The organism is Pseudorhizobium tarimense, assembly GCF_022968135.1.
Classification (GTDB): Bacteria; Pseudomonadota; Alphaproteobacteria; order Rhizobiales; family Rhizobiaceae; genus Neorhizobium; species Neorhizobium tarimense.
Window position 1 is genome coordinate 1 of the sequence record NZ_JALJRA010000025.1, and the last position, 52,250, is coordinate 52,250.

At 58.6% G+C, this 52,250-nt stretch carries 52 protein-coding genes and 3 pseudogenes; 21 read left to right on the forward strand and 34 right to left on the reverse strand.

Going from position 1 to position 52,250, the window contains the following annotated elements; genetic code table 11:
* Positions 1 to 167 precede the first annotated feature (167 nt).
* On the reverse strand, positions 168 to 2,024 hold the full coding sequence (locus MUU54_RS21870; protein ID WP_247246080.1) for a methyl-accepting chemotaxis protein: 1,857 nt from the start codon (positions 2,022 to 2,024) through the stop codon (positions 168 to 170).
* Between the two features lie 241 nt (positions 2,025 to 2,265).
* On the opposite strand from MUU54_RS21870, the gene MUU54_RS21875 reads away from it, so the two are divergent.
* The 7 genes from MUU54_RS21875 to MUU54_RS21905 all read left to right on the forward strand — a co-directional run bounded on the left by MUU54_RS21875 (position 2,266) and on the right by MUU54_RS21905 (position 10,150).
* Positions 2,266 to 3,276, forward strand: coding sequence for a substrate-binding domain-containing protein (locus MUU54_RS21875; RefSeq protein WP_247246081.1), 1,011 nt, complete (start codon positions 2,266 to 2,268; stop codon positions 3,274 to 3,276).
* 49 nt (positions 3,277 to 3,325) lie between these two features.
* Positions 3,326 to 4,603 (forward strand): ABC transporter substrate-binding protein, encoded by a 1,278-nt coding sequence (locus MUU54_RS21880; protein WP_247246082.1) that lies wholly within the window; start codon positions 3,326 to 3,328, stop codon positions 4,601 to 4,603.
* Positions 4,604 to 4,783: 180 nt separating this feature from the next.
* A complete protein-coding gene (locus MUU54_RS21885; RefSeq protein WP_247246083.1) occupies positions 4,784 to 5,635 on the forward strand; it encodes a carbohydrate ABC transporter permease in 852 nt (283 codons plus the stop codon).
* The gene (locus MUU54_RS21890; protein WP_247246084.1) at positions 5,632 to 6,462 is read left to right on the forward strand and encodes a carbohydrate ABC transporter permease; all 831 of its coding nucleotides are present in this window, start codon (positions 5,632 to 5,634) and stop codon (positions 6,460 to 6,462) included. Before MUU54_RS21885 ends, MUU54_RS21890 begins: the two co-directional genes overlap by 4 nt.
* 11 nt (positions 6,463 to 6,473) lie before the next feature.
* A complete protein-coding gene (locus MUU54_RS21895) occupies positions 6,474 to 7,526 on the forward strand; it encodes an ABC transporter ATP-binding protein (RefSeq protein ID WP_247246085.1) in 1,053 nt (350 codons plus the stop codon).
* A 19-nt stretch (positions 7,527 to 7,545) separates the two neighbouring features.
* Positions 7,546 to 8,811 carry an MGH1-like glycoside hydrolase domain-containing protein gene (locus MUU54_RS21900; protein ID WP_247246086.1) on the forward strand — a complete coding sequence of 422 codons (1,266 nt, stop codon included), beginning with the start codon at positions 7,546 to 7,548 and terminating at the stop codon, positions 8,809 to 8,811.
* A 73-nt stretch (positions 8,812 to 8,884) separates the two neighbouring features.
* Complete coding sequence (locus MUU54_RS21905) at positions 8,885 to 10,150, forward strand: glycerate kinase type-2 family protein (RefSeq protein WP_247246087.1); 1,266 nt, start codon at positions 8,885 to 8,887, stop codon at positions 10,148 to 10,150.
* Between the two features lie 124 nt (positions 10,151 to 10,274).
* On the opposite strand, the gene MUU54_RS21910 is transcribed toward MUU54_RS21905, so the two are convergent.
* The 7 genes from MUU54_RS21910 to MUU54_RS21940 all read right to left on the reverse strand — a co-directional run bounded on the left by MUU54_RS21910 (position 10,275) and on the right by MUU54_RS21940 (position 17,012).
* Entirely contained in the window at positions 10,275 to 10,805 is a 531-nt protein-coding gene (locus MUU54_RS21910) for a GNAT family N-acetyltransferase (RefSeq protein WP_247246088.1), read from the reverse strand.
* On the reverse strand, positions 10,802 to 11,677 hold the full coding sequence (locus tag MUU54_RS21915; RefSeq protein WP_247246089.1) for a histidinol-phosphatase: 876 nt from the start codon (positions 11,675 to 11,677) through the stop codon (positions 10,802 to 10,804). The genes MUU54_RS21910 and MUU54_RS21915 overlap by 4 nt, the downstream gene beginning before the upstream one ends.
* 118 nt (positions 11,678 to 11,795) lie before the next feature.
* Positions 11,796 to 12,626, reverse strand: a complete 831-nt coding sequence (locus tag MUU54_RS21920) for a metallophosphoesterase family protein (RefSeq protein ID WP_247246090.1) — start codon at positions 12,624 to 12,626, stop codon at positions 11,796 to 11,798.
* A gap of 121 nt (positions 12,627 to 12,747) precedes the next feature.
* Positions 12,748 to 14,019 carry an ABC transporter substrate-binding protein gene (locus MUU54_RS21925; protein WP_247246091.1) on the reverse strand — a complete coding sequence of 424 codons (1,272 nt, stop codon included), beginning with the start codon at positions 14,017 to 14,019 and terminating at the stop codon, positions 12,748 to 12,750.
* Between the two features lie 68 nt (positions 14,020 to 14,087).
* Positions 14,088 to 14,915, reverse strand: coding sequence for a carbohydrate ABC transporter permease (locus MUU54_RS21930; RefSeq protein WP_247246092.1), 828 nt, complete (start codon positions 14,913 to 14,915; stop codon positions 14,088 to 14,090).
* Entirely contained in the window at positions 14,915 to 15,835 is a 921-nt protein-coding gene (locus tag MUU54_RS21935; protein WP_247246093.1) for a carbohydrate ABC transporter permease, read from the reverse strand. Before MUU54_RS21935 ends, MUU54_RS21930 begins: the two co-directional genes overlap by 1 nt.
* Positions 15,819 to 17,012 (reverse strand): ABC transporter ATP-binding protein, encoded by a 1,194-nt coding sequence (locus MUU54_RS21940; RefSeq protein WP_247246094.1) that lies wholly within the window; start codon positions 17,010 to 17,012, stop codon positions 15,819 to 15,821. The genes MUU54_RS21935 and MUU54_RS21940 overlap by 17 nt, the downstream gene beginning before the upstream one ends.
* Positions 17,013 to 17,358: 346 nt before the next feature.
* Between MUU54_RS21940 and MUU54_RS21945 the strand changes: the two genes are divergently transcribed.
* Positions 17,359 to 18,045, forward strand: a complete 687-nt coding sequence (locus MUU54_RS21945) for a TetR/AcrR family transcriptional regulator (RefSeq protein WP_312038859.1) — start codon at positions 17,359 to 17,361, stop codon at positions 18,043 to 18,045.
* Positions 18,046 to 18,146: 101 nt separating this feature from the next.
* Here MUU54_RS21945 and MUU54_RS21950 read toward each other — a convergent pair whose 3' ends face one another.
* The 10 genes from MUU54_RS21950 to MUU54_RS21995 form a co-directional block, all read right to left on the reverse strand.
* Entirely contained in the window at positions 18,147 to 18,380 is a 234-nt protein-coding gene (locus tag MUU54_RS21950) for a type II toxin-antitoxin system RelE/ParE family toxin (RefSeq protein ID WP_376742243.1), read from the reverse strand.
* Between the two features lie 545 nt (positions 18,381 to 18,925).
* Positions 18,926 to 19,228 (reverse strand): antibiotic biosynthesis monooxygenase family protein, encoded by a 303-nt coding sequence (locus tag MUU54_RS21955; RefSeq protein WP_247246096.1) that lies wholly within the window; start codon positions 19,226 to 19,228, stop codon positions 18,926 to 18,928.
* A 55-nt stretch (positions 19,229 to 19,283) separates the two neighbouring features.
* Positions 19,284 to 19,688 carry a cupin domain-containing protein gene (locus MUU54_RS21960; RefSeq protein ID WP_247246097.1) on the reverse strand — a complete coding sequence of 135 codons (405 nt, stop codon included), beginning with the start codon at positions 19,686 to 19,688 and terminating at the stop codon, positions 19,284 to 19,286.
* A gap of 11 nt (positions 19,689 to 19,699) precedes the next feature.
* Positions 19,700 to 21,106: an NAD-dependent succinate-semialdehyde dehydrogenase gene (locus MUU54_RS21965; protein ID WP_247246098.1), complete on the reverse strand. Its 1,407-nt coding sequence runs from the start codon at positions 21,104 to 21,106 to the stop codon at positions 19,700 to 19,702.
* Positions 21,107 to 21,239: 133 nt separating this feature from the next.
* Positions 21,240 to 23,585, reverse strand: a complete 2,346-nt coding sequence (locus MUU54_RS21970) for an NADP-dependent malic enzyme (RefSeq protein ID WP_247246099.1) — start codon at positions 23,583 to 23,585, stop codon at positions 21,240 to 21,242.
* 222 nt (positions 23,586 to 23,807) lie between these two features.
* A complete protein-coding gene (locus MUU54_RS21975; protein WP_247246100.1) occupies positions 23,808 to 24,875 on the reverse strand; it encodes an Ldh family oxidoreductase in 1,068 nt (355 codons plus the stop codon).
* Between the two features lie 25 nt (positions 24,876 to 24,900).
* Complete coding sequence (locus tag MUU54_RS21980; RefSeq protein ID WP_247246101.1) at positions 24,901 to 25,932, reverse strand: amidohydrolase family protein; 1,032 nt, start codon at positions 25,930 to 25,932, stop codon at positions 24,901 to 24,903.
* Positions 25,933 to 25,972: 40 nt separating this feature from the next.
* Positions 25,973 to 27,475: a tripartite tricarboxylate transporter permease gene (locus tag MUU54_RS21985; RefSeq protein ID WP_247246102.1), complete on the reverse strand. Its 1,503-nt coding sequence runs from the start codon at positions 27,473 to 27,475 to the stop codon at positions 25,973 to 25,975.
* A gap of 13 nt (positions 27,476 to 27,488) precedes the next feature.
* Positions 27,489 to 27,941: a tripartite tricarboxylate transporter TctB family protein gene (locus MUU54_RS21990; protein ID WP_247246103.1), complete on the reverse strand. Its 453-nt coding sequence runs from the start codon at positions 27,939 to 27,941 to the stop codon at positions 27,489 to 27,491.
* 67 nt (positions 27,942 to 28,008) lie between these two features.
* A complete protein-coding gene (locus MUU54_RS21995; protein WP_247246104.1) occupies positions 28,009 to 28,998 on the reverse strand; it encodes a Bug family tripartite tricarboxylate transporter substrate binding protein in 990 nt (329 codons plus the stop codon).
* A 174-nt stretch (positions 28,999 to 29,172) separates the two neighbouring features.
* Here MUU54_RS21995 and MUU54_RS22000 point away from each other — a divergent pair, with 174 nt between their 5' ends.
* Entirely contained in the window at positions 29,173 to 29,988 is an 816-nt protein-coding gene (locus MUU54_RS22000) for a GntR family transcriptional regulator (RefSeq protein ID WP_247246105.1), read from the forward strand.
* 144 nt (positions 29,989 to 30,132) lie between these two features.
* Here the strand turns inward: MUU54_RS22000 and MUU54_RS22005 are convergent, their stop codons facing one another.
* Positions 30,133 to 31,143 carry a dihydrodipicolinate synthase family protein gene (locus MUU54_RS22005; protein ID WP_247246106.1) on the reverse strand — a complete coding sequence of 337 codons (1,011 nt, stop codon included), beginning with the start codon at positions 31,141 to 31,143 and terminating at the stop codon, positions 30,133 to 30,135.
* Positions 31,144 to 31,148: 5 nt separating this feature from the next.
* Here MUU54_RS22005 and MUU54_RS22010 point away from each other — a divergent pair, with 5 nt between their 5' ends.
* The 4 genes from MUU54_RS22010 to MUU54_RS22025 are packed head-to-tail and all read left to right on the forward strand — an operon-like array spanning position 31,149 to position 34,684.
* Positions 31,149 to 31,880 carry an FCD domain-containing protein gene (locus tag MUU54_RS22010; protein ID WP_247246107.1) on the forward strand — a complete coding sequence of 244 codons (732 nt, stop codon included), beginning with the start codon at positions 31,149 to 31,151 and terminating at the stop codon, positions 31,878 to 31,880.
* Between the two features lie 46 nt (positions 31,881 to 31,926).
* Positions 31,927 to 32,883 carry a sialic acid TRAP transporter substrate-binding protein SiaP gene (locus tag MUU54_RS22015; protein WP_247246108.1) on the forward strand — a complete coding sequence of 319 codons (957 nt, stop codon included), beginning with the start codon at positions 31,927 to 31,929 and terminating at the stop codon, positions 32,881 to 32,883.
* 53 nt (positions 32,884 to 32,936) lie between these two features.
* Positions 32,937 to 33,413, forward strand: coding sequence for a TRAP transporter small permease (locus MUU54_RS22020; RefSeq protein ID WP_247246109.1), 477 nt, complete (start codon positions 32,937 to 32,939; stop codon positions 33,411 to 33,413).
* A gap of 2 nt (positions 33,414 to 33,415) precedes the next feature.
* Positions 33,416 to 34,684, forward strand: a complete 1,269-nt coding sequence (locus MUU54_RS22025; protein ID WP_435532482.1) for a TRAP transporter large permease — start codon at positions 33,416 to 33,418, stop codon at positions 34,682 to 34,684.
* 405 nt (positions 34,685 to 35,089) lie between these two features.
* Here the strand turns inward: MUU54_RS22025 and MUU54_RS22030 are convergent, their stop codons facing one another.
* A complete protein-coding gene (locus MUU54_RS22030) occupies positions 35,090 to 36,004 on the reverse strand; it encodes a LysR family transcriptional regulator (RefSeq protein ID WP_247246111.1) in 915 nt (304 codons plus the stop codon).
* A 100-nt stretch (positions 36,005 to 36,104) separates the two neighbouring features.
* On the opposite strand from MUU54_RS22030, the gene MUU54_RS22035 reads away from it, so the two are divergent.
* From MUU54_RS22035 to MUU54_RS22065, 7 genes and pseudogenes are all read left to right on the forward strand, one after another.
* Positions 36,105 to 37,001 carry a pirin family protein gene (locus MUU54_RS22035; protein WP_247246112.1) on the forward strand — a complete coding sequence of 299 codons (897 nt, stop codon included), beginning with the start codon at positions 36,105 to 36,107 and terminating at the stop codon, positions 36,999 to 37,001.
* Between the two features lie 25 nt (positions 37,002 to 37,026).
* The gene (locus MUU54_RS22040) at positions 37,027 to 37,626 is read left to right on the forward strand and encodes an NADPH-dependent F420 reductase (protein ID WP_247246113.1); all 600 of its coding nucleotides are present in this window, start codon (positions 37,027 to 37,029) and stop codon (positions 37,624 to 37,626) included.
* Positions 37,627 to 37,743: 117 nt separating this feature from the next.
* The gene (gene wrbA / locus MUU54_RS22045) at positions 37,744 to 38,352 is read left to right on the forward strand and encodes an NAD(P)H:quinone oxidoreductase (protein ID WP_247246114.1); all 609 of its coding nucleotides are present in this window, start codon (positions 37,744 to 37,746) and stop codon (positions 38,350 to 38,352) included.
* 73 nt (positions 38,353 to 38,425) lie between these two features.
* Positions 38,426 to 39,197 (forward strand): annotated as a pseudogene (locus MUU54_RS22050) (SDR family NAD(P)-dependent oxidoreductase).
* 66 nt (positions 39,198 to 39,263) lie between these two features.
* Complete coding sequence (locus MUU54_RS22055; protein WP_247246129.1) at positions 39,264 to 39,680, forward strand: ester cyclase; 417 nt, start codon at positions 39,264 to 39,266, stop codon at positions 39,678 to 39,680.
* A gap of 11 nt (positions 39,681 to 39,691) precedes the next feature.
* Positions 39,692 to 40,468 (forward strand): SDR family oxidoreductase, encoded by a 777-nt coding sequence (locus tag MUU54_RS22060; protein WP_247246115.1) that lies wholly within the window; start codon positions 39,692 to 39,694, stop codon positions 40,466 to 40,468.
* A gap of 179 nt (positions 40,469 to 40,647) precedes the next feature.
* Entirely contained in the window at positions 40,648 to 41,082 is a 435-nt protein-coding gene (locus MUU54_RS22065; protein WP_247246116.1) for a DoxX family protein, read from the forward strand.
* A 207-nt stretch (positions 41,083 to 41,289) separates the two neighbouring features.
* Here MUU54_RS22065 and budC read toward each other — a convergent pair whose 3' ends face one another.
* From budC to MUU54_RS22115, 10 genes are all read right to left on the reverse strand, one after another.
* Entirely contained in the window at positions 41,290 to 42,060 is a 771-nt protein-coding gene (gene budC / locus MUU54_RS22070) for a meso-2,3-butanediol dehydrogenase (RefSeq protein ID WP_247246117.1), read from the reverse strand.
* Positions 42,061 to 42,133: 73 nt separating this feature from the next.
* Entirely contained in the window at positions 42,134 to 42,973 is an 840-nt protein-coding gene (locus tag MUU54_RS22075; RefSeq protein WP_247246118.1) for an oxidoreductase, read from the reverse strand.
* A gap of 20 nt (positions 42,974 to 42,993) precedes the next feature.
* A complete protein-coding gene (locus MUU54_RS22080; protein WP_247246119.1) occupies positions 42,994 to 43,296 on the reverse strand; it encodes a putative quinol monooxygenase in 303 nt (100 codons plus the stop codon).
* Positions 43,297 to 43,396: 100 nt separating this feature from the next.
* Positions 43,397 to 43,681 (reverse strand): DUF1330 domain-containing protein, encoded by a 285-nt coding sequence (locus MUU54_RS22085; RefSeq protein ID WP_247246120.1) that lies wholly within the window; start codon positions 43,679 to 43,681, stop codon positions 43,397 to 43,399.
* Between the two features lie 50 nt (positions 43,682 to 43,731).
* A complete protein-coding gene (locus MUU54_RS22090) occupies positions 43,732 to 44,280 on the reverse strand; it encodes a flavin reductase family protein (RefSeq protein ID WP_247246121.1) in 549 nt (182 codons plus the stop codon).
* 58 nt (positions 44,281 to 44,338) lie between these two features.
* Positions 44,339 to 45,088 (reverse strand): SDR family oxidoreductase, encoded by a 750-nt coding sequence (locus MUU54_RS22095; protein WP_247246122.1) that lies wholly within the window; start codon positions 45,086 to 45,088, stop codon positions 44,339 to 44,341.
* Positions 45,089 to 45,233: 145 nt separating this feature from the next.
* Positions 45,234 to 46,238, reverse strand: a complete 1,005-nt coding sequence (locus MUU54_RS22100) for a helix-turn-helix domain-containing protein (protein ID WP_247246123.1) — start codon at positions 46,236 to 46,238, stop codon at positions 45,234 to 45,236.
* Positions 46,239 to 46,768: 530 nt separating this feature from the next.
* Entirely contained in the window at positions 46,769 to 47,995 is a 1,227-nt protein-coding gene (locus MUU54_RS22105; RefSeq protein WP_247246124.1) for a carboxymuconolactone decarboxylase family protein, read from the reverse strand.
* 103 nt (positions 47,996 to 48,098) lie between these two features.
* Positions 48,099 to 48,350: an Atu4866 domain-containing protein gene (locus MUU54_RS22110; RefSeq protein WP_247246125.1), complete on the reverse strand. Its 252-nt coding sequence runs from the start codon at positions 48,348 to 48,350 to the stop codon at positions 48,099 to 48,101.
* Entirely contained in the window at positions 48,347 to 48,913 is a 567-nt protein-coding gene (locus MUU54_RS22115) for an invasion associated locus B family protein (RefSeq protein WP_247246126.1), read from the reverse strand. Before MUU54_RS22115 ends, MUU54_RS22110 begins: the two co-directional genes overlap by 4 nt.
* 143 nt (positions 48,914 to 49,056) lie before the next feature.
* On the opposite strand from MUU54_RS22115, the gene MUU54_RS22120 reads away from it, so the two are divergent.
* The gene (locus tag MUU54_RS22120) at positions 49,057 to 49,956 is read left to right on the forward strand and encodes a LysR family transcriptional regulator (protein ID WP_247246127.1); all 900 of its coding nucleotides are present in this window, start codon (positions 49,057 to 49,059) and stop codon (positions 49,954 to 49,956) included.
* 64 nt (positions 49,957 to 50,020) lie between these two features.
* Here the strand turns inward: MUU54_RS22120 and MUU54_RS25105 are convergent, their stop codons facing one another.
* The 4 genes and pseudogenes from MUU54_RS25105 to MUU54_RS22135 all read right to left on the reverse strand — a co-directional run.
* A complete protein-coding gene (locus tag MUU54_RS25105; protein ID WP_354532471.1) occupies positions 50,021 to 50,239 on the reverse strand; it encodes a transposase domain-containing protein in 219 nt (72 codons plus the stop codon).
* Between the two features lie 39 nt (positions 50,240 to 50,278).
* Positions 50,279 to 50,954: pseudogene (tnpC, locus tag MUU54_RS22125) on the reverse strand (IS66 family transposase).
* 30 nt (positions 50,955 to 50,984) lie between these two features.
* Complete coding sequence (locus MUU54_RS22130) at positions 50,985 to 51,512, reverse strand: hypothetical protein (RefSeq protein ID WP_247246128.1); 528 nt, start codon at positions 51,510 to 51,512, stop codon at positions 50,985 to 50,987.
* Between the two features lie 83 nt (positions 51,513 to 51,595).
* A pseudogene (locus MUU54_RS22135) lies at positions 51,596 to 52,175 on the reverse strand (integrase core domain-containing protein); the annotation flags it as partial.
* Between the last annotated feature and the right edge of the window lie 75 nt (positions 52,176 to 52,250).

The following is a 52,250-nucleotide window of genomic DNA, read 5'->3' on the forward strand; positions in this document are numbered from 1 at the left end:
AGACGTTCCCAACTCTTGTCGATACGAACGGCCTTCCGACAAATGTCGCCAAACTCGTTCTTCCCCTCGATCGTGATCGTCCATTCCACCGCCATCGCTGCCTCTCCGAACAAAGCGATACTGATGGGCCGCACTGACCTAACAACCCGTGTCCGACCCCAGAGAAATTACCGGTCTCTAACCGAAGCGGACTGGCGAAGCGCCGCCGTTTGGACGCTTGGCGTGTAAGCCGAAGCCCCACCCAGCTGGAACTGTCCGACGATCTCGCGCAGGCGTACGGCTTCCGTGGCAAGCGTCGCACCGGCGGCGTTGGCTTCCTCCACCATGGCGGCATTCTGCTGGGTCACCTGGTCCATCTGGTTGACCGCCGTGTTGACTTCCTGCAGCCCCACCGACTGTTCACGTGCCGAGGTGGCGATGGAATCCATGTGCTCGTTGATGGTGACGATGTAGCGCTCGATCGTCTTCAACGCGTCGCCGGTGGCGCTCACCAGCTTCACCCCGGTTTCCACTTCCACGGAAGACTTGCCGATCAGGTCCTTGATCTCCTTGGCGGCAGTGGCCGAGCGTTGGGCCAACTCACGCACTTCCTGGGCGACCACGGCAAAGCCCTTGCCCGCTTCACCGGCACGCGCCGCTTCCACGCCGGCGTTGAGCGCCAGAAGGTTGGTTTGGAAGGCGATGTCGTCAATCACGCCAATGATCGACGAGATCTGGCCCGACGACTGCTCAATGCGGCCCATGGCATCCACGGCATTGGCAACCACCGCACCCGACTTACGGGCACTGTCGTTCGCTTGAATCGCCACGGTACGGGCTTCTTCCGCACGCTTAGTGGAGTTGGCAACGTTTGTGGTGATCTGGTCGAGTGCTGCCGCGGTTTCTTCGAGCGATGCCGCCTGCTGTTCGGTGCGCTTGGACAGATCATCGGCGCTTTGGCTGATTTCGCGCGAGCCCGAATCGATCGAGTTCGTGGCCTGGGCAACCGAGCCGAGCGTGCCGCGCAGCTGCTCCACCGCCGCGTTGAAGTCGGCGCGCAAGCTTTCGAAGTCGGCGGCGAAGGGCCGCTCCAGTGTGAAAGTGAGGTCGCCGACCGACAGGTGCTTAAGGCCTGTTGCCAAGGCGCTCGTGGCTTCCGCCATGGCTTCGGCGCGAACCCGCTCCTGTTCGGCATTGCGGCGGCGCTGGTCTTCGGAAAGGTTGCGCTGTACTTCCGCTTCGAGCTCGAGGGCTTGAGTCTTCAGCGCGTTGTCCTTGAATACCTGCACGGCCTTCGCCATCGCGCCGATTTCATCGCGTCGGTGGACGCCGATTATCTCGTCATCCGTTTCACCGTCTGCCAGACTGGTCATCCGATCGCTAAGGCGCGCGATCGGGCCGGTGATGCCGCGCGACGCGACGTAGAGACCCAGGACGATCAGCGCGATTATCGAGAGCCCGAGCGTTGCGAGGCCTGTGAGAATTGTCCTGTCCGTAGCTTCCTGTAGCTCCGCAGTGCCTACATCCACGGACTTCATCAATTCATCGTTGCCGCCGGCAAAAAGCGGCAAGACCTTCATGACTTCGGCGCCGGCTTCGCGCATGGCCGCTTGTGCTTCCGGGCCTTTTCCTTCCCGAGAGAGTGCAATGACCTTCCGCCCCAACTGATCAAAGTCATCTACAGCCTTGTTAACAGCCTCGACTGCAGCAGCGCGGGACGGAACAAGTTCCGCAGTCATCGCGACGCGTTCCTTCATCAATTTCAGGTCGCCCTCGTACTTCTTCACGGCCGCAGCAAATTCTATCGACGATGGGTCGTTGACCAGCATGAGACCGAGCTGCAGGCCCATCTGCAGAAGTCCACCTGTCGCACGGGCGTTCAAGGTCGCCGCCGTGCTCTCGTGCGAAATGAAGTATGAGTACTTGGCGTCGGCGTTCTTGAACTGCATGCTGACGAAAACGAGGCCGGCGATGGCGAGCGCGCCCATGAGCGCGATCACCGCAACGATCTTCGTGCGGATCTTCGCGTGATCTAGAAATTGCATTGCACTTCCTGAAGTAAATGCCTTGGCACCGCTGGAATGATGCCGCGGTGGATCGGCTATCGAAGGGATCATGACAGCAAGATCCGCACCCATCGCGGAGCACCGCCTCCCGCGCCGTCTCCCGTCCTATAGCGGACGCTAATTGAGAAACGATTAGCCGCGGCAGGTGGATCTGAGCAGCTCAAAACGTTTTGGTTGACTCTCAAAACGTTTTGGATGAGGTTCTCCATATGGAGGAGGCATGAGTAACCTAAAGCAACTGGCTCAGTCGCTGGGGCTGTCGATTACCACGGTGTCGAGAGCCCTAGACGGCTACAATGATGTATCGGCAGCAACCCGGTTACGGGTTCGCGAGGCTGCGGATGCAATCGGTTATCGACCCAATGCTTCCGCCCGTCGTTTGCGGAAGCAGCGCGCCGAACTTGTTGCCGTCACTCTTCCGAGTGAACCTGGACACATTGCCCCACCCCATTTCCTCGACATGCTATCTGGCTGCGCTGAACATTTGGCTGGCGCGGGTCTCAACCTCGTCATTGCTCCTGTACCTCATGGTGAGAGCGAGCTCGATATGTGCCGCCGCTTTGTGGACGGCCGAAGGGTCGACGCAATGCTGTTAGTGCGCACCAAGCGCCGGGACGAACGCGTGGAGTATCTGCAGTCTCGCGGATTTCCTTTCGTGACCAACGGCCGAACAGAATCACCGGCTCCGCATGCCTATATTGATGGCGACGGCTTCTCCGGCTTCAATCGCGCAACCCTCCGGTTTCACGAGGCTGGTCATCGTCGGATAGGCCATATAGCCGGTCCGCAGGACTATTATTTCGCGCATGTCCGCCGCCAGGGTTGGGAAGCCAGAATGCGCGAATGCAACCTTCAAACTGATCTTTATGCCGAACAGGCACCCACCGAACAGGGTGGATATGAAGCAGCGCTGTCTCTATTGCAGCGCGCGGATCGACCTACCGCAATTGTTTGCTCCACTGACGAGATGGCAATCGGGGCACTGAGAGCCCTGCGCGAAGTGGAGGGTGGTCAGTCGATTAGCGTCGTCGGTCATGATAACCTGCCCATGGGCGCCTTCACCAGCCCGCCGCTGTCGACGATGCGGATGATTGGGCAGGATCTCGGGCGCCGGTTTGCTTCTTTGCTGCTCCGCGCCATCGCCGGTGAACCTGCCGAGGTCCTGCAGGAACTGCATCCAGTTGAGTTCGTCGATCGTGTCAGTCATCGCCAGCCGCCGCTGGCGGCCTGATCGAGCATCATCCGATACCATCAGAACCATGACACCAGGAGGAAAAGCAATGAAGAGAATGTTGTCCATCGCGATGTTGGCGTCTACCGCTATGAGCGTTTCCATGCCCGCGCAGGCCGAAACCGTTTTCCTTTCCACGCAGCTGCGTCCGATCGAGGAAGCAACCGCGGTCCGTGAGGAGCTTCTGAGCGGCCTCGAACGTCCGGTTGATTACGTCGTTGAGGAGCCCCCGCAGTTTGCCGTGCGCATGGAAGCCGAGCGTCAAGCCGGCAAACACACGATCAGCCTAGTTGGGGCGCTCCACGGAGAGTTGTCGCCGCTCGCCGACAAGCAGTCGCTTGAACCATTGGATGACCTTGCCAAGAAGATGGCTGACGCTGGGATGCCGCAGTCGCTTATCGATCTTGGCAAGCTAGGCAAGGCGGAGCAGCAGTATATTCCGTGGATGCAGGCAACCTACGTTATGGCGGCCAGCAAAGATGCCCTGCAATATTTGCCGGAAGGCGCTGACATCAACAAGCTCAACTACGATCAGCTGATCCAGTGGGGCAAGAAGATGCAGGAAGAGACGGGCGCCCCTCAGATCGGCTTCCCGGCGGGGCCCAAGGGTCTGATGCCGCGCTACTTCCAAGGCTACTTCTATCCATCCTTCACAGGCGGCGTCGTTCGTACATTCAAGAATTCCGATGCCGTCGCAGGTTGGGAAAAGCTGAAAGAGCTTTGGACTGTCGTCAGCCCCAACTCGACCAATTACGACTTCATGCAGGAGCCGCTAGCCTCGGGTGAAGTCATGGTTGCCTGGGATCACGTCGCGCGCCTGAAGAACGCGATTTCCGGTTCACCTGAAAACTACGTCGTCTTCCCCGCTCCGGCTGGGCCGAAAGGACGGGGTTACATGCCTGTTGTGGCGGGGCTTGCAATCCCCAAGGGCGCCCCGGACAAGGAGGGTGCGAGGGCCACTATCGAACATCTCGCGACACAAGAGGTGCAACTGCAGACGGCATCGCTTGTCGGCTTCTTCCCCACTCTAGACGTACAACTGCCCGAAGACCTCGATCCAGGTGTGGCCTTGCTTGCCGGCGCCGTTACCGCCACTCAGAGCGCGTCTGACGCGGTCATTTCGCTTCTTCCCGTCGGGCTCGGCGACAAGGGCGGCGAGTTCAACAAGGTCTACATGGATGCATTCCAGCGCATCGTGCTGCAGAACGAGCCGGTGGCCGACGTTCTGAAGGCTCAGGGTGAGACCATGTCCAAGTTGATGTCCGACACGAAGGCGCGTTGCTGGGCCCCCGACGCCAAGAGCGAGGGCGCCTGCCCGGTCGAGTAACCATCCTCAACTTCCAACCTCAGGATCCTCCTCCCATCACCGCATGAGGGGGATCCACCTGTACAGTTTCAGCGATGTTCGCAGCGTACAGCCAGCGCTACCTCTTGCGGGTGCCTCGGACGCAGGGCGCAATTGAGGTTGCAAGCATCCACCGAAAACGGCAAACACAGAGGGTAAGTTGTGACCCAAAACAGACCCTGGATCCCCTACGCGCTGATCCTCCCTTCGGTCGTCTTCCTTTGCCTCCTATTCGTCGTGCCGCTGGTGCAGACGATCTGGCTGGCGATCTCGGAGAACGGCGTACCGTCGCTGGCAAACATGAGGACCATGGCGGGTGATCTGAACTTCGGCCGCTCGCTCATTAATACTTTCTTGCTGACGCTAGCCGTTGTGCCGATCCAGATCATTATGGCGCTCACAATGGGCTCGATGGTGTCGAAGATGGGCGGCGGCCGCGAGACCATATTGTGGATCTGGACCATTCCGCTCGGGATCTCCGACCTCGCTGCTGGGATGGTCTGGCTGTCGATCCTGCAGAACACCGGCTACCTCAACTCGATCCTATTTGGCATGGGCATTATTGAGCGGCAGACGGCATGGCTCACCTACCAGACGCCGGTCGCCCTGTTCATCGGTATCGCCATCGCGGAAATCTGGCGGGGTACAGCCATCGTCATGATCATCATTGTCGCCGGCTTGAACCAGGTGCCCAAGGAATTCAAGGAAGCCGCTGAGATTTTCGGCGCCAGCCAATGGACGCGGTTCACCCGCATCACCCTGCCGCTAATCCGACCTGCACTCCAGTCCGCTCTTATCCTGCGCACCGTCCTGGCTTTCGAGGTATTCGCGGTCGTCTATACCCTCGGCGGGCGCAATTTTCCCGTCCTCGTCGGGGAGGCCTACAACTGGCAGAACCAGAACCAGAACTACGGCGTGGCAGCAGCCTACGCGGTGCTGATCATGGTGATCTCGCTTGCCGCCACCCTCGTCTACCTCAAGGCTATCAAGGTCGATCCGGAGCGCCTGCCATGAGCACAGTCAGCAAAACAGGGTTCATCTCGGCGCGCCGGTTCCTCTTCTGGAGTGGCATCGTCGCGCTCTGCGCCTGGGTTCTCGTACCGATCTATTTAGTCACGCTCGGCGCACTCGGTGGTCGTACCGGCGCCTATCAGTGGCCGAAGACGTTCCTTCCAACGAATGTCTCACTGCAGCCGTTCATCTTATTCCTCAAGACGGAAGGCGTGCTGCAGTCCTTCCTCAACTCACTTGGCGCCGCCGGCATTACAGTGGCCCTGTCGCTCGCACTTGGAGCGCCAGCAGGCTATGCGTTAGCTCGCTACAATTTCCGCGGCAAGGACAGCTATCGCCTCCTGGTGCTTCTCACCCGCGCCTTCCCCCTTGCGATCCTTGCCCTGCCGCTGACCATCTCCTACATCCGGTTTGGCCTGTACGACACGGTTTTGGGCGTTGGCCTGATCCATACCGTGCTGGCCCTCCCGTTTGCGGCACTTGTGACGCAGGGCATCTTCCTCGGTGTTCCGCGCGAACTGGAAGAGGCCGCCTGGGTATTCGGTTGCACCCGCATCCAGGCCTTCTTCAAGATCGTCGCGCCGCTCGCTCTGCCGGGTCTCGTGGCAACCGCCGTCTTTGCCTTCGTCATCTCGTGGAACGAGGTCTTCGCCGCTTCGGTGCTGACGGTGCGTGAGCGCACTCTCACCGCCTACCTGCTGACGGTTCTGTCCGAAAGTCCAATGCACTACCGGTTCGCTGGCGGCCTCCTGCTCATCCTTCCTTCAGTCGTCTTCATCTTCGCAGTCAGGCGCTACCTTTTTGCGATCTGGGGCGTCTCTTCAAAGTAACGGATCAACTCATGGCTAATATTGTCATCGACAACATCAAAAAGAGCTTCGGCGCCTTCCAAGCCCTTAAGGGGGTCTCGCTGACGATCAATGACGGTGAGTTCGTCTCGCTGCTGGGACCGTCTGGATGCGGCAAGACCACGCTGCTGCGGATCATCGCCGGGCTGGAAACCGCGACATCGGGCGACATCCGCATCGGCGAACGATCCGTCATCGGGCTTCCTCCGAAGGATCGCGGGCTCGCCATGGTTTTTCAGAATTATGCTGTGTTTCCGCATATGACCGTCTTTGAGAACGTTGCCTTCGGTCTCAGGATGCAGAAGGCTGATGAGGCACGCGTCAAGAAGCAGGTCGAGAAGGCTGCCGGCTTGCTGCACATAGAGCCCTATCTGGACCGCTACCCCAACAAGCTGTCAGGCGGGCAGCGTCAGCGCGTAGCAGTTGCTCGCGCGCTTGCCGTAGAGCCCGGGGTCCTCCTTATGGACGAGCCGCTCTCGAACCTTGACGCACTTTTGCGGCTCGAGATGCGTACGGAATTGAAGACCGTTCTGCAGGAAGCTGGCACCACCACCATCTACGTCACCCACGACCAAACGGAGGCCATGGGACTGTCGGATCGCATAGCGGTCGTCCATGACGGTCGCATCGAGCAGGTCGGAACGCCCGTAGAAGTCTACAACCACCCCGCCACACGCTTTGTCGGCAGTTTCATCGGCAACCCGCCGATGAACTTCATCACAATGCCGGTCAACAATGGCCAAGTAGCGGTTGGCGCTCAAACGTTTGCAGTTCCCGCCAAGGGCAGCGAGATCGTTCTGGGCCTTCGCGGAGAGACTGTCGAACGGACTTCGACCGGACAGGGGCTGGACATACAAGTGCGCGTTGCCGAGCCGATGGGTCCCCACCTGCTTCTGACCGGCAGCATTCTCGGGCAGCCTGCCCGCGTCATCCTTCCCGCCACCGAAGCCGTGAAGAACGGCGAAATCGTAGGGCTGAAACTCGATGCCTCCCGCCTGACCTGGCTGTCGCCCGAGAGCGGCGTTTCCTACCCGGTAGCGGCATAAGATCTCTGGAGTCCCGACAATGACCAAGCATCTCGATGAGGCGTACCGTATCCTCGCGGCCAATGACCGCGGTGGTTATACCGTCCCCACCGACCGGCTCTATCCATTCCAATGGAACTGGGATTCAGCCTTTGTCGCCATGGGTTTCTCCACCTATGACGTCGACCGCGCCTATCGCGAGCTGGAGCGCCTGATTGAGGGCCAGTGGGCCGATGGCATGATCCCACATATCATCTTCCACCAGCCAAGCGATACCTATTTTCCCGGTCCCGACGTTTGGCGCACCAGCCACACGATTCCGACATCAGGCATCACCCAGCCCCCGGTTTTCGGCATGGCTTTGCGCGCGGTCCACGAGGCTGCGGAAAAGGCCGGAACAGACGGTGCTACGGCACGAACCCTCGCGCTTCTGCGGGCTGCACTGAAGTGGCACCGCTGGTGGTACACGGCCCGTGACCCGGAGGGAACCGGTCTCGTAGCTCTCCTGCACCCTTGGGAAAGCGGCAGCGATAATTCGCCCGCTTGGGACCTTGCGCTCGCTCAGGTCCCGACCACCACGGATACTCCGGTTGTTCGTAAGGACACCGGCCACGTGGATGCATCGATGCGTCCACGTGACGAAGACTACCGTCGCTTCATTCACCTGGTTGATGCTTATGCGTCGTGCGGGTGGGATCCGGTGAAGCAATGGGAAAAGGCACCTTTCAAGGTCGCCGAAGTGCAGACAACGGCGATCCTTCTCAAAACTGGTGAAGACCTGGAGTATCTTGCTCGAACACTCGAACTTGAGTCCGAAGCGGAAGAGCTGGCGGGTTACAACGCCCGGACCCGCAATGCACTGCTAGGCCAGTGGCGGTCTTCCCTCTCCCGCTTCGTCTCGCGGGATCTCATCTCGGGTCAGGACATAGACGCGCCGACACAAGCCGGCTTCCTCCCCCTCCTTGGCCTCGACCTCGATCCCAATATGTCCACAGCAGCCGCGGCTGAAATGAAGCTTTGGTCCGAGGGCATGAAGGTGCCGTTCCCGACGACCAAACCCTCGATAAGCGTTTGGGAGCCCAAGCGCTATTGGCGCGGGCCTGCCTGGGCTGTGATTAACTGGCTCCTGATTGACGGCCTCATTCGCAACGGCCAGCCGGACATGGCACAGTCTCTACGCGCCTCAACAATCGGGGCGATCGAGTCGGAGGGTTTCGCAGAATATTTCGATCCCACCACCGGCGAAGGCTGCGGCGGACTGGGCTTTTCCTGGACAGCAGCGGCTTATCTTTGGATGGCGCGATGAAGGCTGCCGCGCTGGCGCCGGGAAGAAGTAGTCGCAGGATGGGCATGTCCTGCTTTAAGGGGGGAAGGAGGCCATGACGTGGAACGATGAAAGCGTCCGGCGCTTGTTGCGCCAAATGTTCCATACTGCGATCGAGAGCGCCGCTCCATCGGCGGCCGTGCTGCACAATCTGCCACCCAAGCCAACTGGCAGATGCGTCGTGGTGGGCGCCGGCAAGGCTTCTGCCGCCATGGCCGCGGCCCTGGACGCCGCCTGGCCCGATGTTGAGCTGTCCGGAGTGGTCGTTACCCGTTACGGCCACCATGTTCCGGCCGGCCGCATCCGGATCATCGAGGCATCCCACCCGGTGCCGGATGAGCAGAGCCTTGAAGCCGGTCGTGCGGTCCTGGAGGCAGTTCAGGGACTGAATGAGACGGATCTGGTTGTGGCGCTGATCTCGGGTGGCGGTTCGGCCCTCATGGTGGCTCCCGCAGGCGACATGACACTTGCCGACAAGCAGGAGGTCAACAGGCTGCTGCTTGAAAGCGGCGCGAACATCCGGGAAATGAACGCCATCCGCAAGCACCTGTCGCGGATCAAGGGTGGCCGGCTTGCACTGGCTGCACGCCCTGCCCGCGTTGTCTCCCTCGTGATCTCGGACGTCCCGGGCGACGATCCGTCCGACATCGCTTCGGGCCCCACAGTGCGCGACGACACGACTGTCGAAACGGTCCAAGCCATCATCCGCCGGCGCGGGATCCGTCTGCCGGAGCGTGCCCACGCCGTGCTCGATAACGGCTGTTCGACACCGAGATGCGCGGACATCGTCAGCGATGTTCGGATCATCGCCGCCCCATCGTTGGCGCTTGCTGCGGCGGCCAAGGTGGCGGAATCGGCGGGCTTGCGCCCGTTGATCCTTGGTGACGCATTGGAAGGAGAAGCACGCGAGATGGGCGCCGTCATGAGCGGCATTGCCCGATCGGCCCGCATAAGAGGGGTACCGATTAGCGGTCCGGCAGTGATCCTATCGGGTGGGGAAACCACGGTCTCGATCAACGGACCCTATGGCCGTGGTGGTCGCAATACCGAATTTCTCCTCAGTCTCGCGGTTGGCCTGGATGGGCAGGACGGCATCTGGGCTTTGGCGGGCGACACGGACGGTATCGATGGCACCGAAGACGCCGCCGGCGCCATCATCGCCCCCGACACGCTAGCCCGATCACGAGAGGCCGGTCTCGACGCGAAAGGGCTACTTGGGGGACATGACAGCTACACCTTCTTCGAACACCTCGACGACCTGATCCGAACAGGTCCGACCCTGACGAATGTGAATGACTTGAGGGCAATTTTCATAAGATGACGATCAGTGGGACATGCACAACAGCGGTAGCAATCGCCTTGAAGCGATCTGAACCCGCGACCCGCAGTCCGAACATAGTAAGCGACTGATCTTGTTGATGTCTGAGTTCAACAAGCCTCACGGTTCAATTTGACTGCTGCGTCCAGTCTCTACGCAGCAACGACATCAAGACGAGATCGTGACGTCCTTCGCCAAGGCGCAGGGATTCGCGCATAACCCCCTCCTTTACGAACCCCAAGGCCGCATAAAGACAGACTGCGCGTTGGTTGGACGCAAGCACGTCAAGCCATAGCCGATCGATGTCGTGCTCCTCGAAAACCCAGCGGCAGATTTCTTGCATGAACGCCAATCCATAGCCGTTTCCTGGAGAAGACACCGCTATCCGGTGCAGCTGCGCCGTTCCCATGCCGTCATCGTCGCGGCGAACAACGGCAAACCCGACGACTTCGCCAGCGTCGCGACCAAGAAGATAGGTACAGGTCGGCGCCGCCATCCGCCGCAGATGCTCGCCGGCCTCGTAACAGCCGACCAACTCTGAATAACCCGGCATCCGCTCGATCGCCATGATCGAAGGGATGTCGTCCACGCCCGCAGGCTCTACCATAAGCGAGTGTCGAATGGCACGCACGTGTCGCTCGTTCGCATTTATGATCATGTTCGGCGTGGCACCAGCGTTTCGAGCGGCGCCTGACGCCATCCATCGGCACGGGTCAGATACGAAACGCTTTCATAACCGGCCGCTACAATGGCCGCCAGCGACTGGTCGAGGCCGACGCCCACTGTCTGCACGCCGTGACTGTCGTCGCCGAGCGTCACTCGGATGTCCATCGCGCGCGCCCGTTCCAGCACCTGCGGCAGTGGATAGACCGGACCGAAGCCGTTTCGGAATGGCGCGCAGTTGACATCGAGAATGCCACCGGAGGCGCGGATCGCCTCGAGCGTGTTGTCGATCGTGCGCATCACCCGCGCAGAGAACCAGAAACCGGCCGGCTCGTATTTGCGCACCAAATCCAGATGCGCGACGATATCGGGCCGAAGTGTTTCGACCATTGTGGTGACGGCATCGAAATAGGCGATCTGCAGCGCTTCAGGTCCGCCGAGATCGGCTGCAAGCGCATCCTTGTCTTCCGGCGAATAGTCCAACCAACGCCCACAGATGTCGTGCACGCTGCCGACGATGTAATCGAACGGATAGGCGTCACGCAGCCCGGTCATGGCTTCCAACCAACCTTGCGGCGGAAGCGTTTCCGTTTCAAAGCCGACGAGCAGCTCGATATCGCCGGTGCGAGCATCGCGCAGATCGAAGGCACGCTTCACATAGGCATCGAAGGCCGCCGCAAGACCATCGATGCCAAGGTGTTCCTCGCCGGGGTAAAGGTCCTGCGGGCGGTAGCGCGGGCAATGTTCGCTGAGACCGTAATGTGTAAAACCTCTTGCGATGGCGGTGTCAACGACCTCTTCGAGTGTCGACTTGGCATGCGCGCAGAACTCGCCGCTATGGCCGCCATGATAGCTGAACCAGACCATGATCTTCTTTCTTGTATGCCGGAGGCGCTCAGCGGAGGTGATCGTCATCAACGACGACAGCCGGCGGGCCTGCGTTGATGTGTCCTCCTCGACGCGCTAACGGTCGGTGTTTTTCTGTTCAATCCTTCGGCGGCGAACGGTAGATCGTGCCGTTATAATCCTCGATCCGGCTGACCATCAGATCGTCGATCTCAACAAATTCGGCATTGATGGCTCCATCTGCGATGGTCAGGATAGTCAGCCCCAGCATGGCTGCGCCCGGTTGTTCGGGCATGGATTGGTCATAGGTGAGGAAGCTCGAAGCCGCACACCAGATCATCCGAGTCTCAGGGATGTCGAACTGGATCGTTCGATGCATGTGCCCGGTGACGACGGCGCAAACATCGTGATCGTTGATCAATCGGCGCAGCCTGGTTCGGCCTTCGCTCATCAGCGCCCAGGCCGGGCGATCCGCTTCCTTCCAGTCATTCAGGAAAAGCGGCATATGTATAAAGATCACCGGCTCGCGTGAACCGCGTGTCGCGAGCGCATCTTCCAGCGCCTGCCACTGGGCTTCTTCCTCAGTCAGGCCCGTGCCGATGATCTGGCTGTTCAGCCCAATCAGGCGCCACCCGGGCAATAGATCGGAGTACCAGTACGAAGGTCCGTAATGTTCTGCCCAGAGAGACAGCCGTTCGCCGTTGGCCGGTTGGTGGCTGAGGCGTGAAATATCGCCGACATCGTGATTGCCGGGTAGAACGAGCCAGGACGGGTTCAAGGCATCGAGCGCCGCCCGGCCGAACCGCAGATCTTCCGGCTGTTCCGAACCCAATAAAGTCAGATCGCCGAGAATGATGGCAAGATCGATATCGTTGCGGGCATTCACATGTGCAACGACTTTTTCCCAGTTGGGCACGAAAACGGGATTGCTCGATCCAATGTGAGGATCGGAGAGAACTGCGATTTTCAAGTGGACATCTTTCAGAAGCAGGGAGGCAACGGCCTGCGCTGGAACGCGGCATAGACAGTTTTATCGACCGGTGGGCATGGCCCACCGGTCTATTCAGAGGCGTTCAGACTTGAGAACGCTCCTACTGCGCAGCCATCACGCCGGCGACATGCTCACGGATCTTCGGTAGGGCAGCTTCCGGCGTTGTCTTGCCGCGCTGCAACTGGTCGAGAACTGGGGCCACACCCTTCCAGACGTCGTCTGCTGTGTTGTTCGGGTAGGCGAACCAGGGCATGGCGGCATTCATCGACTTGAAGACCGTCTGAAAGTTCGGATGCGCGGCATAGAAACCTTCCAGCGCCTTGGCGCTCTGGACGTTGACCGGCATGTAGCCGCTCGCCTTGGAGATTTCAGCCTGAACTTCGGCGCTGGTCATGTACTTGATGAATTCCCACGCGGCAGCACGTTTGGCAGGATCCTTGGCCAGAACCATCAGCGCGTTGCCACCGGCCGGCAGGCCGCCCTTTTGCGCATCGATCAGCGGGAAGCGAACTGTGCGCATGGTGAAACGATCGCCGATCGCGGTCTCGTAAGCGACGAGATCGGAAGGCGATTCCACGACCATGCCGATCTTGCCGGCAAAAAACTGCTGCTGCGCCGGCTTCGGATCGGCATAGACGGACATGCCGGTCTTCAGCGCGAGATCCTGCGTGATACGAAGAGCCTCAAGTCCAGCCTTGTTGTCGTAGCCGATGCCGTCGTTCTTGGCGTTCAGCATTTGCTCGCCCGCCCCCATGACCATCATCTGCCAGTACCAGTCATCACTTAAACCGCCGACGGAGAAACCGATGCCCTGAACGCCATCACCGAGCTTGTTGATCTTCGCTGCCAGTTCGATGACGCCATCCCAGGTGGTCGGGAACTGGTCGACATTGCCGCCGGCCTTCTCGACAAGTTCCTTGTTGACGTAGAGAAGCGGCAGCGAGGCGGTAAACGGCATGGCATATTGCTCGCCTGCGACCTTGGCGAGATCGAGAATGGCCGGGGCATAGTTCGCCGACTGCCAATCCTTGCCTTCCTTGGCGATCATCGCGTCGAGCGACTGTGCTTCGCCGCGATCCTTCATCACCCTGGCAATTGTCGGCAGCGAGGAATAGGAAGCCAGATACACATCCGGGGCCGAACCGGTCATCATGCCGCGAATGACGGTCTGGTCGCCGGCGCTGTAGTTTGCGGCCGGCGCCAGATCGTTGATGGTGATTTCCGAATGCGTCTTCTTGAAGCCGTCAAGAATGGACTGCATGAACGGCAACTGTCTGTGATAGAAGTCCAGCGCGACTGAATCGGCGGCAAAAACCGGTGCAGTACCGACCAATGTCAGGGCCGCTGCCGTGAGAATGGCTTTCATTTTCATGGTGTTTCCTTTGAGACGTGGAGTAGTTCTGACTGTCGTCTCTGCCGGTGGCCGCCGGCAGAGACGGGTTACTTAACGCCGGTCATCGTCACGCCCTGCACGAACCTGCGTTGGGCAGCGAGGAAGAGCAGGATCAGTGGTGCGGTGACCAGGGTTGCGCAGGCCATCAAGGGCCCGAAACTGTCGCCACCTTCCTGGCCCCGGAAAAACAGGAGACCAAGGGTCGGCGGCGCCAGATCGATGGATCTGATCACGATCATCGGCCAATAAAGATCGTTCCAATGGAAGGTGATCGAGAAGATCGAGAAAGCGGCAATGGCAGGCATCATGGCCGGCAGGATGATCCGGATGACGATCTCGACTTCGCTCATGCCGTCCAGCCGCGCCGCCAACAGGATTTCGTCCGGGAAGGAGCGGATGAACTGGTGGAACAGGAAGATCGCAAAACCTGAAGTCAGGTAGGGCACCATCACCCCTGTATAGGTGTCGAGCATGCCGAATTTGGCCAGCACGATAAAGATCGGCAGCGCGGTCGCCTGTGCCGGAACCGACAAGCTGACCAGCACGATCGCGAAAATCAGGCGACGTCCGCGAAAATCGAACTTGGCCAGCGCATAGGCGCAGGTCACCGTCGTCAGGATCTGGGACAGCAATATGCCGCCGGTCATGATCACGCCGTTCAGCATGAAGTTCGGCAGGGGGCTGTCGAACAGGGCGCGCGCATAGTTGTCGGCGATCGAGGCAAGCATCGGCGGCGCATCCTGCAGGGTGCCGAAAATCTCACCAGGGGCTTGGGTCGAGGCCCGCCACATCCAGAAGAATGGATAGATCATCAGGAAGGCGCCGCTCAACAGCACGGCATGCGCCACGATCGGACGAAGCGAGAAGCGGGCCATCAGAAATGCGCCTTTCGGTTGCCAACAGCCACCTGTACAAGGGAAAAAGCCCCGATCAGGATCAGGTAAACGACCGTAAGGGCGCTGCCGTAACCGGCCTTCAGCCCTGTAAACGTGTCCGTATTGATCTTGTGAAGCAGCATTTCGGTGGCGCCATAGGGGCCGCCATTGGTGAGCACGGCGACTGTATCGAACACCTGGAAGGCCTGGATGCAGCTCAGGACGAAAACGACGATCGTGGTCGGTGCCAGTAGCGGCCAAGTGAGATAGCGCAGCCGATCCCAGAACCCGTCCATGCCGTCCAGAGCGGATGCCTCCTTCAACTCGCCGGAAATGACGGTGAGGCCGGCAAGGAAAAGGATCAGGTTGAAACCGATGAGATGCCAGATGCCGATGATCGCAAGTCCGATCAGGGCGAGCGTTCCGTCTGCGAAAAAATCGAGCGGCGGCAGGCCGAGTGTCGAAAACAGGCTCGCCAATGGCCCGATGTGACCGTTGAGCAGATAGCTCCAGACGATCGACATCGCCGTCAACGTCGAAGTGACTGGCAGGAAGTAGACGATCTCGTAGAAACGCCGCGACCGACGCCGGCTGTCGAGCAGCACGGCAAGGCAGAGCGCACCGAAGACCGAGACCGGGACAACCACCGCCGTATAGATCGCGCTGTTTCGCAGGGCACCCCAGAAGAACGGATCGGCGAGCATGCGCGCATAATTGCCAAGCCCGATGAAGTTCAGCGTCAGACGTCCGAGACGGTAATCGGTCAGGCTGATCAAAAGCACGACGAAAACAGGTGCAACCACGGTGGCGATTAGAAGAATGAAAGCCGGCGCCGAAAACGCCTGGGCGATCGCCGCATGGCTCAAGCCGCCCTTGGGGGTCACTTGGCCCGGAATCTCGAGATCAGACCGCGAGTTCAAGACGATCCTCCTGCAGCTGGGCAGGCTGTGTCGGCAGTACCGACACCCGTCTGCCGGAAGCATCGAAAATTAGAGCCGCATCCTCAGCGATGCGCAGGGCGATCCTTTCCCCCGCATGCCGGCCCTGCCGCAATTGCCGAAAACTTTCCGGCCGGAGCTGGACCCGGATCGCCCCTGACCCGATCTCCGCGCCGTTGCAACGGATACCGACCTCGTTGCCGGTGAATTCGACCTGCTCGACCGGTAGCGAAAAGTCAGCATTCCCGCCTTCGGCGGGATGAAGCCGCTCCGGCCGGACAGCGAGCTGGTATTCGCCATCGGCAAGACCCGGCAAGGTCATTTCCAGCACTTGTCGATTAAGCGACACCGAACCTCGCCGAACCAATGCCGGCATTTCGTTGATGGCGGTCGCCCCGACGAACCTTGCCACCGACAGGTAATCCGGCCGGTCATAAATCTCCTGCGGTGCCGCACATTGCCGGATTTCCCCGCCTTCCATGACGGCGATACGGTCCGACATCGCCATCGCCTCGGTCTGGTCATGCGTGACATAGATGAAGGTGATGCCGGTGCGGCGATGCAGATCGACGATCTCCTCGCGCAACTGCTGGCGCAGCTTAGCATCGAGGTTGGAAAGCGGCTCGTCCATCAGGAAAACGGCAGGATGGCGGACCATGGCCCGGCCGACGGCTACGCGCTGGCGCTGACCGCCGGACAGCTGCGCCGGCTTGCGATCGAGAAGCGCTTCGAGGCCGAGCGGCTTTGCGACAGATTCAACCTCTGCCGTGATCTCCTTGCGGATAGCGCGCACCTTGGCCGACAGGAGGGCAGCACCCGGCAGCCGCTGCCGGAAGGACAGGCGCGACATTTCCAGCGGCACGGTCATGTTGGCGCGCACGCTCATATGCGGATAAAGCGCGTAGGACTGGAACACCATGGCGATGTTGCGGGCTTTCGGCGGCAGCGGCGACACGTCGCGATCACCGATCAGGATGCATCCGCTCGTGCAGGGCTCGAAGCCTGCCAGGAGACGCAGCAGCGTCGACTTTCCGCAGCCGGAGGGCCCGAGCAATGTCAGAAATTCTCCGTCACGGATGTGAAGATTGATGCGCTTTAGAACCTGTGTGCGATCGAACCGCTTCTCCAGATCTATGATATCGATTGAATGATCTGCCATGTCCGCTTCTGCTTTGTTCGCCAGGACCGCGCTCCTGCGCTGCCGGCCTGTTCGGTCTGCACCGACGAATGTCCGGCGAGCCGCCGCGAGAGGCGCAACGCCATGACCGACACCCGCCGCCAACACGGCCTCCTCTAAGGCCCTTTCTTGACAGTCAGATGACAACTACAAGATGACCGTATGAATTTATCGATATTTTTTAGTATGATAGTTGCTACAAATAACGTATTGGTTACTTATCCTAATCCTTAACCCATTGACGCTGGCCGGAAATACGCACTATTGGATGCCGGCAGTGATGAACCCGGAATGAGGTGCGGCATGACCCCATTCTGACGCACGCGCAGTGACCGAAGCGAGAAGCGCATTGACGCAAGAGAAGAGTGCGGAAGCACAAAAGCTGCCTCGCAGGCGGCATCCACGCCGGCCTGATCTTTCGCAAACTCGGATTCTCGAAGCGGCTGTCGTGGAATTCGCGGCAAATGGCCTTGCAGGGACGCGCGTCGAAGCCATCGCCGAGCGGGCCGAGATCAACAAGCGGATGATCTACCAGTATTTCGGCAGCAAGGAATTGCTGTATCAGGCCGTGCTGGAGAAGGTCTATCAAGATGTCTGGGATGCCGAAGCGAACCTCAACCTCGACCAGCTTCCTCCGCGTGAAGCGCTGGTCGCGCTGGTGACCTTCGTCTGGACCTATTATCTGCAGCACCCGGAATTCATCACGATCCTGAATTCAGAAAACCAGCTCAAGGCCGTCTATTTCCGCAAGTCCCGCCTGCTGCGGGAGGGCGCGGCCAATTCACGGCCACTCGTCGATGAAATCCTCCGGCGTGGAGAGGCCGAGGGCACGTTTCGCACCGGGATCGATCCGGTCCAACTAGGCCTGACGATTACGTCCATCTGCTATTACTATTTTACCAACCAGGCGACAAGTTCCATCATCTATGGACAACGCATGACCACCCGGGCGGCGTTGGAGCAACGCTTGGCCTTCAATATCGAGACCGTACTGGCTATCGTGGCACCGCTTTAGGTCCCGTGGCGCCATTTGTGGTGAGATGTGCTCCAAGAGTTCGGCTAGTAGTTTCACCTTGATAGGATACGAACCGGCGACCCCGTCGCGAGCGGGGTCCATTAGCTTAGCGGCAGATATTCTGGCCATTCCTGCGCGCCATTCAGTACGCGAAGAATTCGAACTTTCGTCTCGGTAATGGCGTAAGCGGCGACGTAAGCCGTGCCATTGATGACGAGTTCGTGTGTCCCGGCAATCCTACCCACGCGCCCGCTGGCAGGAAAATCGAGCAAGCGACGGGCGGCGGCTACTATTGTTTGAACAAGTGCGTTTGCAGCCACGGCTATCTCCCACATTTTGTGAGATAGTAATGCAATTGAATGACGAATTCCAGAGAAGGCTTTCTAAGCATTATCCGCTCGAAGCGCTTTAAGCTCTTGACGGGATGTGAACCAATGGCCCTGTGATTCTTATGTTAAATGACGGAATCTTTAGCTTTTTTTGGAGTTAGCATCCAGATTGTCCTAATTGAGGCGGTTAGCAGATGGTTTGCTGATGGCACCGTCAGGGATGAGACATGCGCCCTTGTGCGCATCGACGCCAGTTAACGTCTCGCTCTGGCCACCACCTAAGCTTGATTGTCTAGCGCAGAAACATTACCCGCACTCCCCTACGCTACAGTTCCATCAGCTTCGGCGTCACATAACTACCGCCACGCAATCAAGCATATGCGGCTGTTCAAGCTGGACGACCATCAGCGGCAGCCGACGGCAATGCTCAAAGAGAGGGTGCGGCAGTCATCCATCTATCAGTTTCCTGTCATCAGGGGTCGCCACCCGCGCCACTGTCGGCTAGCAGTTCGTTCCTAAGAATTGGTTCATTGGCGCCCATATTCTAGCGATCACTCAAGATCTATTTGAGAGGAATGCGTGACGAGCGGAGGCTTAGCGAAGAAGGGCGACGCCAGCTCGCGCCACCGCTGGAAAGCCTCAGACTGCCTGAACCTAACCATGTGATCTTCCACAGTTCGCCAGGTGACGAGAAGCCGATACACGTCTGGCGTCTCGATAACCCGGTGCAGTGTCAAGGAGTAGCACCCTTCAGCCGCCAAGAAGTATGGACGTGCTTTAGCCACCGCAGCTTCGAATCCAGCGGCGTCGGTCACGGCAATTTCCGCGACTTCTATGATATTCTGTTCAGTCATTAAATTTCTCCCGAGGCAAGACCGCTCGTGTGAACGCTCGGCCTTGTTAGAACCTTCACTTCGCGTGACCGTGTTCAGCGTCGATGGTCCGGGTCTCGCCTGTGCTCAACATCGTCCTCGTTGCATCCACGGTCGCGTACGTCCAGAAAATCCGCATCGGTTTGTCGGAAACGTTGATGAAGCGGTGTGGTACGTTTGCTGGGATCCAGGTCGTATCGTTGGCGCTCAGGTGGTGCGGAACTCCATCGATCTCGGCAATCGCCTCACCTTCGATCACCATGACGCTTTCTTCGCAGTTGTGCATGTGGAGGCCAATGGCAGCTCCCGGCTCGAATGCCGTAATGCCGTTGATCATGCTTGTAGAGCCGCAGCGACGCGTCACAAGCGGTGTGGTTCGAGCACCGCCTCCACGGTCATTGGTCTTGAGTTCAGATGGACGGAGAATGGCAGGTTCAGTCATCGCAGGTTTCCTTACTCGGGAGCCTCAGGCGTCGGCGCGGCGGCTTGTGCTGGGCCGACCCAGACGGTCTTAATATTCACAAATTCACGAATGCCGTAGACGCCAAGTTCGCGACCGTAGCCCGATCGCTTGATCCCTCCGAAGGGATATCGAGGGTCTGATGCTGTCATCCCATTGATGAATACAGCACCCGCCTCGATTTCTCTCGCCAGATTCCTTGCAAGCGCCAGGTCTGAGGTCCAAAGTGCTGCGCCTAAGCCGAATTCTGTGTCATTCGCGACGGCGATCGCCTCGTCTGGGCCTGAGACCCTTACAATGGCGGCCACCGGCCCAAAGGTCTCCTCGCAGAAGGCGACCATTCCTGGCTTGACGTTGTCCAGCACGGTGGGCGGATAGTAATATCCGTCGCGATCAAGCGGCTCGCCTCCTAGCCGGACCACCGCGCCTTCTGCGATGGACCGCTCGACCTGCGCGTGCAAGGTATCCCTCAGGTTTCTCCGGGCCATGGGTCCGATATTCGTGTCGCGCTCCATGGGATCGCCAATCTTCAGCGCTGCTGCGCTCGCCACGAAAAGCTCGACAAACCGATCTGCGATCCTTTCGTCGACGATGAACCGCTTCGCGTTGACGCAGGATTGCCCGACATTGATGTAGCGTGCCTTCACAGCGGTTTCGGCGGCTGCTTCGAGGTCGGCATCTGCGAGAACGATGAACGGATCGGATCCCCCCAGTTCGAGTACTTGCTTCTTAAGTACCTTGCCCGCTTGGGACGCCACAATTGCGCCAACCTCAGTCGAACCAGTGAGTGTGACCGCAGCAATCCTTTCGTCGGCTATGATCGCGCCTACCTTGGAACTATCAATGAGGAGCGTCACAGTCAGACCGGATGGTATGCCCGCCTTCTCCATCACCTCCTGAACGGCCAGGGCGCACTCCGGAACGTTATTTGCATGTTTCAAAACCGCGCCGTTCCCCGCTGCAAGCGCTGGAGCGGCGAAGCGGAAGTACTGCCAGAAGGGATAGTTCCACGGCATAATGGCGAGCACCACGCCGAGCGGATCGAAAGCAACCACGCTTTCCCTCGCGTTGGACGGCACAGGTTCATCCGCAAGGTAAGATGCAGCGTGTGCTGCATAGAAGTCGCAGTTATAGGCGCATTTTTCGATCTCGGCTTCCGCTTCGGGAAGTGGCTTACCCATCTCCCGAACAATCATCTGCGCGTACCGGACCTTACCATCGCGAAGGACCGACGCCACGCTCGTTAGCAGTTTGGCGCGCGCAGCGACCGGCTCTCGCTTCCAATCCCTCTGCGCGTTGACGGCCGCCGTCAGAGCGGCATCGATAGCTGCATCATCGTGCAGATCGAAGCTGCGGATCGCAGCGCCAGTAGCGGGATTGATAGACGTGATGACGCTCATGGTTTCGCTCCTGTTGGGGGACGGATGGGCGTGCCGAAGCATTGAGCCGCTTCCTGGGTAAGTTTGGCTTCCGGTTTTCCGCGCAAGGTCTGCCGAAGCCGACGACCCTGTGCCTGTTGTAACTGCGTCTCACTCATTGAGGGACCGCCCGGTGATTCCTTCCGCCAAAGAGTCCTTCCACCACCGCTAAGGCTGCCATGTTGACGACGCCGCGCGATGTCACTGATGGCGACAGGATATGGGCGGGAAGGGCAGTTCCAAGGAGGATGGGGCCGACATGCAGGGCATCCATCATGTTGCGGACAATGCCGAGCGATATATTGGCTGCGTCCAAGGTCGGGAAGACCAGCAGGTTCGCCTCGCCGGTCAGGGTACTATTGGGCATAGCGCGCTTGCGCAGCGGTTCCGAAAGCGCCGACCCGCCCTGCATTTCACCGTCAACCACAAGCTCCGGCGCCCGCTGGCGCACGAGCGCCAGTGCTTCGCGCATCTTGCGGGCGCTGGCAGAGTCGCGCGAGCCGAAATTTGAGTGGCTGACGAGAGCCGCTTTCGGGACGATGCCGAAGCGCTGGATCTCCTCGGCGGCCAAAATGGTCATCTCGGCGATTTCCGCCGCCGTCGGATCATAGGTGACGAAAGTATCGGTGAAGAAGATAGCGCCGCGCTGCGAGATCAGGAGGCTCATCCCGGAAAAGGCGCAGACGCTTTGCCGCTTGCCGATGATCTGGTTGACGTCGCGCAGGTGGCGGTCGTAGCGTCCCTCGACGCCGCAGATCAGGGCATCAGCCTCTCCGCGCTTCACTGCAAGCGCGCCGATGACGGTGGTATTGGTCCGCACCATGGTACGAGCTGCCTCCGGGTTCACCCCGGCGCGACCCACAAGTGCGAAATAGTCATCCACGTAGTCGCGGTAGCGAGGGTCGTCTTCCGGGTTCACAACTTCGAAATCGATATCGGGCCGGATGCGGATACCGAAACGCTTCAGACGAGCCTCGATGACGCTCGGACGGCCGATGAGAATCGGACGCGCGGTCTTCTCCTCAAGCAGAACCTGAGCGGCGCGCAGCACACGCTCGTCCTCGCCTTCCGAAAAGATGACGCGGTTCTTCTCGGCCTTCTTGGCCGCATTGAAAATGGGCTTCATCACAAAGCCGGAGCGCCAGACGAAGCGGTTCAGCTCATCGAGATAAGCATCGAAATCCTGGATCGGGCGGGCCGCAACGCCCGTCTCGGCGGCGGCGCGGGCAACGGCTGGCGCAATCCGCAGGATAAGTCGCGGATCGAAAGGCGAGGGGATGAGGTAGTCTGGTCCAAAGACCGGCGTTTCGCCGGAATAGGCACGGGCGGCAACGTCGGAAACTTCTTCGCGGGCGAGTGCTGCGATGGCACGTACCGCAGCCATCTTCATTTCCTCGTTGATCGTGCGGGCGCCGCAGTCGAGCGCACCCCTGAATATAAAGGGGAAACAGAGGACGTTATTGACCTGGTTGGGGAAGTCGGAACGTCCTGTGCAGATCATGGCGTCGGGGCGTGCGGCGCGGGCAAGTTCGGGCATGATCTCGGGCGTCGGGTTTGCCAGCGCCATGATCAGCGGCTTTTCTGCCATCTTCGCCAGCAGGTCAGGCTTCAGAACGCCGGCGGCTGAGAGCCCGAGGAAGACGTCAGCGCCTTGGATGTTCTCAGCAAGCGACCGTGTCTCGCTCTTGCGGGTATAGATCGCCTTCCATTCGTCCATGAGGTCGATACGCCCTTCGTAGACGAGACCTTCGATGTCGTGGACCCAGATGTTCTCGCGCCGCGCGCCAAGCTCGACGAGCAGGTTGAGGCAGGCGAGAGCCGCTGCCCCCGCGCCGGATGTGACGATCTTCACATCGGCGAGGTTCTTGCCGGCAAGCTCAAGTCCATTGAGGATCGCCGCCGCGACGATGATGGCCGTTCCATGCTGGTCGTCATGGAAAACTGGAATGTTCATCTTGGCACGGAGCTGGCGCTCCACCTCGAAGCATTCGGGCGCCTTTATATCCTCAAGATTGATACCACCGAATGTGGGCTCCAGCGCCGAGATGGTCGAGACCATCGAGTCGATGTCCTTTGCGTCGATCTCGATGTCGAAGACGTCAATCGCTGCGAACTTCTTGAAGAGGACAGCCTTTCCCTCCATGACCGGCTTCGAGGCCAGCGGACCAATATTGCCCAGACCGAGAACGGCGGTGCCATTCGATACGACGGCGACGAGGTTGGCGCGGCCGGTATAATCAGCTGCCGTATTGGGATCATCCCGGATCGCAAGGCAGGGCGCTGCCACGCCCGGAGTGTACGCAAGTGCCAGGTCGCGCTGGTTGCCCAGCGGCTTTGTCGGCTGGATTTCGAGCTTACCAGCCCGGGGATACCGGTGGAAGAACAGCGCCTGTTGCTGGAGTTCATCGCCTTGGTCTCGTATCTGGAACTCGATCAAGCGTGATGGCCGTGGGTCCTGCATCGCTTCTATTCTCCGCTCGTATCGATCGATCTTCTCTTTGCTTGAAGTGAGATCGGTGTCGGCGTTGCGTTTGAGTCCAGCCGACACCAGCATCGGCAGCGCCTTTGATTGCGTTCTCATGCTTGTGCGACGACCGAAGGAAATGGTGTCCGAATTAGTGAGCTCAATTTGGCTATCGCAAAGCGTACACCCCGCGACGAGCGACAGGTACGGCCTTGAGCATCAAGCACTCGTTACTCGCTCGGACATCGGAGCAACGCCGGCATCCCGTGCAATGCGATCGAGTTCGGCAAGCATAGCCGGCGTGACGGGGACGCCCTCCTGCAGACGCCGTTCACGCGTCGCCAATGCACGTTCTCCTGGCAGCCGTATCTCGTCAAATCCTGGCCTTGTTGGTGATGCCTTCATCTCTGCACGGACAGCTTCAACGCTCTTCTTGAACCAGATCGGATCACAAAAGTGTCGGATGTTGATCGCAACGATGAACTGGCCGGTATTGGTGACGCTCTTATCGTCCGCATTGAAGTCTATGACGCTACTACCGAAGGCCGCGCCGTTTAGTGTTCCCGCCAAAAGACCAAAGATGAGCGACAGCCCGTATCCTTTTGCCCCACCAATGGGCAGAAGCGAACCTGAAGCAGCCTGGTGAGGATCGGTTAAAGGTCGCCCCTCTCCGTCAATCATCCATCCTTCCGGCATCTGCTCGCCCCGTTGAGCGGCTAGTTTAACCTTTCCATAGGCCACATTGGTTGTGGCCATGTCGAGTAGTATCGCGCCGCTTTCACCCGGTATGGCGACTGCTATAGGGTTAGTACTAAGCAACAGCTTCGTTCCTCCCCACGGTGCCATATGATTAGCGTTGCCAACGGCGACATAAAGACCAATCATATCTTCCGTGAGCGGCATCATCGCGTAGACACCCGCAGCACCGGCATGGTTCGAGTGATGGGCACCCACCCATGCCACGCCTTGCTCACGAGCGATTTCGGTCGCCAGCTTTGCGCAATGTTTCATCACAAGATGTCCCATCGCGTTGTCGCCATCGACCAATGCCATCGCGCCATCTCGACGTTCCACGCGGATACTTGGGTTTTTATTGAACCCGCCCGCCTTCAGCCGGCTGACATACCTTGGAAGCCGAAAGAGACCGTGACCGTCCCCGCCCAGCAGATCGGCTTCGACCATTAGATCGCCAACAACGCGCGCATCCGAGCACGGGATTCCTTCTGCCTCCAGAACGTCTGAAAGAAATCTAGCGACAGCGTCTGCCGCAAAGAGCTGTGTCCTCATGTGAATTTCCAATCAATTCCCTTGATCAACTTTGCACAGGCGCCAGAGAAGGCCGCTGTACGGCCTGTCGAGCATCGACCAGAAGCTGCTCAATCGTCCCTTTCATCAGCCTGTCGAGTTGGATTTGCCCCAGACCAGTTTGGCGGGTGACGGCCACGCAGTCGTACTGGCCCATGTCGAAGGGGTAGTCGGATCCAAGCATCACATGCTCCGCTCCAACCGTATCTACCAGATACCGAAGCGGGCGAGCATCATGCAAAATGGTGTCGTAGTAAAAGCGATTGATCGAATCCTCCGGTGACACCTTAAGATGCAACTTTCCTTCTTCCCGGACCTGCCAGGCGTGTCGGAAACGCCCGAGCTGGTAAGGAAGAAACCCCCCTCCATGTGAGAGCACTACCCGCAGGTCCGGATGCCGTTCCATCACTCCGCCATAGATGAGGCTACCAGCAGCGATCGTGGTATCGAGCGGATTCCCGATCGTATTCTTCAGGTAATAAGACTTCTGCCGGTCTGCCCCTGCAGTTTTCACCGGGTGAACCAGAATGATCGCACGCAATGCCTCTGCAACCTGCCAGAACGGTTCGAGACTCGGATCATCAAGGTTCTTTCCGTTGATGTTCGATCCTATCATGGCTCCAACAAGCCCGCGCTCTCGCATTGCCCGCTCTAGTTCGCGCGCCGCCAATTCAGGCGACTGCATAGGAGCTGTCGCAAGAGCATCGAAACGAGCTCCATCTCGCGAAACTAAACGGCCCAGCGCATCGTTTTGGATCTGAGATGCCGTCAGCGTTACCCGAGAATCGAGGTCATAGAGCAGCGTCTGAGGGCAGACTGCAACGATCTGGCGGTCAAAGCCGAACTGTCGCATGTGTTCGAGGCGAACCTCCATGTCCCATGCTCCTCGAGGGAACGGGAACTGATGCACATCAGAAACGTAGAGGTGAGCGGAGTCTTCATCCACCGGCTCAAGCGAGAAGCGGACTCCCGGCAGAGCTGTCTTCAGTTCCTCCACGGTCTCCATCTCGAGAATGTGGGCGTGAGCATCGATCGTCAATTGGGACATTCGCTATTTACCTTGAGATTTGGTCGGTAGATTAGGCGGCGGTGGCAGCGTGGCGGCGACGCAAAAGCCACATGTTCGCCAGCGGAAGGATCAATGTCGCGAGAACCACTAGCAGAAGCGCCGCAGCTAACGGACGAGATACGAAAATGGAAAGTGAGCCGCGTGACATCGTCAGGGCCTGCCGCAGCGACGTCTCCATAATTGGAGTGAGCACTAATGCGAGAATAATGGGAGCGCGCGGAATGCCCGCCTTGATCAGGATGTAGCCGACACCACCGAAGAACAGCATTATACCGACGGTGAACATGTTCATCGTCGTGGCAAACGCCCCAACCATCGACATGATAAGGATGCCGCTAGCGAGATATGTGTAGGGGATCTTCAGCAGAGAGGCGAATAGTGGCGCCAACGGAAGATTGAGCACCAAGAGAATGACGTTGCCAACGAACATCGATGCGATCAAACCCCAAACCAGGTCATATTGCTGAACCATGAGGAGCGGCCCCGGCCTTATACCAAGAAGGATGAATGCGGCCAGAAGAACTGCGGTACTTGCAGAGCCCGGAATGCCCAATGTCAACATCGGAATGAGAGCGCCAGTGGCAGCAGAATTATTCGATGCTTCGACTGAGGACAGCGCCTCTGTGGAGCCCTTTCCGAGCATCTCCGGCTGGCGTGCAAAGCGGCGCTCGACGGCATAAGTCAGAAAGGTAGCAACAGTCGGTCCAGTTCCCGGCATGACTCCGATCAAGAACCCGACCATCCATCCACGGAATATAGACCAGCGTACATCAACGAAGTCCTTCCACCGAGGCCAAAGGTCACGGAGCTTTGCCGGCATAACGACTGGCTTCATCTGGGATTCCAGAGAGACCAGAATCTCGGCGACGCCGAATATGCCAATCGCTACGGGAAGAAACTCGATGCCGTCCAGCAGGTTACTGATCCCGAGCGTCAATCGCGTCTCACCAGAGATTGGATCTACTCCGATGAGAGCGATGAGCGAACCGAATGCAGCAGCCAAGAACGCCTTGCCTGCAGAGCCCCCGCCGAGAGAAGCTGTGGCCGTAATACCGAGGGCTGCAAGTAGGAAATACTCTGGAGCGCTAAACTTCAAAGCGAACTTGCTGAGGATGGGGGTCGCTATAGCCAGAGCAAGCGTAGCGGCCACTCCAGCGATGAAGGAGGAGACCGCCGCGATGCTAAGTGCCTTACCGGCCTGCCCCTTACGCGCCAACATGTTCCCTTCAAGTGCCGTCATGACGCTTGATGAGTCCCCAGGGACGTTTAGTAGCACTGCAGACAGCGAATTGCCGTATTGGGAGCCATACATGATACCTGCGATGAGCATCAGCGCGGGTATAGGAGGCATCCCGAAGGTGACAGGCAACAAGAGAGCCATGCCTGCCGACCCACCAACGCCTGGGAGGGCACCAACGATTTGGCCGATTACAACGCCGACGATGATACTCAATACGCACTGCAGCGAAAGAACGACGCTAAATCCGTCCGCCAGGCCAGAAACGAAATCCATGACATATCCCCTGTTAGAAGCCGAGCGGGCCTATCGGTAGCTGGAGTTCTAACAATCTAATGAACAGCACATGCAGGAGCGTAACGATGACGACCGTAGTCAGAAGGCTCGGCAGCAGTCTTACGCGCATGAGCGGAATGAGAAAGAAGAGACTGAAAAGACCTGCGGCGGTAATGAAACCGATGTATGGCGCGAGCAGAACAACACCCCAAAGGAAGACGTAGATAAGGATGCCGCGGATGGCTCCGCTCATGTCCGGCCAGTCAACCTCACGTTCCCGGGTGTCGGCCCACGCCATATAGATCAGATGGAGTGCCGCAATGCCCCCCACAGCAGCGACCCATATGGGGAAAAATCTCGGTCCCGGCGTGCCGTCCTGCCAGTAGGACAGGCCCGCAGTAGACGCAACAACGAACCCGAGCAGCAGCAGTTTGAACAGCCCAACCCCGACCTCAAGGCGCTTCATCGCAGATCTCTTCTTAGTTGTGGAGCAGAAATGAGCCTGCGGCATCCGCCGCAGGCTTTTCAAGACACTACTTCTTGGCTAAGCCAACCTCCCGAAGGGCTTCGAGATGCTCCTGGTATACCTTCTCGTATGCCGCTCCGGCACCTGACTGTCCTACGAACTCGGTTGTCCAGTAGTTCTGGGCAACGAGAGCCTTCCATGCGTCGGTCTCAACAACCTGAGCGAGCTTATCACTCCACCAGGCCGCAACCTCTGGATCAAGGCCAGGCGGTCCCGCAATACCCCAATATTGACCCCACAGCACGTCGTATCCTTGCTCCACCGCGGTGGGAATCGACGCAAAAGCCTCTTCCTTGCGGCGCACCTTGTTCAGGATAGCCAGCGGCTTCAGTTGCCCTGACTTAAGCAGGTCAACCGACTCCGACGGGGGAAGCACTATCATGTCGACATTCCCGCCGAGGAACGCAGCAAGCGCTGTGCCGCCTCCGTCAAAGGGAACGTAATTGAGCTTGATGCCCGCCGCCTTCTCCAACCTGGCGGTCACCAGGTGGTCCGTCGAGCCAGCTTGAGCACCACCGACAGAAACGGAGCGATCTTCCTTCTTTGCCCGCTCAACAACCTCCTTGAGCGTCCCCTCTTTGGCATCGGCGTGCGTGTAGAGAATGAGGTCGCCAGAAACCAACATGGCGATAGGCGTCAGCTTCTCATAGGCGTTATCGGCGCCTTGTACGATCGGCGTGGTAATCATAGGCTGTGCGATTGCGTACAAGAGACGTTCATTGCCCGCTTGGGAGAGGACGTAGTTATTTGAAACAGTCCAACCTCCGCCGGTTCTGTTCATCACAACAATCGGATTGGGGACCAGCCCAGTTGAATTAAGCGCTTGCCCCAGTTGCCGCATGATCAAGTCAGGCGTGCCACCGGCACTGGTTCCCACTGTGATCTCGATAGGACCTTCAGGGGCACGCTGCTGGGCTTCCGCCCTTGCCACATTCAGGAATCCTCCTGCAGCAACCCCAATGAGCGCCACCTTCAAGCCTCTCAGTATCATCGACATCAATCTCCTCCTCCTAGATGATGTTATAATACGTCTTAGTACGTCTTGCCTTTCCTAGCTGTCAACCCTTGCGGGCGATAATTCCGGCTGCTACAGCGGACAGACCGCCGAAACGCACCCTCTTCGGTGGGAACGTCGAAATCATACGTCTCAAGACGATTCGCAATGGAAGCTATGTCAATCGTTTCACAAGCCCCGCCTGCGGCTCAGATTTCACCAACTAACCGGCTTGCCTCTGCGATCGCGGACGTCGGAGAACTTGCCGCAGTAAGCAGCACACCTCTGTGGCTGCAACTCAAGCACAAGCTTAGAGACCTCTCTTCGTTTCATCTTGAACCAGGAGACAGGCTGCCATCCGAGGCAGAACTCTGTGGGATCTTTAAAGTATCACGCGTGACCGTTCGGCAAGCCATTACCGCTCTTGTCGATGAGGGGATTCTCGAACGTCAGCAAGGCCGAGGAACGTTTGTATGTCCTCCTCGGATTCCTGAGACCATTGGCCAGCAGGATCATTTTCTTCTAGGACAATTTGAGCAGGAGGACGCCGGAACCGTTTCTCTGAACGGCGCCGAAACCGTTCTGGCTGCAGATTGGATAGCACAACGGTTGGGCCTACAACCTCACGCAAAAGTACACAAGATCCGCAAAGTGTTTGTTCAAGATGGCAAACCTGTTGCGATCAAAACGAGCTTCGTGCCCGAAGCGCTCGTTCCTGATCTGATGGAGTACAATCTTCTGCCACCTCTTTATGGCCTTCTAGAGGGGCGGTTTAAGTACCGCCCAGTGATCGCTCGCGAGACGATCGAATTCATCATTGCCGACGATTTTCGCGCGGGCATTTTGGCAACTGATGTTGGACATCCGCTGATGTTAGTCGAAAGGGTGGTGACACTAGATACCGGTGCAGCAATCGAACTCTCTCGCACCTACTACGATGCGCTCAAATTCCGATTTGAGCGGCACATTAGCCGGTTTCCATCAGGCGGATAGCAGCAGTAGGCGTGACTGATGAGATCGTGAGACAAGGAGGCTCTCTAGGACGGCGGCTGGTGGACTGTCTTGGGACGGTGCGCGAACATCTAGTCTTGAAGCGAATCGAACCGCCGTACCTGCTGTTGAAGCTCCCCTTGGTGTTCAAGGGAGCCAGCGGGCAACATCGCTCTCGCTGAGGAAGGCCGCGATGCGCGCTTCGGCGTGCTCCGTCTTCAGTAACATCGGCGCCCTCGAGGGCCCGACATCCACCCCCTGCAGGCCAAGGGCTAGCTTGACGCCTGGCATGACCCCAGTTTCGAGCAGGATTTCGACAAAGCGCTGCGAAATCGACTGCAGATGCTGCGCCGTAGCGAGGTCGGAACTGCGTATGCTGGTATCGATGGCGGTGTAGAGCTTGCCGAACAAGTTATAGGTTGTGCCGATGCCACCGTCGGTTCCTATCGCCGCCGCCGCCGCATAGGCTTCGTCATAGCCGAAATAGAACACCTTGTCGGGGCGCGCCCGGCGAAGAGAACCAAACTTGAAAAGATCCATAGATGAGAACTTCAAGCCGGCCACGTTCGGCAGGTCGAGGATCTCGAGCAACAGTGGCATGGGAAGCGGCCGACCAGTGCGCGCTGGAATCTCATAGACGATCAGCGGCAGCGACGTCGCAGCCGAGAGGGCCTTGTAGTATGATAGAATCTCGGCGTCGCTAAAAGGATAACTGTGTGGAGGCAGTGCCGACAAAGCATGATAGCCGTGACGCTCCGCCTCCTTGGCGAGAAATGTCGAAGCCTTCAGCGACGGCAGGCCAACATGAGCAATAAGTGTGGCGCCGCTTGATTTAGCATCTTCCGCGACCACCGCGATGACATCAGCCAATTCGCCGCTCTCCAGCATGCCGGATTCCCCGCTGCTTCCGGCGACGTAGAGTCCGGTCAGCCCCTGACGAAGCACATAAGCGTCGAGTTCCCTCTGCCGCTTCGGGGAAAAGCTGCCGTCTTCCTCCATCGCCGTCAGAAGAGCTGCGAAAATGCCGGAGAATGCTTTCGTCATGGCGCGTCCAATCCGCATTACAATGGCACCACCTATGCACCAGCAGCAATTGGTTTGACAACACCTTTTTTTAGCCTTACCAAAAGATAAGTTCAGCAATACGAGAGTGATCACTCGCCATGTCTGCCGCCACCGCGCCTGAAGATATTCCAGCCGCTAATGTTGTGTTCCGGCAGTCGGCGCAGGAGATTGCGGACGAGCTGATACGGCAGATCCGCCGCGGCGAGATCAGCCAAGACGACGCGCTACCTACCGAACGTGACCTCTGTGCGCACTTCGATGCATCGCGCCCCACGATTCGAGAGGCCTTGGCGCTGGTTCAGCACAAGGGCTACATCGAGGCAGGCGGAGGACGAAGACCGCGCGCTCGTCGCCCTGCACTTGCGGATGTTTTGCGCAATGCTGGCGGAACGATCCGGGACATACTCGGTGACGTCGAGTCCAATGCTCATCTTGAACAGATGCGAGGGTTCATTGAGGTCGGCGCCGTACGCGAGGCAGCGATCCGAGCCGGAACTGTGGATATCTCCCGCATCGGCGCTGCACTCGACAGCAACCGTCAGGCGATAGGCACGGCAGCCTTTGCCCAGACCGACATCATGTTTCACCGGGCAATCGTTGCCGTAGCCGCCAACCCCGTCATCCTGACATTGCACGACATGTTCGTATCCGAACTGCTCGCAGCTCGTCCCGCAGAAAGGGATCCTGCCACACGCGATCGTATCGTCTACGACGAACATCGCGCCATATTCGACGCGCTTATCAGGCGCGATGGCCATGCAGCAATCGACGAGATGGATCGTCATCTCGCCCGTTCGTTCCGCGATCGTCTGGCCCGCCCCGGGCCGTGAGGCACGACTGCAACCCAGCAGCAAAATCAAAAGAGGAGGTTTGAACATGCTGAAGAGAATACTGGCTAGCACTGCAATCCTGGCACTTCTTGCAGGCGTCACGTCCGCGAAGGAGATCACCTTCGGCTCTCAGGAAAACGAGAATTCCAATGTCTACAAAGGAATGGTCGCATTCCAGGAAAAGCTGAACGAGCTTTCCGGAGGCGAACTGACGGCGAAACTGTTCCCATCGTCTCAGCTCGGAGACTTCAAAGCCATGGTCGCCATGATGCAGGCCGGCGAACTCGACATGGCCACGACCGGCTATCCCGACATGTCCTATGTTATCCCGGAGCTTGCTCTTGTCGGCGCTCCCTACGTCGTCGAGGACTTCCCCGCTCTGGAAAAAATTGTGGCCGGGCCGTGGGGCCAGAAGATGGAAGCGAAGTTTGAGGAGCAGGGCGTCAAGGTAGTCGACCTCTGGTATCTCGGCACACGCCAGACAACGGCCAACAAGCCGATCGAGAGCATTGATGACCTTAAGGGCCTACGCATGCGCACGCCGAACGTACCGTTCCTGATCGCCTATGCCGAGGCTGTCGGCGCCACGCCTGCGCCCGTAGCCTTCGCGGAGGTTTATCTGGCTCTCCAGACGAACCAGGTCGATGCACAGGAAAATCCGCTTCCAACCATCGAGGCCATGAAGTTTTATGAGGTGCAGAAGGCAATCGCGCTTACCAACCATTTCATCGCCTCCCAGGCGATCCAGGTCTCGCTTAACACTTGGAAGGGGATGAGCGAACAGGAGCGCGGCTGGATTACGGAGGCGGCCAAGACCGGTGGCGACGTGACGGACGCCGCCAATTTCAAGGCGGAAGAGGATCTTATCGCCAAATTCAAACAGCAGGGTCTGGTGGTAACAGAGCCGGATCTCACGCCGTTCAAGGCTGCCATGAAGGGCTATTACGACAAGCTCGAGGAGCAGTTTGGCGAGGGTTCGATCGCTGAAGTCACAGCCGAGTGAGGCCATGGCGCCCTCCTTGGCCGAGGGCGCCGCTCATTTTCTCAGGAACGACCATGCAGACACGGCGACTTTACTCTCTCGAAGGAATTGCCGCGACGTTGATCTTCATCGTGTTAATCGCGGTTCTTCTCGTACAGGTGCTCGGGCGCACGCCATTGTTTCACGGCCCGATTTGGACAGAAGAACTGGCCCGATGGCTGTGGGTCTGGATGGCGTTCATCGGTATCGGTGAGGCAGAACGGACGAACAGCCAGTTGCGTATGGATCTGCTCGCTGGATTCCTGCGTCAGAAAGCTCGGTTCTGGCTCTTCACGGCCATCGATGTCGCCTATCTCGCAATTGTAGCTCATCTCGTCTGGATCGGCTGGACGACGGTGACCCGTACCTGGTCCAATGCGTCGGTAACTCTGCCCGTCCCTGATGGCATGCTCTACCTCGCGGCTTTCGTTGGTCTCCTTCTCGTTCTCTTGCGGATCGTCCTTCGTATCATCGGGCTCGGCCGACGAGACGGCGAAGGGGTCGTTCTATGATCTTGGCGACTATAGGCCTCGGCTGGCTCGCGCTGGTTCTCCTTGGCGTGCCGATCGGCGTTGCCATGATCTTCGTCTCGATGGGCTATTTCTACTGGTCCGGGATGGGCATCATCTTTTCTGTGCAGAGGATGGTGGACGGCCTCAATTCCTTCCCGCTGCTTGCGGTGCCCCTCTTCATCCTGGCTGCCTCGATCCTCAACTCGGCTGGTATCGCTCAGCAGCTGTTCGGATTCGCGCGAGCGCTTGTCGGCCACATCACCGGGGGCCTCGGACACGTCAACGTGCTCGCTTCGCTCTTCTTCTCCGGCATGTCGGGCTCGGCCATGGCCGATGCGGGCGGGCTCGGCAAGATGGAGATCGAGGCCATGCGGGAGGCCGGCTACGATGACGACTTCTCCGGCGCCGTCACCGCCGCATCCTCGATGATTGGGCCGCTGGTGCCACCGTCGATTACCATGGTCCTCTACGGCGTGATCTCCAACACTTCCATCGGCGCCCTCTTCCTTGGCGGCGTCGTCCCCGGCTTCTTGTGCGCCTTCTCTCTCATGGTTATGGTTTGGCTAATGGCGCGCAGGCGCGGTTATCCGGTCGATCCGCGGGCAAGTCTCGATGACATCGGACGACTCTTCATCGGCTCCCTCCCCGCACTTCTCACCCCAATGGTGATCATCGGCGGCATCTTCACCGGCTACTTTTCCCCGACAGAGGCGGCCGCAGTTACGGTGCTCTACGCGTTGCTCATTGATCTCTTGTTCTACCGGGAGCTGACGCTTCGCAAACTGTGGAGCTCGCTTTACGAGACGGCAGCGACTTCCTCAGCCATCGCAACGATCATAGCTGGCGTGAGCCTGATGGGTTATGTTCTAGCGCGCGAACAGGCGCCGCAGCAGATTGCACAGCTATTCCTGTCGATCGCGGACGGGCCGATCACCTTCTTGATTGCCGTCAATCTCATGATCTTCGTCCTCGGCTCCTTCGTTGAGAGTCTCGTGATCCTGCTCATCGTCGTACCGATCCTAGTGCCGATCGCACAGGGCTTCGGGATCGAACCCATCCACTTTGGGATCATCGTCGTGCTGAACCTGATGATCTCGATCCTTACCCCCCCGATGGGGATGGCTCTGTTTATCGTTGCCCAGGTCGGCGGGATTCCATTCCCTCGCCTGGCGAGAGCAATCTTGCCCTGGCTCGTTCCTCCAATTGTGGTGCTGATCCTCGTCTGCGCCTTCCCAATCCTGGCAACCGGTCTGCCTTCACTGATGGAGTAAGGCGACAATAGCCGGACCGAGGACTTCGCTACCTCTAAGCGCCAATCTATATTCGCGCACAGGCGACTTGACGCGGCGCCGAGGCAATGACGGCTTTTAGGCAGGCGTGGCAGCCAAAGTCCGAAATTCGGGCGCCAAGCGGTCATAGCCTCGCTCTTGATGGGAATCGAACCGAGATCCCGCTAGTTTGCACGCTTGTTATTGTCCTCGTCTTACAAGCGTAGGATGAGTGCGTCGTTGTAGGAAGCGGGAGTTACCGGATAAATGCGCGAGACCCGGCGGGCCAAAGCGGCGTCTGCACCAGTTTGAACTCACCCATTCTTGAGGGGTGATGAGATAAATTCGCTGCTGGCGTAACCGGCTGTGGATCGTTGCTAAGCACTGCGTGCTTCATTCTCCGAAGGTTCATCCGGCAGCGATAGGGTCATCGATGTCCTGGCTCTGGAAATGGTCTATCAGGAACCGGGCGGCCGGTCCCGGCGGTGTATCGGTTCGATAGACTGCCTGAAGACGGTATGGACCGCCTTTGCAATCCGGAAGATCAAGCTGCACGAGCCGACCCGCTTCAATGTCGTCTCGCACCATGGGCTCGGGCATATTGCCCCAGCCGATCCCCTCTTTGAGAAGCATGTGCTTGGCACCAAGGTCTGCGAGCCGCCAAGTATGATTGCCGACGACGGCAAATTCGTGACCTTGCGTTAGAGGTGATCTGTCCGTCAGAACCAGCTGGATGTGACCCCGTGCGGCGCCAGGCGGATGCGATCCGCCGGACAGGGGATGGTCGGGCGACGCAACGGGGATAAGCTTTACGAAACCGACACCGATACGTTCCAATCCGGCAATCTCCACATCAAGAGGGCCGCTGACGCCTACCGATGCGGTTCGGTTGAGCACGAGCTGCGTCACCGCACCCAATGCCTCGACATAAAGCCGAAGCGAGACGCTGGGAAACTCCTTTCGGAACGCCTTCAGCGCATCCATTACACGCGCCGCTGGCAGCATGACGTCGAGCGCCAGGTGTACCTCGGGCTCTACCCCGCGGAGCATGCTCTTAACCTTGGCCCGAAGATTATCGATACCGTGAGCGACGCTTTTTGCCTCGGCAAGCACGGTCCTGCCCTCCAGCGTCAACTGCGGCTTCTTTGTCGACAGCCGATCGAACAGTGTCACGCCCAACTGCGCTTCAAGATTTGCGATCGTATAGCTGATAACCGAGGTGGCTCGGTTCAGCTTGCGAGACGCCGCGGCAAAACTACCGGTTTCAACAACGGTAATGAACACTTTTAGCTGATCCAGCGTCGGCTGGCCGGGTTCTGACATTTCGAATTCCTCGATCGTTTCAGCCGAAACTATCTGAGTTTTCCGAAACGTCCAGTGGGCATAGCTTCTTCTCAAAGAACTTCAATCGCCGGAGCTGACAATGTCTTACTCGTCGAACGCTGACATCGAGCAGGTTATCTTGCCATCGACCCGAGACCTCGGAGGCTTCTCTGTGCGCCGCGCCTTGCCAGCCGCTATGCGGCAAATGGTCGGGCCGTTCGTCTTCCTCGACAGCTTCGGCCCGGTGCGCTTCGGTGCGGGCGAAGGGATCGATACACGCCCTCACCCGCATATCGGCCTCTCGACGCTCACCTACCTGCTGGAAGGCGAACTTCTGCACCGTGACAGCGAAAGCTACGTCCAGTCGATCACCCCCGGCGAGGTCAATCTAATGATTGCCGGCGCTGGCATCGTCCATTCCGAGCGCACTCCAGAGCACATCCGCAAAGACGGCGGAAGACTTTCTGGATTGCAAAGCTGGATAGCACTTCCGAAGCGGTCTGAAGCGACGGCGCCTCTTTTCCAGCACATCGGCGCTGGCGAACTGCCGACAGTCAACGGCGAGGGCATCAATATGAAGCTTCTCGCAGGAAGCCTGCATGGCCGTCGTTCCCCTGCCACCACGTTTTCGGATCTCTTCTCCGCGGAAATCCAGCTTGAGGCTAGGGCTCGCTACAGGATCGATGGCGAGCATATCGAACGAGCCATTTTCGTTGTTAGTGGCGCCATTGAGATTGTGGGGCAGGACGGCACGCACGGCCCTGATCGTCTCATCGTCTTCAAACCTGGCGCAGAAATCGTTGTGAAGGCAAGCAAGCCTGCCCGTTTCCTCGCATTCGGCGGGGAGCCACTTCCCGAAAAGCGGTTCATTCGCTGGAACTTTGTCGCGACGGATCAGGATCGCATTCGTCATGCCGCTGATCTGTGGCGCGAACGGCAGTTTCCCGGCGTCCCGGGCGACGATGAATTTATTCCCCTCCCCGACAACTTCAACTGACATCACTCAACAAAGGAGAACTACCATGACCACTTATGCAATCATCGGATCTGGCGCTATCGGTTCCGCACTTGCCGAGCGCTTCCATGCCGCCGGCGTCGATGCAGTTATCGCAAACACGCGAGGTCCAGCCTCGCTTCAGTCCATCACTGACAAGTTCGGCGGCACGGTCAAGGCTGTTGAACTCGACCATGCCCTTCTGTCTGACGTGCTTATCCTTGCAGTCCCGTATGATGCCGTTCCAGAAGTTGCCAAGAGAAAGTTGTCGTGGGAAGGCCGTACGATCGTCGACGCCACGAACGCCATCGATTTCCCCGCTTTCAAACCCCGCGACCTGGGTGGCCGACTGTCGTCGGAAATCGTGGCCGAGCATTTTCCAGGCGCCGAACTCGTGAAGGCATTCAACACATTGCCTGCCGCGGTGCTTGCGGCCGACCCCGTCAAGCCGAGCGGGAAGCGTGTTGTCTTTCTCTCGGGCAATTTTCCTGAAGCCAGCAGAAAGGTTTCCGAACTGATCACACGTTTGGGATTTGCACCATCTGACCTTGGAAGCTTCAAGGCCTCCGGCTCGTTGCAGCATTTTGGGCAGCCGCTGGTTGCGCTCACCCTGCTGAAGGACGGCTGACAACGTCACCAATCGATGAATTCGAACGTAACAGATCAATTTATGCTGCTTTTATCGAATGATAGAAAAGCAGATGTTGTCTCCATCGAATTCAGCCATCCCAACGGAGCAAAGCAAATGACCAAAGTTCTCGTCCTCTACTACTCGTCCTACGGCCATATCGAGACGATGGCAGGCTCGATCGCGGAAGGCGCGAGAAGCGCCGGCGCCGAAGTAACAATCAAGCGCGTCCCAGAAACCGTTCCGCTTGACGTCGCCGAAAAGGCTCACTTCAAGATCAACCAGGACGCCCCGATTGCGACAGTCGCCGAACTGGCCGACTATGACGCCATCGTCGTCGGTACAGGCACACGCTTCGGCCGGATGTCGTCTCAGATGGCGGCGTTCCTCGATCAGGCCGGTGGCCTGTGGGCTCGTGGTGCTCTGAACGGTAAGGTGGGCGCTGCGTTCGCGTCCACCGGGACCCAGCACGGCGGCCAGGAAACCACCCTGTTTTCGATCATCACCAACCTCATGCACTTCGGGATGATCATTGTTGGCCTCCCCTACAGCCACCAAGGACAGATGAGCAGTGAAGAAATTGTCGGCGGCGCTCCTTATGGGGCAACGACCGTAGCCGGTGGCGACGGGTCGCGCCAGCCTTCGCAGATCGATCTCGCTGGTGCCTTCCACCAGGGCGAGATCGTCGCCCGCACTGCAGCTGCTCTCGTCGCTGCCCGCAACTAAACCCGCCTAAATCGCTCTTAAAATTCAGCTCCAACCAGACCAGCCGATTGCGATCGGCTGGTCTGGAGAAGTCATGTCCTCGCTTTTCTCAAACAAGGTCGTCGCGGTCACCGGTGCAGGTTCCGGGATCGGTCGAGCGATAGCAGTCGGGCTCGCTCGCGACGGCGCGACGGTGCACCTGGCTGATCGCGATGCCGGCGGGCTAGCACAAACAGCAGAGCTCATTCGAAAAGACGACGGTCGGGCGTTCACAACCGAACTCGATGTGGCCAGCGAGCTCCAGGTCGTCGGATGGATCGAGGCGATCAGTTCGAAATCCAGCCGTCTCGATGCTGCCTTCAACAATGCGAGGATTACCGGCCCGGCGAAGCGCATCGAAGACTATGATCTTGAGGATTTTCAACGGGTGATCGCCGTCAATCTGCAGAGCGTCTTTCTCGGGATGAAGCACCAGATCCCGCTGATCAAGCGCAGCGGCGGTGGTTCTATCCTTAACACGGCTTCCGTCGCCGCTTCGACGGGGCCGGGAGGCATGAGTGCCTATGCCGCCTCCAAACATGGCGTTCAGGGCCTGACCCGGGTTGTCGCGATGGGAAATGCAGCCCACGGCATCCGCGTCAATGCGATCGCGCCGGGCTGGACTGAAACGCCGATGGTTGGCGAACAGCCAACAAAACCCGGCTTTTGCGGCACTCGCTCAGAACGCCATTCCTGCCAAACGCGGCGGCAGGCCGGAGGAAATCGCGGCCGCAGCAATCTGGCTTGCCTCCGACGCCGCCTCCTATGTCACCGGACACATGCTGACCGTCGATGGCGGCATGACCATCGGTGGCTTTGAACTCTGACAACGAACCTCGAAAGGATTATTCCATGTCAGACGTCATGAAACCTCATCTGAAGCATCGAAAGCAATCGTCCGCCGCAACACACTCGAAGTCCAGTCCGGCGGAGACTTCGAACTTTTCGACGAGCTTTTCGCCGACGACTTCCTGGACCACACGCCGCAGCCGGGAGGAACGCCAGACAAGGAGGGCGCTCGTCGTCTCTATCACGCGCTGCGCGGGGCTTTCCCCGACTTCCACGCCGAGATCCACTGGCAGGCCGTCGATGGCGATATCGTCACCACCTTCAAGACCTACCACGGTACCCATCAGGGCGTCGTTCTGGGGATCGAGCCAACCGGTCGCAAGATCAAGTTCGAGACGGTCGGCGCCATGCGCATTCGCGACGGCAAGATCGCCGAGCATTGGGGTGTGGCCAATCTCTACTACCTTCTACAGCAGCTAGACGCCCTGCCTCCTTCGGCGCCGAAAATCCCTGAAGTGTAAGGACGGGTGTCATGACCAAAACTAACATTCTCGATGGCAAAGTCGTCATCGTAACCGGTGCATCGAGCGGCATTGGCCGTGCGATCGCCATCCGTGCTGCCGAACACGGCGCCAAAGCCGTCATTGTCTCTGACGTTGTCGAGGCACCCCGGGAAGGCGGCGAACCCACTGCTTCCGAGATCCGGAAGCTCGGAGCGCAGTCGATGTTTGTCAAAGCAGATGTTAGCCGCAAGGCTGACAACGACGCCTTGGTGGCCGCTGCTGAAGAATTTGGCGGCGTCGATGTTATGGTTGCCAACGCCGGGATCACGCTGAAGACAGACGGCGCAGAGGTTCCCGAAGACGATTTCCGGCGCCTGATGTCTGTCAATCTCGATGGCCCGCTGTTTGGCGCGCAGGCAGCTGCACGTCAGATGAAGGCGCTTAACAAGCAGGGTAGCATTGTCCTCATGGCGAGCATGGGCGGGATCTCTGGCGCCGGCATCACCGTCGCCTATTCGACGAGCAAAGGCGGTGTTGTGCTGATGGCCAAATCATTGGCCGATGCTCTTGGCCCCGACGGTATCCGCGTCAATGCAGTCGCACCCGGCACCATCGACACAGAGCTTCTTCGCACCAACCCCGGTATCGCCCAGGCCTCCGAGGGCTTCCGCCAGAGGACACCGCTGCGGCGGCTTGGCAAACCGGCCGAAGTCGGAGATGCTGTCGCTTTTCTAGGCTCGGACCTGTCGAGCTACGTATCAGGCACCGCGCTCCTGGTGGACGGAGGGCTGCTCGCCGTCATTTAATTTCTCGACCCTCCAGTCGGACCCGCGCCCTCGCAGCGCGGGTTTTTCTTTGTCCTCATCGTTCGAATTTATCGACGAAAATCAGCGATATTATCCAGCTTTTTCGTTTGATCGAATAATGGCAATTTCTTCTCACAACGCAGCCACGGTGGCTACGCTCCAACTCAAGGAAAACGTCCATGTCTTATTCCGATACAATCGCCCAGCGCGCTGAAACCCTTTCGAAGTCTGCTCTCGTCCATGGTGTAACCCCGCTCGTCGGCCGTGTACTTCTGGCAGCAATCTTCCTCATCTCTGGCATCAGCAAGATTTCCGACCCGGCCGGCACCATTGGCTATATCAACATGGTCGGCCTGCCCTTCCCGTCGCTGTCCTACGGCGCGGCCGTATTGACTGAGATCGTCGGCAGCATCGCCCTGATCCTCGGCTTCCAGACCCGCATCGTCGCCCTGATCCTTGCCCTGTTTAGCGTTGCCACGGCATTGACGTTCCACAACAACCTCAGCGACCTCAACCAGTTCATCCACTTCTTCAAGAACATCGCAATGGCCGGCGGCATGCTCCAGGTCGTGGCGTTCGGCGCGGGCCGTTTCAGCCTCGACGCCCGCCGCTAATCGAGCCACCCGATCACAGGAAAAGCCCGGACCATTGTTCGGGCTCAGACTGCTGACAAAGTCCTCTTTGCCTTTGCTGGCGCTACTTCGACTCCGATCTGTTCTCTTTTCGATTCAGAGACGTTCCGTGAATCCTTGTCCTTGAGAAGGTGGGGCGGGGTTTGTCATCAAGCTGAGCCCGGACCATTGTCCGGGCTTCTCGCGTTTTTACTTACCCCATTCCGGACCGCCATCGGTGCAAGTCTGTCCACCATCGACCGGCAGGACAATTCCGGTGATCCAGGCAGCGTCATCACTGGCAAGAAATGCGACCGCCGAGGCAATCTCTTCAGGTTGGCCTGCCCGGCGCAACGGGATCCGGTCCCACGCCTTTTCTAGCAGCGCGTCATCATCCATGATCGCTTCCACCATCCCCGTAACCGTAAGTCCGGGCGCCACTGTATTGGCTCTGACGCCGAACTTGCCGAGGTCACAGGCCGCTGAGCGGGTTAGATTAGCAACCCCACCCTTTGCAGCATTATAGGCCGCATGGCTCCAGCCGCCGCCAAGGGATGAGACGGAGCCGATGTTGACGATCGAACCCCTACTCTCCTTCAGATGCGGAACCGCGGCGCGGCTCATGTAAAAGACGCCGGAAAGGTCGGAGGCAATACACTCGTCCCAATCCTGGTCGCTGGTCTCCTCGATGGTACCGACGAGATTCATACCTGCAGCATTGACGACGGTGTCGATGCGGCCGAACCGCTCGACCGTCGCTGCGACAAGGGCGTCGCAGTCCGGACGGGAGGAAACGTTTGCGACAAAGATGCCACTGCGGTCGGCCGGCATCTTCGAGGCAGCTTCCGACAACCGCTTCTCGGTTCTGCCGGAGATCATCACGGACGCTCCTTCGTCAAGAAACCGGTTGGCAATGGCGGCGCCGATACCGGAACCACCGCCCGTTACGATTGCTACTTTTCCATCAAATCGCTTTGACATGACACACTCCTTCGTTCTCCGTGGCGAAAGCCGCGGCAGTGTCGGTTTCGTGTTTGGGTTTGACTGGATTAGTTCAGTTTGTCGGGAAGTCGGCGGAACGAGACAAAGCTTCCCAGGCAAGGACGTTCGCCTTCAGATCCTCCGCCTTCTTTAGAGCTGCGTCTGCGGCATCATTGCCAAGCGGAAGATGGTGAGGAGGCTGTTCAGCCAGCACGGCTTCCCGGATCGCCTTCGCCGCGCGCGCGGGGTCACCGGCCTGCTTTCCGACCGATGCGTGGTAAGCACGGCGCGCCTCGCCCGCTGTCGCCTCGTAATCCTCAATGGACGCGGAGACCTCGTTCGACGAGCCTGCCCATTCCGTCCGGAACGCGCTTGGCTCGACGGTCATGACGTTAACCCCGAGTGGGGCAACTTCTTTTCGGAGCGTATCCGACAGGCCCTCCACCGCAAATTTGGTGGCGCAGTAGTAGCCAACGCCGGTGTAGCCAACAAGGCCGCCGATTGATGTCAGATTGACAATCGTACCACTGCGGCGGGCTCGCATATGCGGAAGCACCGAATGGATCGTGTTGGCGGTACCGAAGAAATTGACATCAAACAGGCGGCGGGCGTCGGCTTCGGCGGTTTCCTCAATGGCGCCGAAGAAACCGATCCCGGCATTGTTGATCAGGACGTCAATGCGGCCGAAATGCGCTTCTGCAGCGTCTACAACCTTCTGGCACTGATCCCGATCGATGACGTCGAGCGGGAGGATCAGGGCATCGCCCTTCTGCTCAAGATCCGCGATTTTGTCAGTCTTGCGAGCCGTCACCACGACCTTTTCACCGGCTTCCAGCAGGTGTTCCGCGATGTAACGACCGAAGCCTGTAGAGCATCCGGTTACGAGCCAGACCTTGGGGTTTTGCGTTCTCATTTCATATACTCCTTTGTGTTTCAGACCTGCGGGGACCGTTGCTGGTAGCCGCAGATTTCCACGTCTTCGACGCACAGGTCCGGGACCTTCGCCATAAAGGCTTCGACGTAAGGCGTGCTCATATGAAGTTTGAAGTCAGAGGTGTGCCGCCAGTCTTCGAGCACCATCCACACGTCGGGAACGTCATTGGACTGGTGGATCTCGTAGCGTAGGCAGCCTTCCTCGTTGCGGGACGGAGCGACGAGCTGAAGCAGTTCGTCACCCAGATCTCGTGAGCGGCCCGGCTTCGCGGTGAAGTAGGCCACATTGGTGAGGTCAGCCATTTCGGGTCTCCTTCTGGGTTAGGGCAACACCCGCATAGTTACGGCATGCCTAGAAAAGATCTGCCGCGGCTTTGCGGGAGCTGTCGTGATCTTGCGCTTTTCAGACGCCGTTGATCGCTACGATGCGCGATGCGGCCGCAGCCTGCCGCTGAGCGGCCAACGGCGCGTATTCAGGCGATGCGAAAAGCTGACGGATCGAATCTTTGTCCGGAAATTCGATGATGAGCATGTTAGTGGCAGTCCAGCCTTCCAACTCCAGAGGGCTTTCATCGATGGCGATGAGCTTGCCGCCGGCTTTGGCGACGAGCGGCAATGCCTTCGACCGGTAGTCTTCGATCGACTTCATGTCGTGGATGTCGAGATCGACGATAAGATAGGCAGACATAAGATTTTCCTTTCCTGTTGAGTTTGTGGCTTGTGGGCCTCGTATCGCTGTCAGGGTAGATGGCGCCACTTGACCATGCGGTCTTTGAGATCGAGTGTGCCGCCATCGACGGTGAACGTGCCGTCACCGCGGTGATGCATCATTCGACGCTCTTTTCGGTTCTCGTTGATCCAGATCCTCGTCGCCTCAAGGATGAAGAGGTTGTAGGGATCGCAGAGCCGCGTATCGACGACCCGACATTCGATGTTGGCCAGGCAGTCGGAGAGGAGTGGCGCTGATACGTCCTTGGCAGGTCGTGTCTTAAGTCCGTACCTCTGGAATTTGTTCACCCGATCGCCCGAGCAGTTGCCGACGTCGACCACGGTTTCGGCAAGATCGAGACCGGGGACAGCGATGACACATGCTGCGGTTTTGCGGAGAGCCTGGTAGCTGTGATCCCACGGCCCAATGACACAACCGATCAGTGGCGGGTCATGCTGGATCATCATATGGAAGCCCATCGTCATCACGTTGGGCTTGCCGTTATCATTCGTGGAGACCATGACGATCGGGCCGGGCTCCAGAACCCGATAAGCTTGAAATGCGGGTAATTCCTTCATGACAATCTCCCTTGAGAGGTCCCTGCATTGAGGCAGGGACCTCTCAAGGGCCGGTCTGTTACCAACCCTGGTCCACTGGCAGCACGAACAGCTCGGCGACATCGACATGAGCCGGGGCCTGGGCTGCGAAGACGATGGTGTCGCCGATATCCTCGCCCTGGAGGAAGGTCATCTGCGTGGCCAGCTCATCCATCTGCTTGCGATAACCAGGATCGGTGATGTGATCGTAGAGCTCGGTGGCAACGGCGCCCGGCTGGATGCAGGTGACGCGAATGCCGTGCTTCTGACCAACTTCCCTACGCAGGCCATCAGAGAAAGCCGTGACCGCATGTTTTGTCGCGCAGTAGACCGACAGACCCTTGAAGACCTTGCGGCCAGCGATCGAGGACATGTTGAACACGTGGCCGGAATGCTGCTTGATCATCTGGGGCAAAACGGCGGCGGTCGTGTTGAGGAGGCCCTTCACGTTCACGTCCACCATTCGCTGCCACTCGTCGACCTTGAACTGGTCGATATCGGAGAGTGGCATCAGGCCGGCATTGTTGACGAGGAGGTCAATCGAGCCGTAGGCGTCGATAAGCTTTTTGACACCCGCGTCGACCGAGGCCGTATCGACGACGTCCATTTCGAAAGCAAGAGCCTCGCCGCCTTTAGCTTCGATCTGCTTCTTGAGATCTTCGAGTTTGTCGGTACGGCGGGCAGCGATGCCGACCTTTGCGCCTGCTTCGGCGAGCTTGACGGCGGTAGCAGCGCCAATGCCGCTCGACGCCCCGGTGACCAGTGCGATCTTTCCGTTGAGGTTGGTCATTGTTCTTACTCCTTGTCTTGAAGCCCACAACCGCGGTGGGCGTTTGGTTTTGACAAGGAGGAATTTAGGCCGACCGCCGACACCCTTCTCTCGGGCTCTTGCTCGGCCTGTCGCGATCTTGCTCGAAAACGCGACCGGTAAAAAACTAGCCGCGCCGATAGTGACTCGGCGGCAAGCCAGTTTCGCGACGGAAGACCTGGGCGAAATGGCTAGGGCTCGCATAGCCGACGGACATGCCGATCTCGATGATGCTCGTATCGGTCTCCTGCAGGAGAAGCTGTGCCCTGGCTATGCGCTGACGGATTAAATAGCGCGAGGGCGAGAGCCCGGTTGCCTTCTTGAACAGACGGCTTAAATGGAATTCGCTCATGCCCACCGTTTCGGCGAGCTGAGCAAGATTGAACGGCTCTGCCAGCTTTTCTTCGAGGTGAGCGACAGCGCGACGAAGCTTGAAGCCGGGAAGTGCGTTCTGACGATCGTCGGGAGCTTCACTGGAGGCATAGTTTCGGATGAGATGCACGGCGAGTGTCTGGGCAAGGCCCTGGATGAACAGCTGGCTCCCCTTCCCTTCCGACGTAAGCTCCTGGTGAATCAGTGAAAGAAGATGCGACAGCTGCGTGTCCTTACCTCCGGAAATGTCGCGGAGTGCAGGAGGAGCAGCACATCCCAGCACGTCGTAGGCGACGCGCTCGAAAAGCGGAACAGAGAGATAAAGGTGCATGACCTGGAAAGGTGCTTCTCCGATCGCGCGCCAGCGCATCTCGTAGGGGGTGGGAGAGCGGGTCAGAAAGAAATCGCCAAGGGTCACGGTGTTGGCTACCCATTCTCCGTCGAGGTCACGCTCCTCAACCACCGCCTCGCCTGACATCACCCAGACGATCAATGGTTCGCGGACGGCTGGAACGAGAAAGGGCTCCTGCTTGTTCAGACGGGAATAGACCTTCACAAACATGTCATTCCAAGCCGGACTATCGCCACTGATAAGCGTACGACCCGCTATGTACCGTTCAAGCCCAAGCGGGGACGTCCGCTCGGGCTTTGCAGTCATCTCATCCAGGTCAGGCACGAGGGCCGATGGGTAAATGGGTTGCCCGCTGACGGCCGGGATTGGGGGCAAAGTGTTTTCATGGACTGGTTCGATGTTTGCCAATGCGGACCCTCTCTACAAACGAGGAAAGCTGCGCGGATTGCCTCAGTAGTCAATGAAACATGTCTCGGTTCACATCTCCGCCCACAACCACCATCAATGATGCAATGCAGCATTTTGTTTCGTCCGACAGACAAATGATGCCAGTCTCTTCAGCCTCCTTGAGGCAAATGAAATCCGAGTCCACCGCACACGTAAGGATTTCCGGGCTTTTCCTGCTACGCGGCAGGCTTACGGAAGCGTCGTTTCTAAGAAGCGAACGCAAAGTAGCGCCCTTTCCCGGTAGTGTTCGAATGAACGTGACCGCTGCACGGCTGAACATGATCCACTCCATAGTTTGTCTGTTTGCGCAAGCATCGCCCCGGACGATCGAAGAGCGGTACAATGACGCTCCAATGAGATTGCCTGATCCTACACAAGCGAATGTTTGGCGCCTGAAGCAAGATCTGCAGGCCGGGTAGCCGCATCGCAAAACGGCTGGGATTAAAGTCTACTCCATCTTTCGGACGGAGCACCTAAGCGATCCTCGATGATCATGAAGCGCTGTCAGCAGTCTGCTTTTCGTTGAATAAAGAGATCCGCTGATGGGCAATCAACAGCGCTTTTTCGATCAATGGATAGCCAGCATAGGGGATGATGTTGAAGAGCGTTTCGATAATCTCTTCTGGGTCGGCCCCGAGATTAAGAGCGGCATCGACATGCACACCAAGCGGCTTTTCTGCCGCGACGGTTCCTTGAGCGGCGAGTGCAGAGATCGCACTGAGCTCCCTCCATTTGGGGTCAAGCGCCGGACGGGAAAAGATATCACCGTAGCAATGGGCAACGATTAGTCTTCCCAAACCCGGGGCAATATCCTTGAAACTGTCGACCACACCAGCGCCGAACCCTCCTGATGTTGCGGCCAGAGTTGCCGCGCCTCGCTCGAAGCGATCGTCGTCATCTTCGGTGGTATCAACCCTTTCCTGGGCATTCGCTTGTGGGCGTTCGGAAGCCGCGAAAATGTCCCTTGCTCTGCCGGCAGCGTTGAGGGCTGCAGGGAACCCGGAATAGACGCTCAGTTGGATAACCATTTCGACGATGTCGCTATGGGTTGCACCCGCAGCCAGCGCTGACGCGAGGTGGGCATCGAAGCTTGCCCCCGCTTTTCCGCGCGCCGCAAGCATCGCAGCGGACGCAAGGTGGGCAAGCCTCGGCTCCAGATGCACGGAGCAGAAGATCTCTTGGTCAAGGACCTGTTCGCGCCATTTCGGGAACTCGGGCGCAATTTGATAGAGGATAGTGAGACGGTCAGACGAGATCTGGGGGATGGCCGGTGCAGACTGAGCCTCCATGGCATTTTTGCTTTCGCCCCGGCCGGCGAGTAGATCGCGAACGATGGGAACAGCGTTGATCGCCGTCGGGAACCCGAGCAGACCTGCGGAAATAAACAACAGGTCGACAACATCATCGGCAGTTCCGCCGACATTCAACAATCCATTGAGGTGAAAAGACAGCTGAGATTGCGCGGATCCGTGGGCCAGCAACGTGGCAACGGTCACAATCTGGCGCGTTCGCAGATCAAGGCCATCGCGCGATAGCACATCGCCATAGGCGTATTGAACGGTGAACCGCGCGAGATCTTCTGAAAAGCGCGCAAGCTGACTTACTGGCCCCCCAAAATTCTCGCCCCCGATCTGTTTGAGAACGGCAAGACCACGAAGGTGTTTTTGCCTGTCTTCTGGCGAAGCCAAGTGCTCGAGCTGCTCTTCGATGTTGCTCATTATCGTCGCTTTCTTTTGATCTGGTTTTCAAGGATGCAGATGTTCTCATTAAGCGAAAGAATTGGACCACGCCGACATTGGATATGCCGGCGTGGTGTCCAGACTACGGCTTGCGATAGAGAACCATTCCCGCGTGGTACAGGACGCCATCGACAAAATCGCCGTCGGCAGTAAAGCCGGTATCGTCCCAGTACTCGATGTGGTCTCCCGACACCTCGTAGCGTCCTTGATACGAACTTTCGCGTCGGCCACGCGCCTCGTCGTAGCGGCCATTCGGGAGCAACTGGTGCCGGATGCGGCCGTCTGCGGTCTCCCACATGCCGACATAAGGGTGCGAAGGCGTTGCGGTCGTCATTGTGCCGCCTCCGTCTTGCCCAGGAAAGACTGAATCGTCTCGGGTTCGACGATCCAGGCGTAGTTCAGTTCATGCCGGATCTTCCATTTGCCACCAGTGCATTCCCAGCCCAGCTGCGAGCGACCATCGAAAGCGATCACCTTGCCGTCAAGGCGATCGATGCGGCCAACGAAGCCAAGAGTGGTCGAAGCAACTGTGTCGCCGACGATTGCGTCATGGCCTCCGGTCAACCCGTGGCGAACGGATCGAGCGGCATTTTGCAACGCCGCCCAGTTGGCGCCGTAGCGAGCGGAGTTGTCAAAGAGCTGTGTGCTGCCAGGCGCGAAATTGTCGTAGAAAACACCATTGGTGTTTTCCAAGTCGTAATATTTGTTCAGCTTTTCTGCGAACACGAATTTACCATCGCCTTCATGGCGCTCCCAGCCCTTCATGATCCAGTCGGCATGGAGCGCGAGAGGAGCCTCGGCGCCTTCCCGGGGGCACGCGCTATCCTGTGCAGCAACAGGTCCGGCGCAGATCCCCAGAGCCAATGCTGCTGCGAGCGTGATCTTGATGTTCGTCATTGGAATATCTCCTTCGATGATCGTTGTTTATTGCCTGCCGTGCTTTGCGAGATGCGTTTGTCGGCCGCGAGCAATAGGTAGACAAATTTGATTGTCGCTTTTATTTCCTTTCCGCTTACCTGATTGGTTAGCAGGATACGACAATGACATTCGACCTAAACCTGGTGCCAGTGTTTCTGGCGGTCGCCGAAGAGGGGAACTTCAGGGCCGCGGCCGAGCGCCTCGGCGTCACACGGTCCGCCGTCAGCCAAGGGATCAAACGGCTCGAGGATATTTGCGGCATCGCGCTAGTCAGTCGCACGACGCGCAGTGTGCGGCTGACGGAAGCGGGCAATCGCTTCCGTGAAGCCTTGGCGCAGCCGATAGCGGATGTTAAATCCGCATTCGAGAACGTGGCAGGTGACACCAGACCCAGCGGCTTGCTGCGGATAGCGGCCACCTCAATTGCGGAACGATTTCTGTCGGGCCCACTGATCGCATCCTTTGCGGAAGCCCATCCCGCTATCACCATCGATGTCACGGTGACCGATGACATCTTTGACATTGTAGCTGCCGGCTTCGATGCAGGGGTCCGGTTGGGTGATGTGATCGAGCGAGATATGATCGCGGTGCCACTGACCAAGGAAGAGAGAGAAGTAGTGGTCGCGACGCCGCGATATTTCGAGGTCCACGGAACACCCCGCCATCCTCGGGATCTGGTGCGTCATCGCTGTATAGGTTGGCGTCCGTCTCCAAGTGCTGCGCCGTATCGATGGGAGTTCGAGGAGGGAGGCATACCCTTCGATGTCGCCGTCGAGCCGCAAATCACCACAAACGATCTGTCTCTGATGGTACGGACCGCGCTCGCTGGCGGCGGTATCACATTCGCGCTGGAGGAGACGTTTCGCTCATATATCGATCGCGGTGAGTTGATCACGGCGTTGGACGACTATCTGCCGCCTTTTCCAGGGTTCTTCCTTTATTTCCCCGATCGCCGGAATATGGCGCCCAAGCTGCGCGCGCTCATTGACCACGTTCGTGCATACAGACTGGCGTCTTCCTAGCGGGAGCTGGCCCAGCCTAACGTGAGCGTCCGGCGAATGCATTTTGAGGTTTACGAGGCGCGGCTTAGGGCTTGCGGCTTAGCGCATCTGCCATGACAGGCTCGATCATCTCGGCATCACGCCGCCTTGTATCGGTCTTTCGCCGGCGCCACTGCCAGGGAAGCAAGTCCGCAAGTCGATCATTGGGGTGATCCTGGATCCGGGTCAGGACGTCTGTGAGATAGACCTCCGGATTGTGGCCATGGAGTTTGGCAGTCTCGATAATGGTCAGGATGTTGGCGATGCGCTCACCGCCCTTGTCTGATCCGGCGAAGAGCCAATTCTACCTTCCGATTCCGAGCGGACGCATGGCTCGTTCAGCGATGTTGTTATCGATTTCGACGCGGCCATCGTCGACGTAGACGCTTAGGGCTGCCCATCGAGAGAGGGCGTATCGCATTGCCTCGGCCAGCTTCTGCTTCTGTGGCAACGTCGAAAGCGTCTCTTCGATCCAGACCTTCAGTTCTTCCAGAATGGGCCTGGCGTGTTGTTGGCGCAGGGTACGTCGCTGGTCGGCCGGCATGCCGAAGATACGATCTCATATCGTAGAGAGCGCCGATGCGCGATAACGCTTCGTCAGCGATCGGCGATGGCTTCAGCTTGATCACGTCATGGAACTTGCGGCGCACATGCGCCATGCACGCGGCCTCGACGATCTGGTTGCCGTAGAGCTTCTTGTAACCCCCATAGCCATCGGCATGCATCACACCGCTGAAGTTTGCCAAGTGGTCAGCCGGATGGGCGCCCTTGCGGTCAGGGCTGTATTAATAGGCGATGGCTGCGGGAGTGGCGGATTGATAGCCACTGCCGTCAAAGACGTACACCCAGACCCTGCTGGTTTTTGTCTTGCCCCGCCCGGGATCAAGAACATCGACCAGGGTATCGTCCGTATGTATTCGGTCGAGTGCTGCGGTATGGGCCCGGATCAACAAAACGAGTGGTGTCAGCAATGCGGACACCCGGCCAAGGGAGCGGGAAATACCTTGGGGTTAAGCGGCCAGAGCAAACTTGGCTTGTTTGAGGCGGCCGTCTGCGACTGCGGCTCTGACTGAAGTATTGGATAAGCTGACCTTGGTGGCAGTCGATCTGCCGAGACCCGGCAGGTCCCAGGTCACCATCCTGAACTCCTTCGACAGGTCACGTACAGCATACTGCCAAACCGAATGATCCAGCGACCATCCATGGGTTAGAAGTAGGGTTGGTGCGCCTGCCGGACCATGGAAATACAGTTGCAGCGTCTCTCCCTCGGCACCAGTGATGACAACACCTTCCTCGCTTTCCTTCTTCATTGGATCAGTATCCGGCCGCGCCAACAAGAGTATGGTCGGCCATCTGCCCAGGAACGACCAGACCAGCAGAAAGCCGCCGCTCCACAGCCTCCAGTTTTCACGATGCACCGCGAACGTAGCGTCTGGCCTTTGAACCACCTCGCCTTGATACCAGGTCCAGAGCAGGTAGATCGAGGCTATGAGAATTAGCGTTGAGATGAGGGTGATCAGCGGGCGTAGCGGCGTCATCAGGTGCTCCAGATTTGCACCAAAAACTCGACCTAGACGACAAAGTTTCTTGTGCCAGCTACGCTTCGAGGCGCCCGGCACTTCTAGCTGTGGAGCCTCAATAGGTTGTCCCGGTTGAGACCGAGGCGACTGATGGATGTTTTTGAGTTTAAACTGCCGTGGGGCCGATGCCAATTGTACATATGGGTCCATTTGGGCAGATTCCATTTGCGATGCTGTGACGATGGGTATGAACAGGCGCACGCCCATTCCCGCAATGCAGTCTGGATAAAGCGCTCTGCCTTGGCGTTGGTCTTGGGCGTATAGGGTTTTCGTGCGGACGTGTTTGAGGCCAAGCGCCTTGCAGGCTTTGGCGAAGTCTTTCGCCACATAGCAGGAACCGTTGTCGGTCATCACGCGCGTGACCGTGATGCCGAGGCTGTCATGTTAGGCGACTGCGGCCTTGAGAAAGGCAATGGCGCTGACGGCCCTTTCATCCGGGAAGATGTCGGTGAAGGCGATGCGGGATGCGTCGTCGATGCCGACATGGACGTATTCCCATCCGATGCCGCAAGACTTGCTTTGGCCCGTCCTGTGGCCGGTGATCCGGTGTCCGACCCGCTCGAAGCGGCCGAGACGCTTGATGTCGAGATGGATCAGGCCGCCTGGCTGAGTATACTCGTGGAGTGCACCCCGTTTCGCCGGACATGTCGGCTAGTTTGATTTAGCCCTGATGAACTGCCGTGGGGAAGCCATCTT

What these genes read in the sequence shown, in the direction of transcription:
- MUU54_RS21870 (WP_247246080.1), bottom strand. Translation starts at nt 2,024, where the DNA reads ATGCAATTTCTAGATCACGCGAAGATCCGCACGAAGATCGTTGCGGTG.
- MUU54_RS21875 (WP_247246081.1), top strand. Translation starts at nt 2,266, where the DNA reads ATGAGTAACCTAAAGCAACTGGCTCAGTCGCTGGGGCTGTCGATTACC.
- MUU54_RS21880 (WP_247246082.1), top strand. Translation starts at nt 3,326, where the DNA reads ATGAAGAGAATGTTGTCCATCGCGATGTTGGCGTCTACCGCTATGAGC.
- MUU54_RS21890 (WP_247246084.1), top strand. Translation starts at nt 5,632, where the DNA reads ATGAGCACAGTCAGCAAAACAGGGTTCATCTCGGCGCGCCGGTTCCTC.
- MUU54_RS21895 (WP_247246085.1), top strand. Translation starts at nt 6,474, where the DNA reads ATGGCTAATATTGTCATCGACAACATCAAAAAGAGCTTCGGCGCCTTC.
- MUU54_RS21900 (WP_247246086.1), top strand. Translation starts at nt 7,546, where the DNA reads ATGACCAAGCATCTCGATGAGGCGTACCGTATCCTCGCGGCCAATGAC.
- MUU54_RS21905 (WP_247246087.1), top strand. Translation starts at nt 8,885, where the DNA reads ATGACGTGGAACGATGAAAGCGTCCGGCGCTTGTTGCGCCAAATGTTC.
- MUU54_RS21910 (WP_247246088.1), bottom strand. Translation starts at nt 10,805, where the DNA reads ATGATCATAAATGCGAACGAGCGACACGTGCGTGCCATTCGACACTCG.
- MUU54_RS21915 (WP_247246089.1), bottom strand. Translation starts at nt 11,677, where the DNA reads ATGGTCTGGTTCAGCTATCATGGCGGCCATAGCGGCGAGTTCTGCGCG.
- MUU54_RS21925 (WP_247246091.1), bottom strand. Translation starts at nt 14,019, where the DNA reads ATGAAAATGAAAGCCATTCTCACGGCAGCGGCCCTGACATTGGTCGGT.
- MUU54_RS21930 (WP_247246092.1), bottom strand. Translation starts at nt 14,915, where the DNA reads ATGGCCCGCTTCTCGCTTCGTCCGATCGTGGCGCATGCCGTGCTGTTG.
- MUU54_RS21940 (WP_247246094.1), bottom strand. Translation starts at nt 17,012, where the DNA reads ATGGCAGATCATTCAATCGATATCATAGATCTGGAGAAGCGGTTCGAT.
- MUU54_RS21950 (WP_376742243.1), bottom strand. Translation starts at nt 18,380, where the DNA reads ATGTGGGAGATAGCCGTGGCTGCAAACGCACTTGTTCAAACAATAGTA.
- MUU54_RS21955 (WP_247246096.1), bottom strand. Translation starts at nt 19,228, where the DNA reads ATGACTGAACAGAATATCATAGAAGTCGCGGAAATTGCCGTGACCGAC.
- MUU54_RS21960 (WP_247246097.1), bottom strand. Translation starts at nt 19,688, where the DNA reads ATGACTGAACCTGCCATTCTCCGTCCATCTGAACTCAAGACCAATGAC.
- MUU54_RS21965 (WP_247246098.1), bottom strand. Translation starts at nt 21,106, where the DNA reads ATGAGCGTCATCACGTCTATCAATCCCGCTACTGGCGCTGCGATCCGC.
- MUU54_RS21970 (WP_247246099.1), bottom strand. Translation starts at nt 23,585, where the DNA reads ATGCAGGACCCACGGCCATCACGCTTGATCGAGTTCCAGATACGAGAC.
- MUU54_RS21975 (WP_247246100.1), bottom strand. Translation starts at nt 24,875, where the DNA reads ATGAGGACACAGCTCTTTGCGGCAGACGCTGTCGCTAGATTTCTTTCA.
- MUU54_RS21985 (WP_247246102.1), bottom strand. Translation starts at nt 27,475, where the DNA reads ATGGATTTCGTTTCTGGCCTGGCGGACGGATTTAGCGTCGTTCTTTCG.
- MUU54_RS21990 (WP_247246103.1), bottom strand. Translation starts at nt 27,941, where the DNA reads ATGAAGCGCCTTGAGGTCGGGGTTGGGCTGTTCAAACTGCTGCTGCTC.
- MUU54_RS21995 (WP_247246104.1), bottom strand. Translation starts at nt 28,998, where the DNA reads ATGTCGATGATACTGAGAGGCTTGAAGGTGGCGCTCATTGGGGTTGCT.
- MUU54_RS22000 (WP_247246105.1), top strand. Translation starts at nt 29,173, where the DNA reads ATGTCAATCGTTTCACAAGCCCCGCCTGCGGCTCAGATTTCACCAACT.
- MUU54_RS22010 (WP_247246107.1), top strand. Translation starts at nt 31,149, where the DNA reads ATGTCTGCCGCCACCGCGCCTGAAGATATTCCAGCCGCTAATGTTGTG.
- MUU54_RS22015 (WP_247246108.1), top strand. Translation starts at nt 31,927, where the DNA reads ATGCTGAAGAGAATACTGGCTAGCACTGCAATCCTGGCACTTCTTGCA.
- MUU54_RS22020 (WP_247246109.1), top strand. Translation starts at nt 32,937, where the DNA reads ATGCAGACACGGCGACTTTACTCTCTCGAAGGAATTGCCGCGACGTTG.
- MUU54_RS22030 (WP_247246111.1), bottom strand. Translation starts at nt 36,004, where the DNA reads ATGTCAGAACCCGGCCAGCCGACGCTGGATCAGCTAAAAGTGTTCATT.
- MUU54_RS22035 (WP_247246112.1), top strand. Translation starts at nt 36,105, where the DNA reads ATGTCTTACTCGTCGAACGCTGACATCGAGCAGGTTATCTTGCCATCG.
- MUU54_RS22040 (WP_247246113.1), top strand. Translation starts at nt 37,027, where the DNA reads ATGACCACTTATGCAATCATCGGATCTGGCGCTATCGGTTCCGCACTT.
- wrbA (WP_247246114.1), top strand. Translation starts at nt 37,744, where the DNA reads ATGACCAAAGTTCTCGTCCTCTACTACTCGTCCTACGGCCATATCGAG.
- MUU54_RS22060 (WP_247246115.1), top strand. Translation starts at nt 39,692, where the DNA reads ATGACCAAAACTAACATTCTCGATGGCAAAGTCGTCATCGTAACCGGT.
- MUU54_RS22065 (WP_247246116.1), top strand. Translation starts at nt 40,648, where the DNA reads ATGTCTTATTCCGATACAATCGCCCAGCGCGCTGAAACCCTTTCGAAG.
- budC (WP_247246117.1), bottom strand. Translation starts at nt 42,060, where the DNA reads ATGTCAAAGCGATTTGATGGAAAAGTAGCAATCGTAACGGGCGGTGGT.
- MUU54_RS22075 (WP_247246118.1), bottom strand. Translation starts at nt 42,973, where the DNA reads ATGAGAACGCAAAACCCCAAGGTCTGGCTCGTAACCGGATGCTCTACA.
- MUU54_RS22080 (WP_247246119.1), bottom strand. Translation starts at nt 43,296, where the DNA reads ATGGCTGACCTCACCAATGTGGCCTACTTCACCGCGAAGCCGGGCCGC.
- MUU54_RS22085 (WP_247246120.1), bottom strand. Translation starts at nt 43,681, where the DNA reads ATGTCTGCCTATCTTATCGTCGATCTCGACATCCACGACATGAAGTCG.
- MUU54_RS22090 (WP_247246121.1), bottom strand. Translation starts at nt 44,280, where the DNA reads ATGAAGGAATTACCCGCATTTCAAGCTTATCGGGTTCTGGAGCCCGGC.
- MUU54_RS22095 (WP_247246122.1), bottom strand. Translation starts at nt 45,088, where the DNA reads ATGACCAACCTCAACGGAAAGATCGCACTGGTCACCGGGGCGTCGAGC.
- MUU54_RS22105 (WP_247246124.1), bottom strand. Translation starts at nt 47,995, where the DNA reads ATGAGCAACATCGAAGAGCAGCTCGAGCACTTGGCTTCGCCAGAAGAC.
- MUU54_RS22110 (WP_247246125.1), bottom strand. Translation starts at nt 48,350, where the DNA reads ATGACGACCGCAACGCCTTCGCACCCTTATGTCGGCATGTGGGAGACC.
- MUU54_RS22115 (WP_247246126.1), bottom strand. Translation starts at nt 48,913, where the DNA reads ATGACGAACATCAAGATCACGCTCGCAGCAGCATTGGCTCTGGGGATC.
- MUU54_RS22120 (WP_247246127.1), top strand. Translation starts at nt 49,057, where the DNA reads ATGACATTCGACCTAAACCTGGTGCCAGTGTTTCTGGCGGTCGCCGAA.
- MUU54_RS22130 (WP_247246128.1), bottom strand. Translation starts at nt 51,512, where the DNA reads ATGACGCCGCTACGCCCGCTGATCACCCTCATCTCAACGCTAATTCTC.